Here is a 57,671-nt window from a genome sequence, read left to right as displayed (position 1 = left end):
GTTCTTTGGGCAAGTGGATAAATGAGCGTGCGCTCGTCACTTACAAGCACTTACCGGAGGCGCACGAGCTGAACCGGGTGCACCGGCAAATTCACGAAAAAGCTAATCAACTGATGGATCTGCGCCTCGCCGGCGAAACAGAACAAGCCATTACTGGCCTCGCTGACGTACAAGTCATGGCCGACCGTATTGTACAGCTTCTCCGCGCTATGGAAGAAAAGTTGCGCCACGGTCGCTGATCTGCCGTTGTAGCCTCGTCGTACATGAAGCTGAAGCTTTCCACTAAACTTATTGCTGGTTTTTTAGCCATCCTGGTGCTGTTTGCTGGCGTTGTTCTCATCAACTATCAGCTCTCGCGCAAGGTGCTCCGCAATGCACAGCGCGTCGCCGAGTCGCAGCGCATTACCAGCGAAGCCACCTCTTTGGTGGGTGGCATCATTGATATGGAGACGGGGTTTCGCGGCTACCTGCTCATCGGCGACGCGGCCATTTTGCAGCCTTACTATGAAGGTGAGCGAAGCCTGCTAGGTCGGTTTGTGCAGCTTCGCGGCCTGCTCAAATCAGATTCGCCGCAATACGAGCGCCTAGTGCGCGCCCAACGTTTATTCCAGCAGTGGTCTGCGTACTCTCATCTTATGGTCAGTGAGAAACGGGAGGCAAAGCGGCGCATCCCAAACCAGCTAGGCTTGCAGGGCATGGAACACCGCTTGTTAGCCGAAGGGCTCACGGGTAAACTCATGATGGACCAGATCCGGGTGCTCTTTCGCGGCTTCGATACCACGGAGCTCAAAACCCGGAGCGAGTTGCGCAAAAAGCTGACAGATAGCATCAACGAAAACCGGCTTATTTCTATCACCATCACATTGCTCGCCAGTGTGCTTGGTGTTACGTGGGCCATCTACATTACCCGGCTCATTGCGCGGCGCATTGGCAAAATGACGGACCTAGCCGTCCGCTTGGCAAAAGGGGACTACAAAACACGCATTGAAGACACGGACTACGATGAACTGAGCCAGCTAGCCGACTCGATGAATACCATGTCGAATACCATTGGCTCCACGATTACGCAGCTAGAGCGTCGCAACCAAGAGCTCGACCAGTTTGCCTACGTTGTATCGCACGATCTGAAAGCGCCATTGCGCGGAATTGAGAGTGCTACGCGCTGGATCGAGGAGGACATGGGCGAGGATTTGCCGCCTCACATTCAGGAATTCCTGCTGCTTATGCGCACTCGTGTGCACCGCATGGAAAACTTGATTACGGGTATCTTGGAGCTGTCACGGGTAGGGCGAGTACAGCAAGCCACTGAGCGCGTCAACCTACGGGAGCTGCTCACGGAGATTACAGATTCGATGGCGCCGCCCGCTGGTTTCCGCCTGGAGCTTCCTACTTACTTGCCTACGTTCGCTACGCCACGGGTCTTGCTCCAGCAAGTGTTTACCAACCTGATCAGCAACGCGCTCAAGTACCACGACCACCCAGCCACGGGCAGTGTGCGAGTCAGTTACCGCGAAGACCGGCAGCAGTACACGTTTGCCGTGAGCGACGATGGGCCAGGCATTGCTCCAGAGTATCACGAGCGTATTTTCCTCATTTTCCAGACCCTGACCGCGCGCGACACGCTCGAAAGCACCGGCGTAGGGCTGGCTATTGTGAAAAAGATTGTGGAGGGCCAAGGTGGTAACATTCACGTCGAATCCAGCGAGGGCCAAGGAGCTACGTTCATTTTCACGTGGCCCAAGCTTAGTGCCCCGCCTGTAGCTGCCGCGCTAGCTACTCATACCGAGTTAGCTCAATCTAAATCTTAATCGTATAGGGACCTAGCTTTCCTTTCCTGGTCTCTGTACGATTATGTCAACAGCTCCTTCCTCCCCTTGTATTCTGCTCGTCGAAGACGATCAGATGGATATCATGAATGTGCAACGCGAGTTGCGCAAACATAACGTCAACGTTCCGCTGCACATTGCTGGCAATGGCCGCGAAGCGCTCAACTTATTGCGGGGCGAAAACAGCCAGCCGAAAATCGACAAACCTAGCGTGGTGATGATCGATATCAACATGCCGCGCATGAATGGCCTCGAATTGCTCGAAGCACTTCGCTCCGACCCAGAATTTGTGGGATTGAATGTATTCATCATGACCACTTCCGACCTGGAAGCCGACCGACTCAAAGCCCGCGAGCTAGCAGTAAGTGGCTATATCGTCAAGCCTCTGACCTTCGACAAGTTTGGGGAAGGCGGTTCTACCGTCGATGGCTTCAGCCTGTTCCTAGACCTACTTCGCCTCAAAGATTAGCTTCGTAAGAGTAACGGAGTAGATAAGTTCTTAGAGCTTGTCTTTACTCCGTTGCTCAGCCACTTTGTTGCTTTTTTATAAAAGGCGGAAGCCTAACCGGTGGTGCACGGTAGGTCCGTGTGCTCGGATACCGTCGCGGTGGCGGGCCGTGGGATAACCCGCGTTCTGCTCCCAACCATAAAACGGGAACTCGGCAGCTAGCTCGCGCATGCGTTCATCTCGAAAAGTCTTGGCAAGTACCGATGCGGCGGCAATACTACGGTAGCGTCCATCACCACCAATGAGGCAAGTGTGATCAATACCTAGGTAGGGCCGAAAGCGCTTGCCATCCACAATCAGGTGCGTTGGTGCCACGCGTAGCGCTTCTACCGCCCGATGCATAGCAAGGTAACTTGCCTGCTCAATGTTTATGGTAGCTATTTCTTCCGGTGAGGCCTCTGCTACTGCCCATGCTACCGCTTCTGCGCATATCTCTGCACGCATCGCTTCCCGGCGTTTGGCCGTCATTTGCTTGGAGTCATTGAGGTAAGCTGGCGCAAAATCGGGCGGCAAGATTACCGCGGCGGCGAACACGGGCCCAGCCAAGCAGCCCCGCCCCGCCTCGTCGAGGCCAGCCTCTAGGAGCTGACCAGTGTGAGAAGCAAGTAGCATAGTGCCGGCAAAAATAAGAGCTTCTAACGGAAGCAGGCCCGCGGAGCTAGCCTTACTAGTTCCGCGGGCCTGCTTCTTAATCAGAAACTTTTTATCTAGTGCACTAACAGCTTAGTGCTTGCCAGCGGTGGTACCAGCTTCAGGTGCGCTACTTTCGCCCCGGCGGTTGCCTTGCGAGTCACGCGGTCCTTCATCTAGGTCATCGTCTTCGGGGCCATCTTCGTTGATGGCTTCGTTCAGCGCACTTGTATCGGTACCGAGAGCTGCTTCAGCTTCGGCATGTTTTAGGTTGAATAGCGGATCACCGGGTTCGGGCTGAGCCGGCTGCGTTTTGGGCTTGTTGGCCATAAAATCTCCGAGGCTAGCCGGAATGTGAACGGCTAGCTTGGTTAAATACGCCAGCTTTTCTCCGACAGTTGTCCCCTAAAACAAAAAGGCCACTGCGTTGTGCAGTGGCTTTTAACGCTCCTTCGGCGAGTTTTATCCACTCTTCCTTTGCCGAATTTTGCTACGCAGATAGGACCTTCCTTTCCATAAATCCTACCCGCGCTGAATAATTTTCCGTTGCAAAAGTATTGGAAGCTATTTTCTTAGACTACATATTTTGGCCCAACGCCTGCTTCTACTCGTCCAATGCTTGCCCCTAGCCGATAGGCCTTTCTAATATTAGGAAAAATTTCTCAATATAGGAAATACTATATTCATTTTCTTCCCAAATTCTAATGAACGCATCTGCTTCTCCGGACTTCGACGAAACACACAACCCTTGGCAAGTGCTTGATACAGAGCCGAAATATCAAAACCCGTGGATCAGCGTGCGGGAAGACCAGGTTATAAACCCAGCTGGTGGGCGCGGCATTTATGGGGTAGTCAGCATGAAGAATAAAGCCATTGGCATTATTCCCATCGATGCGGAAGGCAACACATGGCTCGTGGGGCAATACCGCTATCCGCTGAACGAATACTCTTGGGAAATTCCGATGGGTGGCGGACCGGTCGAGCTCGACATACTGGACTCGGCTAAGCGGGAGCTGCGGGAGGAAACTGGTTTTAGCGCTCAGCGCTGGACCAACATTGCAAGACTTCACACTTCCAATTCGGTCACAGACGAAGAAGGCTTCGTGTTTTTGGCGGAAGACCTCATTCCTGGCGAAGTAGCACCCGAAGAAACCGAAGACTTACGCTTGTGGAAGCTACCCTTTGCAGAAGCTGTGCAGATGGCCCTAGACAACCGCATCACTGACGCTATTAGCGTAGCGGGCTTGCTGAAAGCAGACAAAATCTTGGCAACCAGAGCTAACCTCGCATGAGTAATTAAGTGAGTAACTGAATGTTCCCGCACCTAGGTCTAGTGAATATTCTTACTTACTCGCTCCACTACTCACGCGAAGTTGCTCTTTCTTACCTTTGTAGCATGCGACGGTTGTTACGTTTCATTGGTCATCGGCTGTACACTACCTGGAGCACCTTCTGGTTTGTGCTGCCCTTTTTTGTTACGTACCCTTTACAGCTTATCCTAGCACGGCAGCCCCGTTGGCATCGCCATCTGCACACAATCAACCGAATTTGGTCGACTAGTGCCGTTTGGATGTGGGGTATGCCGGTGACAGTAGTGCACAAAAAGCCTTTGCCTGACAACCAGCCGTGCGTGTACGTATCCAACCATAGCTCCTACATCGATATCCCGGTGCTTTTCAAAGTGCTGCCGGGCTTCCTCAACATCGTGGGCAAAAGCTCCCTGGCTAAGACGCCATTGTGGGGTCCCATTTTTGGAAAAACGTACATCACCGTGAACCGGGAAAGCGCCGTTAGCCGGGGTCGTTCGATGGTGCAGGCGCGTAAGAGCTTAGAAGAGGGGCGTTCGGTTATTCTTTTCCCAGAGGGCACCATCTCAAAAAAGCCAGCGGAGGAAATGGCGCCTTTTAAGGATGGCGCCTTTCAGCTAGCTATTGCCGCCGGAGTGCCCATTGTGCCCATTACTATGCCGCTGAATCATCGCTTTATGCCCGACGTTGGTGGTATCCGGGTGCGCTACACGCCACTACGCGTCGTGGTTCATGAGCCTATTCCTACGCAGGGCCTTACCCAAGCCGATGCAGAAGAGCTAAAAAACCGGGTATTTGCTATCATTGCTAGCGAATTTATTCCCGAAGCGGCAGGCTTGCCGGAGCCTACGCCGTATTACCGACCTAAGCAGAAAGAAAAAGCTGCGGCTTTGCCCACTGGCGAAGAAGCCAGCCAAGACAATCGCAAGTCTACCTTGCACGTTCCTAACTCGTAACTACTAATTTTTATTCCTTTGAGTACCGACCTAGCTACCCTACGCAAACTTGCCCACTTGTCCCGCCTGGAACTCGATGAAACCAAAGAGCAGAAGATGCTTGGCGAGCTGAACAAGATTCTGAATTGGGTGGAGCAGCTCCGTGAGCTCGATACTACCAACGTCGAGCCGCTGGTGCACTTATCACACGAAATCAACGTGCTGCGCCCCGACGAAGCGAGAAACACCGTGAGCCACCAGGAAGGCCTGCGCAACGCGCCACGCAAAGACTCTGATTACTTCCGCGTACCTAAAGTATTGGATTAGCCGTTGGCGCTTCCGACTCCCTCCCCCGTCGACTACACGGTACGTCGACGCAGCCCTTGGCTACTGCTGCTAGGCTTGATAGCTAGCATCGCACTGGCCTTAGCTTGTTACTACTATTTCACCGGCGACGACCATACGTTCCCCGTTGAGCCAGTGGCGCAACTCACGCCGGTTCCGACCACCCTTTCGCCCGTACGCGTCGGCTTGGCTGAGTTACCGGTCCGGGTCAACGGCTATCTGGTCACGCAGACGTATGATGTAGCCGGCCCCTATGTGCAGCCCGTGGCAGCAGGCATCCTGCTTAGTCTGCTGGCTATCTGTTTGGTATACTACCTAGCTGTAGTAAGCACGCTTGCCCGCACGCCCTTTGTCGTAGCCATGGGCTTGCTCATCTTTCTGCTGATGTCGCTCAACGCTGACTCACTCGGCGTTTTCGATACGAGCAAACAGTATTTCCTCATCGCTACACTACTAGCATTGGGGCTGCCAGCCTATGCATTTCACGCATTTTGGCCGCAAGCTTCTTTCCGGCTGCGTTTAGTAACCTTTGCAACGCTTGTAGTTGCTATCAGCGCCTTGCTTTTGTGGCGCAGCGAATATTCGGCGTCCTTTGTAGCGTTGCACCTAGCAAGCTATTTCACCGCCGGAGGAGCCGCCGTTGTGGGCCTACTCACGCTGTGGGTGTGCTTCGAGAATATCTACGGCTTGTTGTGGTTTAATACGCAAGCAGAAAACCCTAACAGCCGATTCGGTCTGTGGCCCTTCTTGCTGGCCAGCGGACTGTATCTAGGCATCCTGCTGTTTTATTATCTCAACGAAGGCGAAGTACTCCTGCTTGCCGGGCTGCGGCTCGACCCTTTGGTATTGCTTCTGCCCGCTGTTGTGGTAGGCTGGCTTGGTTTGCACCGCCGCGCCGCTACTTACAACGATTGGCTGCCTTACTGGCCCGTCGCATCGCACCTCTACCTCGTTTTGGTGGCGTTGGCAGCGGGCGCGCTAGGATATGCTCTTGCCACCGCCAATGATCCGCTGCTAGCAGCTGCCCGCGATTTTGTGGGGCTAGCTTTTCTCACGGGCGGCGTAGGCTTTTTGATCTACGTTCTGCTCAACTTCACCCCACTTATCAAGCAGCGTCTGCGGGTGTATCGGGTTGTGTACGAACCACGACGCGTACCGTTCTATGCCGTTTACGTGTTTGGGCTCGGGGCACTGATTGCCGTAGAGGTGCGCAACAATTTCTTCGTGCTCGATCAGGTACAAGCTGGCTATTACAATAACATTGGTGACCTAACCCGCCTCCAAAGCGAGCTACAACCGCAGACAGATGCCCTAGCTCTCCTAGCCGAGCGCTACTACGCCGAAAGCGATGTGCTTGACCGCTATAATCGCAAAGCTAGCTTTGGCCGGGCGGCACTCTACCGCTTTCGAGCGCAGCGCCAAAACGAAATCAATGCCTTGCGGCGCGCTCTTAGCCGCCGGCCTTCCGAGAAAGTATCGTTACGTTTAGCAGCGCTGTACACCGATCAGCGCGACTTCTTTGATCGGCTGCAAGTGTTGCGTGAAGGGTTGAAAGCACACCCGGGCAGCGCCTTCATCGCCAGCGACCTAGCTCAGCTCTACACACGCTCTACACTCACCGATTCGGTCGTGACTTACCAAGCGCGAGCTGCCGCCTTAGCGCCTAACAATGCCGTGTTGCGGGCAAACAAGCTAGCTTTTCTCATGCAGCACCAGCAATGGAAAGCCGCGCAGGAATTGGTGGCGGCCCAGCCTACTGCGGATGACGCTGTTGCGCTACAAGTCAATGAATTGTTATTAGCACAACTCACCCGTAAATCGACGCCAAAGGTACCGGCTTCATCACCTGAACAAGACTTAGCGCCGGCTACCTTTGCCAAGGTTTACCACCTAGCGCTAAATAGCATTGGCCGTCGCGATACGAGTTTGCTTTCCACCCTAGGGCAATTGGCACAACGGCCCGGCAACACGGCCTACTTCGAGCAGCTTACCTTTTTACGAGCCTTGCTCCAACACTATGGCGGCCACGCTGTAGCGGCCCAAAACACGCTGTTGCCGCTTACCGGAGGAAATAGCCCGGAAGCCGCCTATTACCATAATGTATGGGGCATGTGGCTGCTCGACCAGCAGCTTTACAGCTCCGCTGCCGCACGCTTAGCCGTAGCGGAACAAGGTGGTTACGCAGAAGCCGCTCTTCCCCGCGCTTATGCGTTTGCCCTTAATGGGCAGCTTGATTCTGCGCGCGCTTCGGTGCAGCGGGTTAGTCAGGCGAAAGACCCACTCATCACCCGGCCACTTCGTGCGTTGCAGCAAGCATTGGCCACTGATTTCAACCGCGACTACCGGCTAGCGTCCGATTCTGTGCGGGCGCAATACTTGGTGGTTCGAGGTGCAGCTTTGTATCCGGAAAGCTTAATCATTCAGGCAGCTGCGTTGCGCAACCCAACCGCGCGGCAAGCCGCGTTGCTCGCGCAAGTACCACGTGCCATCCAGGTCGGGCAGCTACCAGAGGCCCGCGAGGCTATTCAGCGGTACGCGCCGCCTGTTACCGACAAAACCCAGGCTGCTTCCAACTGGAACGTAGTACGGGGCCAACTGTACAGCCAAGAGAAAAACCTAGCTGAGTTGCAGCAACTGGTACAGGCCGCTTATTTCGCCATTCCAGATCAGGCGTACCGGTGGTATTACCAAGCCGAGCTAGCGCAACTGCAGCGCCAACCGGCCAAGGCAGCCCGCTTATACGCGCAAATCGGCCGCGAAGCCCCGTATCTGGAACCAGCCGTGCTAGCGGCAGCGACCTTCTATACGTCCCAGCGGAACTTCACCGCGACATACAATTTACTTCAACAAGCACTACTAGCTAATCCTCAGTCTGTAGCGTTGCTAAAAGCCTACACAATGGCGACCATTCCAGCCGGCTTAGGTGACTACGCAGCAGCGCCATTAGAGGAGCTACGCACGTTGCTTTCCCCTGCAGAATACGCTACCTTTCGCCAGCAGTTTGAGGCGCGCCATGCCGCGCAGCTTACCGAAACTGCTCCCTGGAAATAGCTCTGGCCATGCAGCAACCTGTTATCGAAACTACCGGCATCTCGAAGGTTTACCAAATGGGAACCGAAACCATCCAAGCGCTGCGTTCGGTCACCATCAGCATCCAACGTGGCGAGTACGTGGCCTTCATGGGTCCGTCGGGGTCGGGTAAGTCGACGCTAATGAACATTGTGGGCTGCCTAGATACGCCTACCGCCGGACAGTACGTATTGAGTGGGCAAGATGTAAGCCGCATGTCGGATAATCAGCTGGCCGAGGTTCGGAACAAGGAAATCGGCTTTGTTTTTCAGACGTTCAACCTGCTGCCTCGTGCTACTTCGCTCGACAACGTAGCGTTGCCCCTTATTTACGCGGGCTATGGCAAAAGTGAGCGGGAAGCTATTGCCATGGAATCGCTGCGTAGTGTGGGCTTGGCTGAGCGCGCCAAGCACCGCCCCAATGAGCTGTCGGGCGGACAGCGGCAGCGTGTTGCCATTGCCCGTGCCCTAGTCAACAACCCTAGCATCATCCTCGCCGACGAACCAACTGGTAACCTCGATACCAAAACTAGCTATGAGATTATGGATTTGTTTGAGGCCTTATACGCCAAAGGCAACACCATCATCATGGTGACCCACGAAGAAGATATTGCGCGCTACTCGCACCGCATCGTGCGCCTGCGCGACGGGTTGGTAGAGTCAGACATGGTGAACACGGATATCGCCACGCACGGCCATTTAGCAACCACCTCCTAGGCATTTAACGATTATCCATTAACCTTTAACAATCACAGCAGTACTATCGATGGTGATTGTTGGATGGTAGATGTTAATTGATAAATGAGAAGATGAAAATTTACACCAAAACCGGCGACCAAGGACTGACGTCTCTGATCGGTGGTACGCGGGTGCCGAAATCGGACTTGCGTATAGATTGCTACGGCACCGTAGATGAGCTTAACTCCTACATTGGTCTGCTCCGCGACCAGGATGTAAATGCGCCGCGCCGTGGCTTGCTCAAAGAGATTCAGGACCGCCTGTTCACAATCGGCTCTTCGCTGGCTTCTGATCCGGAGAAATCCCGGATGAAAATCCCTGACTTACACGCCGAAGACGTAACGCTGCTGGAACAGGAGATGGATGCTATGAACGAACACTTGCCGGAGTTGCGCATGTTCGTGCTGCCGGGCGGCCATCCTTCCGTTTCCTTTGCGCACGTAGCGCGCTGCGTATGCCGCCGGGCCGAGCGGCTGGTCATCGGCCTGCAAGAAGCCTCATTTGTAGCCGAGCTAGTGGTTGTTTACCTAAACCGCTTGTCTGACTACCTGTTTGTACTTAGCCGCCAAATGGCGCACGATTTGGGCGCGGAAGAAGTTACTTGGAAACCACGCCTGTAATTAGGCAACGCTTACCTAGGTTCCTAACTTACGGTCCTCTTCCGCTTACCCAGCCTCATTTCACGATTCACTGTTATGCTTGACACCCTAGCCATCCCGACCCAGACGACGACCGCTTCGCGGCTCGCCGAGTTAGATACCAATAACTTGGAGTTTGGTAAACACTTCTCTGACCACATGTTTGTGGTTGATTACAAAAACGGCGAATGGCAAAATCCCCAGATTCTGCCTTACGGCGACTTCACCGTTAGCCCCGCCAACTCTGCTCTACATTACGGTCAGGCTATTTTCGAAGGGCTAAAAGCATACAAAAACGAGCAAGGCGACATCACCCTTTTCCGCCCCTACGATAACATTGCGCGCATGAACGCTTCAGCCGACCGGATGTGCATGCCGGCCGTGCCAGAGGAGCTATTTATTCAGGGCCTAAAGCAACTCGTGCGCTTGGATGCCGCATGGGTACCGAACGCCCCGAACACGTCTTTGTACATTCGGCCTTTCATGTTTGCCACCGATGGCATGCTCGGCGTGCGGCCTTCCGATACGTACCGCTTCGCCATCATTACCTGCCCGGTTGGTGCTTTCTTTGGCAAGCCACTGCGCGTACGTTTTGAAGAGAAATATGTGCGCTCGGCAGAAGGCGGCGCTGGCTACGCAAAGAACGCCGGCAACTACGGCGCGGCCCTCTACCCTACCAAGCTAGCCCAAGATGCTGGCTACCATCAGCTGCTCTGGACGGATGCTTCTCAGCACCGCTTCATTGAAGAGTCGGGCACGATGAACGTAGCGTTCATCTTGGACGGTAAGCTCGTTACGCCAGCGCTTAGCACCTCCATCCTGGATGGCATCACCCGGCGCAGCGTGCTGCAACTCGCTCGCGACTGGGGCATGCCCGTTGAAGAGCGGAAAGTGGCAGCGGCCGAAGTGCTGGAAGCCCTCCAGAACGGTACACTGGCCGAGGCTTTCGGTATTGGTACGGCCGTTACGATTTCGCCCATCACCGTCATTGGGCACCAAGACCAGGATTACTCGCTGCCAGAATTGAAGCCCGATTCTTTCGCTCAGCGTGTGTTGCAAGCTCTCAACGATATCCGCCTGGGTGTTGCGCCGGATGCTCACAATTGGGTGGTATCCGTTTAAGAAGCTTGTTGAAGTTCTGACTTAGTCCTTCTCATTACAGCAGCCAACCCTAGGGTTGGCTGTTCTTTTTGGCGTGGAGCAACTGGCTATTAAGCGGACTAATAACCTAGCTCCATCTGCTTTTTCACGTAAACAGTACGGTAAGATCTAGTTGTCTTCGGCGGAATCTCTCGCTTTTACGATTTCCGTCCCGACCTTTACCACTTACCTATTTAACATCCACATTTAATATTCCCCATGACGCAAGATCAGGTGAAGGAATTGAAGGGCCGCGCTGAGGCTCTGAGGAGGTATCTTTGACTACGATAATCGAAAAGAGCAGATCATAGAAGTTGAAAAGCAAACCACGGCCCCCGACTTTTGGGATGATTCCAAAAGGGCTGAGGAAGTGCTCAAGGAAATCAAATCCATCAAGGTCTGGACGGACGACTACGAAGCCGTAGAAAAGACGGTCGGCGACGTGGAAGTGCTCTACGACTTTTACCGCGAAGGTGACGTTGGCGAGCAAGAAATGCAGCAAGAGTTTGCTACGGCGCAAAAGGCCGTCGAGCAGCTCGAGTTCAAACGCATGCTTTCGGATGAGGAAGATCAGCTTTCTGCCATCATCGATATCAACCCCGGCGCTGGCGGCACAGAAAGCCAGGACTGGGCCGAGATGCTCATGCGCATGTACATCATGTGGGGCGAGAAGCATGGCTTTGCGGTGAAGCAAGTCAGCTACCAGCCTGGCGAGGGTGCCGGTATCAAGTCAGCCTCCTTGGAAATTGACGGCGACTTCGCATATGGTTACCTGAAAAGTGAAATCGGAGTGCACCGCCTCGTGCGCATCTCCCCCTTCGATTCCAGCGGCCGGCGTCATACCTCGTTCGCCTCGGTGTTTGCGTATCCGGTGGTTGATGATACCATTAACATCCAAATCAATCCTGCTGATATCTCGTGGGACACCTTTCGTTCGGGCGGCGCAGGTGGCCAGAACGTGAACAAGGTAGAAACCGCCGTACGTCTTAAGCATGCTCCTTCCGGTATCGTTATCGAGTGTCAAATTGAGCGGAGCCAGCTCATGAACAAGGAGCACGCACTACGGATGTTGAAATCGCGCCTCTACCAGCTAGAGCTAGACAAGCGCAATGCGGAGCGCGACAAGGTAGAAGCCGGCAAGAAACGCATTGACTTCGGCTCGCAGATCCGCAACTATGTGCTGCACCCCTATAAGCTCATCAAAGACCTACGTACTGGTATTGAGCGCACCGACGTGCAAAATGTGCTGGACGGTGACTTAGACGAATACATTAAGGGCTTTCTGATGGAAAGCTAGGTACCTTTCATCATTTACTTACCACAAAAAAGCCCCTTACTGTGCAGCAAGGGGCCTTTTTTGTGGTGGTAATTACGCCAGCTTACGGATTGGCAATGTCCCACTGCTTCTCAGCAGCAGGGCGCTCTAAGCGGTCAAACAGTTTAAAGGGAGGTGCTGTGTAGGCCAACGTCTGGTTAGGAGCCGGATTTGGATTAAGCCGGTTTAAGCGTCTTAGGTCCACCAAACGGTGCCCCTCGTAGAACAGCGAGTAGCGCCGTTGCCGCAAAATTTCGTCGATATAGCTGGTCGTACCAGAGAATGAAGCAGCCGTACGTGCGGCTAGTCCTCCCGCCCGCGTCCGGATAGCATTGATGTCAGCTAGGGCCCCCGTCAAGTCGTTCGTGCCCACGCGCGCTTCAGCAGCAATTAAGATCAGCTCTTCGTTGCGGATGATGTCGAGAGGAGCATTCTGTGACGTGAACAAACGAGACTCATACGTCCCAGTAATACCACCTAGGGTTCGAGGCGTAGTACGCAGCCCCACTTTGGCTAAGCGCAGATCACCGGCTTCCGCTTCCGTTACAAAGTTGTCGGGCACGGCGGCTAGGTTGGTTGGGTTGCCATCGGGCACTTGGTAGTAGGGGTTGCCCACATCACCGGCAGTGGCCGCATTGAAGGTAATCTTGGGACCTAGCGTTAGACTACCAGCGCGGTCGTAGAACGAAGCGTTAAGCGCAGCCAGTGCACCCGCATAGTCTTTTTGATAAAGAGCTACCCGAGCCGCCAAAGCCCGATTGAAGCGACGAAAAGTGGCAGGAGTGTTGAAGCCTGCGTATCCACTTGAGAGCGGGAAAGCAAAGGCGGCTCCTGCGCTAGCTAGGTCCTGATCCGCTTGATCAAGTTGCTGGCGAATGTTCGTCAAAGCCTCCTCTTGAGAAACGAACTTGCCGGGCTTTTGAATATTATCCAGATCGACCCGGATGCCGTTCTCGCCTTGCAAATTGAGGAGATGCAGCTTGCTCAGAGCTTCGTAGGTACGCGTGAAACCGGCAACACCACTCTTCTGCTCGGCATTCACAACGGCGCTGGCATCAGCTGAAGCCCGGAAAACGCGGGCAGCACGGCCGACTCGCGCAAAATCGGTGTATTGTCCGTTGTAATACGCTCCGTCATCCAGTACATCGATGGTGTTGTTACCACGACGGCCTTGGAGTTCCAAATACCAACGGCTTTCCGTCTGCGCCAGGATGACTACTTCCCGCCCTAGGGTGCCTACCACTTGGTTATAAGAGCTGTTGTTAGCATGACCCAGTCGGAGCGAAGCCTCTACTCCTACTGCGAGGGCATTGAGTTGCGCTTGGCTAGCATTCGCCAGTACACTCTCGATGCTGGCATTGTTGGGGTCCGTTACTTGGTCAATCTCGGTTAGGCTGCAGCTGCTCACGCCGAGTAGCGCAACCAGCATACCCGCCATCCATAAGGGGCGGGCGTTATGTTTGAATATAGTATACATGGAGAAGGCAACGAGTCAGGTTTAAAAATCGAAGTTCAGGTGGAAGAAGATGCGCCGTGTGTTTGGAAAACTACTCACGTCCACCTGAGCGAAATTGGATGTTGCTCCAAAGTTTGATACCTCCGGATCATAGCCTACATAGTCAGTCCAAGTCAGCAAGTTGTTGCCCGACACGCCAATCCGAATGTTGCGCACATAGTCTTTGAACAAGCTAGTTCGGATGCTCGCGGGCACCGAGTAGTAAATACTAGCTTCGCGCAAACGCACGTAGCCGCTGTTCTGAATGTACTCACGGGCGGACGAGCCCAGCCGCTGCTGGCCATTTACGACGCCGTCGCCATCACCATCGGCGCTCCAATCTTTGGTAGTGCCACCTTCATCCTGTAGCGAGCGGCTCAGGTTACTGGTGTACGAATCCTTGCGCCAGTGTAGCAAGAACGACACTTCAATATTCTTGAACACTGTGAAGTTGTTCAAAAACGTCATTTGGAACTTGGGCTGCGCATCTTGGTACCGAGTTAGGAAGCTTGGGTTATTGGGGTTATCGGTAGCACTAACGGGCGTACCATACCAGCGCGAAGGAGACTCACCCAGCTTAAATACGTTACGACCATACCCGTTGCCAAAACCTAGGCCCGTGTTGAAGGCAGGTACTACAATGCGGGTTACTTCCGAGCGGTTGAACCAGTACTGAGTAGTCGAAACCCACTGAAAGTTCTCGGAACGCACTGGTGTGACACCAAGTGACAATTCTATTCCACGGTTGCGTAGGTCACCTACCGGAAAAGCGCGAATAGAGGAAACACCTGTGCTAGGCGCCAGTATGAAGGAATTCACCAGGTCTTTTACCACTTTGTTGTAGTAAGTAGCTTCTAGTGTAAGACGAGTATCGAGGAAAGCTAGGTCCACACCTGTCTCAAATTCCGTGGCGCGCTCGGGGCCAATAGTTGAGTTGCCGACCAGCGTAGAAGGCAAGAAACCTACCCGTCCACCGGTGCTGGTATTAATTAGTGGCGAAAACGTACCATTGAAGAAGGCTGGCGCTCCTGTCTCCCCGTAAGCAGCCCGTAGCTTCACCAAGCTAACGGACGGCAGCTCGAAGAAACCAAACTTAGCTACGTTCACGGCCAAAGAAGCCTTCGGGAAAGCGTAGTACTTGTTAGGGTCGCCATTGCGGCTCGACTTGTCGAAGCGAATGCCTGCCGTGGCAATAATCTGGTCGCGGAAGTTAACTTCCTGCTGCGCTACGTGCCCTACATCCTGTTCCGATGACAGCTCCACTTCCTGCGTGACCAGCGAACTGCGGTTAGGCGTGAGCGGAGTACCCGGACCTAGGTTTTGCCCCTGGCTGTAGCTTAAGTTACGATCAAGACTGAGGCGAACAGAACCGATTTGCGACGTCAGGTTGACGTTCTCACCTAACCGCCAATCATAGACCAGGAAGGCTTGCAGGTTGGAGTTGAAGAACTGGTTTTTTACCACCCGCACGGCGCCGGGGTTAGCCAAGCTTCGCTGTGATTGTAAGTCGGCTGGCAAAGCCAACAGCGCGTTGCTGCTGGAGAAGTCAATCCCACCTTGTGTAGCTAAGCGCAACGAGGATCCTTCCTTGTCAATGATGCGCAAGGTCGCGTTGCCGGCTTGTACCGCCCGATTGGTTTTCTCTTCGTTCACCGACCGCGCTACAATAGCTAGGGGGTTGTCGCCACCATACGGGTTATCGGGATAGATACCGGCAGCATTAGGGTGCAGCTGCGCGTAGCTAGGCAAGTAGGGCAGCGTGTACGTTAAACTTACGCCGCGGTTATCATTACCCGTGAATCCACGTCGGTTCTCAGTGTTGAAATAGCTAGACGTTACGCCAATATCGATTCGCTTACCAATCTTCTGGTCGAGGTTGGCTCGAATTGAGTTACGAGAAAATCCCGTCCGATCTACAATACCTTCTTCGTTGGTGGTCGTACCAGATACGTAAAACTTGGTTTTATCTGTTCCCCCTGAAACGCTCACAGATGTATTCCGCAGGAAGGCCGTGTTGCCAAAAACCTCCTTCTCGTAATTATAGATCTGCCCGTTTGCTTGTGCCGCAGCTAGTAGCTGTTTCTGAGTGTTACGAGCAGCATCCACGGTTGCTATTTGTGCAGCGTCAGCATTAGCCGGGTAAGGACGTAGCAAATCGATCTTCTCCGGCGTGAAATCCTCTTTGCCAAGCAGGCGCCATGCTTTCGCAAAACCTAGGTCCTGACTCAGGCTCACCCGGGTTTGACCCGCCACGCCACGCTTCGTTTTGATGATAATTACCCCGGCATTAGCTCTAGTACCATAGATAGCCGCCGCGCTAGAGCCTTTTAGAACTTCAATGCTCTCAATATCATTTGGGTTTATGTCGGATATACGGTTCACCGGGTTGTCCTGCGTGCTACGCCCTGGAGTAGTGGAAGCCCCATTTGAGAAGGCCGTGGCAGCAGCACCATTTCCTACTTCAGCATTGACAGCGTACACCCCATCAATGATATAGAGCGGCTGCGTACCACCCGTAAGCGACGAAATGCCGCGCAGCTGAATAGCGACACCCCCACCAGGAGCCCCAGATGTCTGGGCAATGTTGGCACCTACTACCTTACCGTTCAGGGCAGCATCCACCGTTACCGGCCGCGTACTGCCTACCAGTTCCTTCGCAGAAATCGTTGTTACAGCATTAGCTAGGTTAGACCGTTTAATCGAAGTAGCTAGGCCTGTCACGACTACTTCATCCAACTGACGATTATCCGCTGCTAACGCAACATCCACTACTGTAGCATTGCCAATAGCACGTTCTACAGTGATAAAGCCAATGGAGCTAAAAGTGAGGGTGGTAGCAGAGGTGGGGGCGCTCAAGGAGTAGGTGCCTTCTGAGTTGGTGGAGGCTCCCACGGTGGTACCTTTTACGAGGACCGTCACCCCAGGTAAGCCCTGTCCAGTACTCCGATCCGTGACTCGACCAGCTATACTTCTATCTTGTGCTGCTGCTTGCCGTAGCAAGGTAAGAGTCAGCACAACAAACCAGAATAGAGTTCTTTTCATACAGTATTGAGTAAGATTGAGAAAGAGAATAGTGAGGAATGGTTGTGAAGATTTTTCAAGTTAGAGCAAAACTTCACAAACCCACTATCACCCTGTATTCCTGATACTACCTGACTATAAATTATCCCCTAAACGGGATTAATTATGACTATACAATATTTAATTGTCTTAAAAAAAGACAATTCATAACTCACAGGTTCTCAGTAGTAAAGTAAGTTTTTAATGAATTTTTAGGAGTAAAAAGAATGAAGCTGTGCATCCATTGTATAATTTAGGTGTATTCTGTGACATTTTTTCTACACTTTTTAACCTCTTATCTACACATCTTCAGCACTTTTCACCAAAACTCTTCACCAATGAAGCAAACTTTATTTTTGTTCTTATTATTCGTTACTAGCTTGTTGCAGCAAGCAGTAGCCCAAGACCGGACTATCTCCGGCCGGGTTACAGACCGTGGCACTGGGCAAGGCCTGCCCGGCGTAACGGTCCTCGTGAAAGGCACCACTGTAGGTGCTTCCACCAACTCGGAAGGCACCTACTCCTTGAGCGCACCAGCTTCGGCTACGACGCTAACCTTCACTTCTATTGGCTACCTGTCAATTGAACAACCTATTACTGGTTCTACTATAAATGTTACGCTTGCTAATGACACCAAGCAGCTTGGTGAAGTAGTCGTGACTGCCTTAGGACGTGAAGAGGAAAAACGCAGCTTAGGCTATGCTGTACAAGATCTTCAAGGCAACCAATTAACGCAAGCGCGTGAAACCAACGTGGTTAATTCCTTGGCTGGCCGGATAGCTGGTGTGCAAATTTCCAACAGCACTGGTGCAGCTGGTAGCTCTTCCAGAATTGTGATTCGGGGCTCTAAATCCATCTCAGGTAGCAATCAGCCATTGTTTGTTATTGATGGACAGCCAATCGATAACTCAAGCTTCTCCAATAGCTCCTCAGGTGGAGGTGTCGACTATGGTAACGCCGCGTCTGACATCAACCCAGATGATATTGAAAGCCTCACAGTACTCAAAGGCGCCAATGCTACCGCACTTTATGGTAGCCGCGGTGCTAACGGTGTAATTGTTATCACAACAAAATCTGGTCGCAAATCACGTGGGTTAGGCATTAGTATCAACAGCACAACTAGCTTTGAGTCACCTTTAAAGATACCTAATATCCAGGATCAATACGGCCAAGGTAGTAGTGGAGAGTTTTCCTACGTTGACGGCGCAGGTGGTGGAATTAATGACGGAACAGATGAAAGCTGGGGTCCGCGATTAGATGGTCGTTTATTGCCACAGTACAATTCGCCAGTAGTGAACGGCATTCGCCAAGCCACGCCTTGGGTAAGCCCAGGCAAACAGAATATACGTGACTTTTTTCAAACGGGCCATACACTTACCAACAACGTTGCTCTCTCAGGGGGTAATGAGAAAGCAGGTGTTCGGGTATCGTATACTAACTTAGATCAGCGTGGTATCTTGCCTAATACTTTCCTGCGACGGAATACCGTCAATGTAAATGGAGGCGTAGACATTACAAGTAAGCTCAAATTCAGCACCAACGTCAACTATTCCGAAACGCGTGGCCGTCGGCCTGGTCAGGGCTATGATGAGTTGAATGTAATGCAGCAGCTTTATACTTGGTTCGGTCGTCAAGTACGCGTACAGGACCTGAAGAGCTTATACAAGAGCACCAATAGCAACGCTAGCTGGAACTCCAATTACCATAATAATCCTTACTACGTTCTCTATCAGGCTACCAACGACGACTTAAGGGACCGTGTTATTGGTAATCTGACGTTGACATATGCCCTAACGGACTGGCTTACACTAACTGCCCGCACTACAAACGACATTTATAATCAGTTCAATCAGCGCAGAGTACCTAGCCAAACCATCAGCAATGATGTATATGACGATTACACGGAAGAAAAGATCCGTGTGCTAGAACGTAACACAGAATTTTTGGCTAATGCGAACAAGAACTTATCAGAGGATTTCAACCTTGATGTTTTGTTAGGAGCTAACCGTCGTGATAATCGCTTAAATCGCAGCCAGATTGCGGCACCCGAGTTGGCCGTACCCGGTCTATACTCCTTGGGTAATTCATCGACTCCGTTAGTAGTGAACAACAACTTTGACGCAAACGGTAATCAGAACAACAGCCCAGTACTTAATCCTGTCTCAAACCGGCGCATAAACAGCGTATACGGTTCTGCGCGTATTGGCTATAAGAACTTTGCCTTCTTAGGTGCTTCCGCTCGCAATGACTGGTCTTCCACACTTCCAGCTAATAACCGTTCGTTTTTCTACCCTTCTGTAGATGCCTCGGTCGTACTAACGGATGCTTTCGGTATTCAGGAATCTTTTCTATCGTTTGCCAAAATCCGCGGTGGATACGCCGAAGCTGGTAACGACACTGATCCGTATAGCTTGTTGAATATATATACTGGTGGTCAACCATTCGGTAGCTTGCCTACACAAACTGTCTATAACCAAAACTATAATCCGAATCTGAAGCCTGAGCGTACGCGCTCAGCAGAAGTAGGGGTAGAAGTTCGCTTCCTGCAGAACCGGATCGGTTTAGACCTCACCGGTTACAAGACCAACACCTACGATCAGATTCTGAACGTACTCACGTCGGCTACTACAGGTTACACAGCAAATCTGCTCAATGCTGGTCAGATTTCTAACCGTGGTATTGAAGCTGTGTTAACGGTTTCTCCACTTCCTGCTACTGCCGCTTTCCAGTGGAATCTTACGGCTAACTTTGCTGCTAACCGTAACCGTGTTGTTAAATTCGACGATGCTGGACAGATTCAAAACTACGTAATTGGACAGTCAGGCTTCGGTGTTAACATCGAAGCTCGTCGGGGCGAAAAGTATGGAGCTATTTTCGGCGATGCTTTCCTTCGTGTACAGGACGGTGAGTACAAAGGCCAGATCGTTTATGGTAGTGATGGTACCCCGCTCGTTGATCCTACTCGTCGTATTTTGGGTTATTATCCACCTAACTGGCTCGGGGGTCTTACAAACCAATTCTCCTACAAGGGCTTAAACTTTAGCTTCACAATTGACACTCGTCAGGGCGGCAACCTACAAAGCGAAACCAATATGTGGGGTGGTTATTCCGGTGCGCTTAAGGCCACATTAGCTGGACGCGAAGATGGTATTATCGGAGCGGGAGTGCAGCAAAATGCTGATGGTACGTACCGCCCAAATGATGTGCGCGCCACGGCCGAAAACTACTACCACGGTTACTATTACAATGCCCGCGAAAGTACCGTCTATGATGCTTCGTTCGTGAAGTTGCGCGAAGTACGCTTCGGCTACCAGCTTTCTAAGTCACTTGTGGAGCGAACTTTCTTCAAAGGCATTGGCTTATCTTTCGTTGGTCGTAATCTGTGGCTGATTAGTTCACATGCGCCAGGTATTGATCCTGAAACGTCTTTTAATAGCGGTAACACACAAGGCTTAGAATCGACGCAGATCCCGTCAGTTCGGAGTTATGGCTTCAATATTAACCTGACGTTGTAGTGCTCAGCCTGCCAGTTTTCTGCAGTGCTTTTCAACCTTCTGAATTTAACAAACATGTTTTTCAACTACCGAAAACTTGCCCTAGCCTTACCTTTAGCACTAGGGCTTGGGGCTTGTGACAAAGGGCTAGAGTCGCTAAACGTTAACCCTAATAACCCAACTACTGGCGACCCCGCTTATATTCTAACCAATGCAGAGCGAGCAAACATCTATCGTTTATTCGATACTCCGGCTAGCATGGATGGGGGTTTACTTATCATCCAACATTGGGCAAAGGTACAGTACACTGATGAGGACCGTTATGCTTTCCGTGCTACTTCCTATCAAAGTATCTGGGATGGATTCTACGCAGGAGGTTTGCAGGATTTCAACGAATTAATTCGTCAGGGTCAGGCTACCAACAATCCAAATCTGCAAGCTGTAGGTTTGATTATGCGCAGCTATTTCTTCTCGGTGCTGACCGATATATACGGAGATATTCCATACTCAGAAGCGCTACGCTTATCTGACAATATCTTAACTCCCAAGTATGATACGCAGGAGCAAGTATATACAGGGGTTATAGCAGATTTGAAAACTGCTGCTGGCTTGATAGTCGTGAATGGGGCAGCGGTGAACGGAGACGTTCTGTACGATGGCAACATGGCCAACTGGCAGCGCTTTTCAAATTCATTGCGACTTCGATTGGCGATGCGGCTAGTTGACGTCAAACCTGACGTTGCTAGAACTGAGGTAGCTGCCTTACTCAACGGTACTACCCCGGTGTTCGCCAGCAATGCTGATAATGCTGAGTTCACTTTTTTGAGCAACACGCCTAATACTAATCCTATCTATAATAATCGTTTGACACGAGACGACTATCGAGTAAGCCGGACGCTTACTTCAAGGCTCGCTCGCCTCAACGATCCACGTTTATCTATATATGCTAATCACCCAGAGTGTGGTGATTCTGCCGCTTTCTACCGAGGTATTCCGAACGGATTGACGAACGCGGCAGCTTCAGCATTTGGTCAATTCTGCAGCTCGTCTAAAGTTGGCAGCTATTTCGCAGCTGCTGAAGCGCCGGGCGTGCTTATGACTTACGCGGAGGTTCTATTCTTCAAAGCAGAAGCCATAGCTCGTGGTTTCGTGAGTGGTAATGCTGCAACTGAATATCAAAATGCTATTCGAGCTTCTATGGGCCAATACGGGTTTAGTGGAGCTGACGTCACCACCTACCTAGCTCAACCTAGGGTCGCTTACAATCCTGCAAACTATAAGCAAAGCATTGGCGACCAAAAATGGATTGCCCTTTATGGTCAGGGCGTTGAAGCATGGTCGGAATGGCGTCGTCTTGACTATCCTCAACTGAAAGTGGCTGTTAGTCCGGTTGGGGCAGCAAGCGGCAAAATCCCTGTGCGCTTCCGTTACCCAGCCAACGAACAAACATTGAATACTGCTAATCGTACCGAAGCTGTAACCCGACAAGGGCCTGATCTGCTCACTACTAAACTCTGGTGGGATAAGCAGTAAACCGTAACCTGCATAAATGAAACAAAAGCCCTGTAGAAATCTACAGGGCTTTTGTTTTTACATACAACATCAATCACCACAAAATCGCACTTACTCCTTAATCAGCCAGATAATCTCCGGCTACAACACGTTTTTTCTGTAAAGGGGTACTTTTTTTGAGGGGTATAGCTAATCATAACACGTCATTATCTATTTTAGATGCCTGTTTTCATTTTATCACAAACCTCTTTTGCATGAAAAGACTCTTACTCATGAGCTTTTTGCTCATGGTCACTTTGCTTCAGCAAGTGGCAGCTCAAAACCGGACCGTCTCCGGCAGAGTAACAGACCGACAATCAAACGAAGGCCTACCAGGAGTAACAGTACTACTGAAAGGTACTACTAATGGCATTTCAACAAACTCAGATGGAACTTACACGCTGACTGTGCCAGCACAAGGAGGCACTTTGGTGTTTAGCTCAATTGGTTTCGTCACCATAGAGCGTGCTATTGGTACTGAAAACCAAGTCAACGTTTCTCTCGGCAGTGACAGCAAACAGCTTAACGAAGTAGTTGTAACGGCTTTAGGTATTGAGAAAGATACCCGCACCCTAGGCTATGCTACACAAGAGATTAAAGGCGGTGAGGTTGCTCAAAAATCAGAGCCTAACGTGTTGAATGCTTTACAAGGTAAAGTAGCAGGCGTAAATATCACAGGTGCCAGTGGTCTTGCAGGGGCATCAACTAACATCAACATTCGAGGTATAACATCTTTGGGTGGGAACAACCAGCCTCTGTTTGTAGTCGATGGTATTCCAATTAGCAACGACCTTAACCGTACAAATGGTGGCCCCAACGGTACTTTAGGTGGAGCGCAACAATCTAACAGAGCGCTCGACATTGATCCGGAAACTATAGCTAGCATCAATATTCTGAAAGGACCAGCAGCTGCCGCTTTGTATGGCTCTCGTGCTTCGAACGGTGCTATTGTCATTACGACCAAAACTGGTGCTAGCGCAACGAAGAAAGTGGAAGTTACCGTGACTTCTGGTATCAACTTTCAGCGTGTACTCGGTTTACCAGACTTTCAGAATGACTACGGCCAAGGCACTAGCGGTGTCAATACGACGACTGACGGCAAAGGTGATATCTATACTGGCCAGGTTACCTCTTGGGGACCTCGCTTTGGGACTAATCCTACTCGCCCTAATGGCTTGTTGTTGGCTGACAACAGCCTTCTGCCTTATCGGGCGTATCCCAATAACATTAAGGATTTTTTCCGCACAGGGCGTATCCTTACGAATGGCGTCAATCTAGCTGGCAATAATGGCACGTCAAATTTCTCGCTTAATGTCAATAACACAGACCAAAAAGGTATTACTGATGAGTCTGTGCTTAAGCGTACTAGTGTTCAATTGAGTGGCGGCACTACGCTACAGAACAAAATCAAGATCAACGGTTCGGTAAACTTCATCCAGAACAACCAAACTGGACCGTTACAAGGTAATGGTGGTAGTGCTTTTGGTCAGTTAGGTGCAGTACCTCGCAGCTTAGATTTGGAAGGTTTACCCTATACAAACGCGACTGGTGGAGATATTTTCTTTGTTAACCGCGACAACCCAAACTGGATTTTGCGCAATGCTCCTACGAGCGGCAACGTCACTCGGTTTATTAGCATAGCTAGCGTAGGGTATGATTTCTTTCCTTGGTTGAATGTTCAATACCGAGCTGGTCTTGACTCTTACGATGATCGTCGTAAGCAATCTTTTGCTATCGGCTCAACACGTGTGCCTCTCGGTCAAGTATACGAAGACAACTACCAATATGCTGAGTTCACAGGGGACCTCCTCTTAAACGCTAAAAAGGATAATATCTTTGTTGAAGGTCTGAACGCCAATCTGTTACTTGGACAGCAGGTAAACCAACGCCGCCGTAACAACCAATATGTACAAGCTAACCAATTAGCTTTTACTGGCTTGTATAATGCTAGCATTGCTGGTAACTACAACGGCAGTGGTGAGACATCTTCACTGCGCCGCTTGTTAGGCTACTACGCTGACTTGTCGTTAGCCTATAAGGACTACTTGTTTTTGGAAGGTACTGCACGCGTAGATCAATCGTCAACGCTACCAGTAAAGAACAATACGTTCCTCTACCCCTCTGTCAATGCTAGCTTTGTGTTTACTGATGCTTTCGGTATTGACTCAGATATTTTTTCCTACGGTAAGATCCGTGGTAACGTAGCTCGTGTAGGTCGCGATGCAGATCCTTACCAATTGGAGACGTATTACGTATCAGGGAGTCAAGGAAACAACGTAGCTAGTGTTAGCTTCCCCTTCAATGGCGTTGTAGGTTTTACTCCTAACACTACTATTGGGGGTGGCACAGCACTAAAGCCTGAGTTTACGAAGTCTGCGGAAATAGGAACTAACCTAGGTTTCTTTGGTAACAAGTTAACTTTCGACGTAACTTATTTCAAATCGGTAAGCTCTAGCCAGATCTTGGCAGTAACGACTCCCGGCTCGACAGGATACTTGAGCCGTCGGACGAATGCTGGCCGCATTGACAATAAGGGTTGGGAAGTCCTAGTAATTGCTAATCCAGTTAAGGCTGGTAGCTTCTCTTGGGATATCAATGCAAACTTTACCCGCTTACGTAACAAAGTCGTTGAAATTGCCGAGGGAGTTGAACGTTCTTCAATCACTGGTAACGCTTTCACGGGTACTATCCCATCTTATGCAAAGGGTTACCCCTATGGTGTAATCGTAGGAAATAAAAAGCCTACTGTTACGGAGGGACAATATGCCGGCCAATACATCATTAATCCGCTGACTGGTCTTTGGGCTAATGAATTAACCAGCCAAATCATTGCTGATCCAAACCCCGATTGGCAAGGTGGTGTAACAAACACCTTTACGTATAAAGGAATTGCTTTCTCTTTCTTGATTGACGCTATCTATGGCGGTGATATAGCTTCCTTCACGCAGGCTACTTACAAAGCAAATGGTATGCTTAAAGAAACAGGCAGAGACCGTGAGCTACCACATATAATTCCGGGTGTAATCGCCAATGGTGATGGCACTTATCGTCCTAACAACATCCAGATCGACGCTCAAAGCTATTGGAGCAATCAAGGAACGCAAAGTGACCTGAACGTATACGATGCGACTCACTACACGCTACGCGAAGTATCGTTGAGCTATTCACTGCCAAAGGCATTGTTAGCTCGCACCCCGTTTGGAGGTGCCAGTTTTACTTTATCTGGGCGTAACCTTTTCTACATCGCACCCAATGCCAACTTCTTCCCAGAGGTTAATACTCAGGGAGCTGGTAACATTCGAGGACTCGATTTGCAGGGCTCACCTAGCGCAAGCAGCTATGGCGCTTATCTGCGGTTCACTTTCTAAAAGTACTTCTTTACAGATATATGAAGACGTCACCTATTGCCCGGTACTCGCTGGTTGCTGCTCTTGCCCTATCGACGGCAAGCTGCAATACAGATAAGTTCCTGGATGTAAACACTAGTCCTAACAACACAACAACGGTTCCACCCCCAGCTCAACTTCCAACGATTTTGGTTGGTACTGCTTTCGTTGCAGGCAATACAATTGGCCGGGTCACAGACCTTTTTGTACAGCATTACGCAGGTATAGCGAGCCAGCCACAATCATATGATCGTTACGAAATTTCTGGTCAGTTTGATAACGAGTGGCAATTCGATTTGTACGCCAATAACCTGAATGGAGCTCAGACACTTATTGCCAATACGCAAGCAACTAGCCCTGCTTATTCTGGTATCGCGAAACTCATCAAGGCATATAACTTTGCTCTTACAACTGACCTTTGGGGAGATATTCCATACACAGAAGCACTACAAGGATTAAACAACCTCCATCCTCGCTTCGATAAGCAACAAGATATTTACGAGGGAACAAATGGAGTACAGAGCTTATTTGACCTTGTACGTGACGGACTTGCCGACTTAGACAAGACGGACAATGTATACATCCCTGGCGCAACGGATGATGTTGTGTATAAAGGGAATATAGCTTCGTGGAAGAAGATGGGAAATACTCTACTTCTGAAGCTAGCTAATACTGTCAGCCGCCGTGACAAGAGCCTTGCTATAAAGGTCATCAACGAAGTTCTTGCAAAAGGCCCTACTGCAGCTATCTCTGCTAATACAGAAGACTTTGAAATAGCATTTGGAAGGACTTCTACTAACCAGAATCCTTTTTACTCTTACAACATCTCGAACCGTGCAGGTGACCAAATAGCTAGCAAGCGCTTTTTAGATTCGTTAGCAGCTTATAAGGATCCTAGGCTGCCTAAGTTCTTCACTACCACTCCGAATAATACCAACGTTGCTCAAATCACCACCTCACCCTTCGGCACATTTACTGGGTTTGAGAATGGCAATGCAGCAGCGGCCATACCAGGCGCCACCAATCGATCAGTTTATACAAGTTACCTGTTCGGAGTAAGTGGCGATGGGGCTGTACGCTTACTTACTAATTTTCAGCGCCTTTTTATTTTAGCTGAATCTGCATTGGTGCTCAAAACGCCTGGCGATGCCAATGAACTTTACCGTCAAGGTATTACCCAATCCATGCTGAAAACGGGTCTTACGCAAGCCGAGATTGATGCCTATTTTGCTGCAAATCCGAGCATCGTAAATCTATTAGGCACTGATGAGCATAAGCTCAACCAAATCATTCGGCAGAAGTGGATAGCCTTTGTTGGAAACGGCTACGAATCATACAATGACTATCGCCGTACGGGCTACCCTCGTTTAGCACCTGCACTAAACGTTACTTTCACGCCTAATGTGCCGAATCGTTTCTTGTACCCGCCATCAGAAATCAGTGCTAATGGTGCCAATGTTCCTTCTCCTCTGCCTACAGTAGCAGATCGTGTTTGGTGGGACATTGATTAATCATTGGTTTGGAACACACTTGCTGATACTGCATCATGAAGAAAATTTCTATAAAGCTTTTAGCATTCATCTTCTGCTTTGTAAGCTTAATAGCTTGCAAAAAGGAGTATGACAACCTAGGTCCTCTTGAAGACAGCCTTGCTGATATTCCAGTTACAGTCACCAACAAAGAGTACTTTGAACGGTATGCCATTGTTACTTCCAAAGTGACAGGTACGAACACGAACAATACTACCGGTACTTTTTCTATCACTTTCAGCATACCAGCTGACAAGGGAAAAATCAAGGAAATTACAAAGGTAGGTACTGGTGCAGGTGGTTTGGAGTATATTCAAAACTCGGGTTATCCCAACTATCTCACTGCTCCCGTGCAGGGCAATGGCACAAATGAGATAACCTTCACATCTGATCTGAATGCTATACGAAGATACAACACCCAGCTGAGTACTTATACTGCTACTTTGCCAAGTTCAGCCACTAAAACGGCTGCATACGTAACGCCGCCTGGTCTAACTGTAGGAGCAGATCCACAAGTACCTACCCAATTGCGCTACTTCTTCCTACTAACCTTAGAAGACGGTCGGACCATTATTCCTGCTGAGGTGCGAGTGCGTCTTATCAACCCGTAATTCAACATCACTCTTTACTAAAAAGGCCCAACCAAATTTAGTTGGGCCTTTTTAGTAATACGTTGTCCTGTATCAAGAAAGCATCTCTACTCGTAAGACTACTTCTTCATCGATTGACAAACGGCGAAGCCAACTTGTAATCTTTTGAGCTACGTTTTCTGGAGCCTGTAGCTGTTCCTCTGCATGTAACCCAGCAAACCTAGCTGCCTCGCTGAATTGCTGCTCGTCGGCCGTACGGATCTGTTCTTGCATATTCGTATCAATCACGCCGGGCGAGAGCGCACGGATGCGCACGCCTGAGCTACGTAGGTCTTGCTCTTTCTGCGCAGTGCGGGAAAGCATCTCTAACGCCGCTTTCGAGGCACAGTAAGCACTCCAGCCATCCACCGGACGTTGAGCAGCACCACTGCTGATGTTGAGAATAGTTCGTGGCACTTGGTAGCTAGCATAAGCACTGAGGAAGGTATTCATAAGCATTGCTGGCACTACTACATTGATCGTGAAAACAAAGCTGTAATGCTCGTTTTGCAATTCTCCCATGTACCCAATTTCCCCCAACACACCTGCGTTGTTCACTAGGGTTAAGCTATCGGCATCCTTCCACTGCACAAACACTTTCGCTAGGTTGTTTTCCACCGCCGTACTATCAGAGAGGTCGAGCGGCTGGTGATGATAGCGGTCATGCTCAATGGTTGCATGACGCGACACACCTAAAACTGTCGTATCGGGCTGCTTTAAAAGCTCTTCGGCGAGAGCTTTCCCGAGCCCTCGGCTGGCACCTGTGATGATGTAGTAATGCATTGATGAGAGGAAGCTAGGCTCTTCTATTAATAGTAACTGAATTGATAGTACGCAAAAGATTGAAAAAAGAAAGGCAGCCATGGGCTGCCTTTTTTGTAGAGCACTATGCTATCATCATAGAATATACTGCGTCAGGTCGCGGTTGCGGACCATATCACGCAGCCGCTCTTCTACCAGCTCGCGTGTAATCAGGATGTGCGCATTAGGACCAATCCGATCTGGTACATCGAACAGAATATCATTAAGCAGGCGGCTCATCACCGTGTGCAAACGACGGGCACCAATATTTTCTACTTCTTCGTTTACTTGCGAGGCGATTTCGGCTAGGCGCTCTAGGGCAGCCTCATCGAAAGAGAGTTCTACGTCTTCGGCTTTTAGTAGCGCTTCGTACTGTTTCGTCAAAGCGTTCTTCGGATCTTTGAGGATTAAGAAGAAGTCTTCTTTTGTTAAGCTTTGCAGCTCGACACGGATAGGAAAGCGCCCTTGTAGCTCCGGAATCAGATCGCTTGGTTTGGCCACGTGGAAAGCTCCAGCGGCGATAAACAAGATATGGTCGGTGTGGATGATACCGTACTTAGTGTTTACAGCGCTACCTTCTACAATAGGCAGTAAGTCACGCTGCACACCTTCCCGGCTCACATCGGGGCCTCCCCCACCCTTGCCACTACGGCTGGCTACTTTATCAATTTCATCGATGAAGATGATGCCGGCGTTTTCTGCTTGGCGAATGGCTTCGTCTTTTACCTCATCCATATCGATGAGTTTGGCTGCTTCTTCGTCTAGTAGCAGCTTGCGTGCTTCGGCAATCGTTACTTTGCGTTTCCGAGTTTTCTTCGGCAACATAGAACCTAGCATGTCTTGTAAGCCCGATAAAGAAGCCTCATCTAAACCAGCTGGCCCCCCGATTACACCAATACCAGGCCCGCTATTTTGCTGTACCTTGATATCAATCTTACGGTCATCCAACTCGCCATTACGGATCTTGACGCGGAATTTCTCCCGGGTACGCTCGTTTAGTTCGTGGTCAGAGCTAGGCATATCCTGACCATCGGCGCCCCCGAAGCCCGATGCAGGGCTAGCCCCCGCAGGAGTACTAGTGGTTACGGGCGGAATCAGCGCATCTAGAATAATATCTTCTACGGCTTGGGCGGCTTGCACCTTCACTTCTTCTTTGCGGCGCTGCTTTACCATGTTCACCGACTGCTCTACCAGGTCGCGCACCATACTCTCGACATCACGCCCGACGTAGCCGACTTCTGTAAACTTGGAAGCTTCTACTTTGGTGAAAGGCGCTCCCGCGATGCTCGCCAAACGACGGGCAATTTCGGTTTTGCCCACGCCCGTCGAACCGATCATCAAGATGTTGTTCGGAACAATTTCTTGCTGCATATCGGCCGGCGCGTGTAAGCGGCGCCACCGGTTGCGCAGCGCAATAGCCACGTGCCGTTTGGCATCGTGCTGACCAATGATATACTTATCTAGCTCGGCCACAATTTGGACCGGCGTAAGGAAGTTGGAAGAATCTAGCATTGGAATGAATAGCCGCTGGGAAAGCAGCTGCTTAGGGAATAGAGTACTGAAAAAGAGTCGGCTTTTCTACGCAGGAAAATCCAAAGCGGCGCAAACGTGGTAGCGAAAAGCCTGCTGCTAACTAAATAGCTAGTTTTTTTTGAACAACGAATTCAAATTACGAGCGACCGTGAAGTAGTTGCTGGCGCCAGAGGCGTGGTAATAAGCCCGAGTATAATCGAGCTGAAACTGACTGATGCGTAGCATCACGCCGAAGCTCATCCCAGCCCCGGCCGAACGTGTATCGAGGCGTAGTTCGCGCCGATGTAAGTGATTATACCCTACGCGCAGATTGAAGTTTTTGCTTAAAATAACCTCCCCGCCAACGACAAAGTGCCGCGCTATTTTGTCCCCAATTGTCTTTTTGGGCTTGACCTCGTTATTGTTCTCGTCGAGTTGCCCGCGTTGGTTAGGGTCGAGGTACACGATATCGAACTGTTGTAGATGGTGTGCAGTGAGCGAAAACCGAATGGGCATATGCTCGGGTTTTATCGAAGCACCTAGCTGCACATCGAGCGGCATCGGCTCGTGCTCGGCACCGGTGTACGTCTTTAGCTGGTAACCGACGTTTTTTACTGTCAGGCCAACGTTGAAATCTTTCGTCGGGTGCTTAAATAAGGCGCCCATATCAGCTAATGCCGCCACTGAATGATTGCCGGCAATGCCTGACACACCTAGCTTGAGCGTACCTGCCAACACAAAATTACCGCTCGTGTAGGCGTCAGAAACGCCTACAGCATACTCATTCACGGAGAAGCTACCTAGGCTGTTACCGGCAGCATCAAACTCCTCGAAGTTGCCGTAGTTCAAATAAGTTAACCCAACACCGAAGCGCCCGGCATGCTCGGTGTTGAACACATACGCCGCCGTGGTTTGCTTGATATCTGCTAGGTAATCGACATAGCCGAGGGCCAGCGTGCCGTCCATCTCTTGGTTTAGCAAAGCCGGGTTCCCATAGAGCATAGTCGCATCACCGTCGCGGGAACTAACATTGGCTCCACCTAGCCCTGCTAGCTTCGCACTGTTAGGCAGGTTCAGGAAGGAGAATGCTTGTTGCCCACCGATCTGCGCGTGGCTGACCCGACTAGCGAGCAAACTACCAACGAAAATTAGAGATGCTATAGCGTGGCCACGTAGCTGTCGAATCATTGACCTAGTATATAGAAGTTCCCAATAACTGAAGATAAGACGCGACTACCTACTTTTTATTGTATAAAAGAACCGGGGGTAAAGAAACAAAACGTGCTCCTTACCCCCGTTCTTCTGTTTAGGCTACTTCCACGCTAGGTACCGGCGCTGCCGACAGCGGCTCGTCGCGCACAATAAGCGGCATAGGATTACTTACTTTCTCTTCCAGCAACGCGACCCGCAATACATCATCTACCCGGTCGGCATAGTGAATAGTGAGGTCTTTGAGATACTCGGGTGTTATCTCGTTGATGTCTTTGCGGTTCTTCTCGCACAGAATGACATTGCGAATACCTGCGCGCTTAGCTGCTAAAATCTTCTCCTTAATCCCGCCTACCGGCAGCACTTTGCCACGCAAGGTAATTTCACCCGTCATTGCTAGGTGACTGCGAATTTTGCGTTGGGTGAAAATGGATGCAATGCTGGTGAAAATGGCAATACCCGCACTCGGCCCGTCCTTCGGTACGGCACCTTCTGGAAAGTGAATGTGCAGATCGTACTGGTCGAAAAGGCGGTAATCAATCCCCAGCGAATCTGCGCGGCTGCGCAAATACGATAACGCCGTTACCGCTGATTCTTTCATCACGTCGCCTAGCTGGCCCGAGAGCGTCAGTTTGCCGCGGCCGCGGCTGAGTAGGCTTTCTATAAAGAGAATGTCCCCACCGACCGAAGTCCACGCCAAGCCCGTCACGACACCAGCCGTTTCATTATCCTGATACAAATCTCGGTCGAAGGTGGCAGCACCTAGGATGCGGGCAATGTCTTTGGGCTCGAGCACTTCCGGGAAGGATTCCTTCATGGCCTTGCTCTTGGCAATGTTGCGGGCCACCGCTCCTAGCTTGCGCTCCAAACTACGCACACCCGACTCACGGGTATAATCGTCGATGACACGTTGCAGAGCAGTCGTGGTAATGCTCACATCTTTCGAGGTGAGCCCATGATCAGTGAGCTGTTTGGGCCACAGGTGTTTCTTCGCAATCTGTGTTTTCTCCTCTAGCGTATAGCCCGTCAGATCAATAATTTCCATCCGGTCGCGCAAGGCAGGCTGAATGGTATCGAGGGAGTTGGCAGTAGCAATAAACAGCACCTTCGACAAATCATATTCTACCTCTAAGTAGTTGTCGGTGAAAGTGGAGTTTTGCTCTGGGTCGAGCACTTCGAGCAAGGCAGAGCTAGGGTCGCCGCGGAAATCGGAGGCAATCTTATCAATCTCGTCGAGCACAATAACGGGATTCGAGGCGCCCGCTTTCTTAATCTGCGAAATGATACGACCTGGCATCGCGCCGACGTACGTTTTGCGGTGCCCCCGAATTTCAGCCTCGTCGCGCACGCCGCCCAATGACATACGTACGTATTTGCGCCCCAATGATTGCGCAATCGAGCGTCCTAACGATGTTTTGCCAACACCGGGCGGACCATATAGGCACAAAATGGGAGCCTTCATGTCCTGCTTCAGCTTTAGCACAGCGAGGTATTCGATGATCCGCTCCTTTACTTTCTCGAGGCCGTAGTGGTCAGCGTCTAGTATCTTCTTGGTGCGCTTCAGATTGAAGTTATCCTTCGTGTACTCGGCCCACGGCAGATCGAGCAAAAACTCCACGTAGTTTACGCTTACCGGATATTCAGCGGCTTGCGGGTTGATGCGACCTAGCTTATCTAGCTCTTTGTTAAAGTGCTTGGCCACGGCTTCCGGCCAATGCTTTGCCTTCGCTCGCGCCCGTAATTTTTCTATTTCCTGATCGGGCCCATCGAAACCTAGCTCGTCCTGTAGCACCTTGATCTGCTGGCGCAAGAAGTAGTCGCGCTGCTGCTGGTCAATGTCGGTGTGGACCTTGTTCTGAATCTCGTGTTTGATTTCCAGCAGCTGAATCTCCTTCAGCATCATTTCTAACAGCGTAGTGCCGCGCTCTACGCCATCGTTAATTTCCAGCAACCTCTGTTTTAGCCCTACCTCTACGTTGATGTTGGAGGACAAGAAATGGGTCAGGAAAGCCGGCGAATCAATGTTATCGAGTGCTACTTGAGCTTCTTGCGGAATCTCCGGGTTGAGCTTAAGCATCTTCACGGCAGCATCTTTCAACGAAGCCACCAACCCTTTTATCTCTTGTGAGCTTTTGCTCGGAAACGTCTCGGGGAAGTAGCTTACGCGGGCCGTCAGGAAGGGTGTATCCTGCGTAGCTTCCTCAATCTTGAAACGGCTTTGGCCCTGAATGATGATGGTTGTATTGCCATCGGGCAGCACAAGCAGCTTCAGAATACGCGCCATGGTACCTACCTCGTAGATATCCGCTAAGCCTGGGTCATCGCTCTGGCTGCGCTGCGCAATGACGCCCACAATCTTATTGCCTCGGTAAGCCTTACGCACCAAGCGGATACTCTTCTTACGTGTAACCGTGACGGGCAACACGACGCCGGGAAAAAGCACCGTGTTGCGCACTGGCAACAAAGGCAGCTCGGCGGGCGCATCTTGCTCACTCATGGGCTGATCGGGGTCAGTTGCGACGATGGACACCATCTCCGACGGATCATCGGCCATCAGCAACGAAGAAAAGGGACTAGGCTTACGCGAATTGCGATTATGGCTCATTTGTAGGGAACTACGAAAAGGCGACGTTGTCAGAATGACAGCTTGACAACACCCCTGCACACGCTTGAGTTAGCGGTTTTCCGAAAAGTACAGGTTTGTCAAGTGCTATGCCACGTCTAGTTTAGTTCAATTTTGGCTTTCTTCTCCGACAAGGCGGCACATGCATTGCATCAGCAACGGCCAACGCGACAGCCACTAGAGAACGGCAAAAGGCATCAAAAAACTGCTATTTTTGGTGCCCGTCTTATTTTTTGGGTCAGTTTTAGTGCTATGCTACTTTATGCTTCGTTCGTTACGCTCGCTCCTGCTCTTTCTACTTCTGCTCTCATCCGCTGGCACTTATGCGCAGCGACCTAGCCCTAAGGCTCCTCTGCAGCAGCGTAAGCTTACTGGTAAAGTCAGCACGCGGTTGCGGCTACGCCCCGATGCTACGCCTGACTTCCCGAACGTAAACCGCATTGCGTATTATCAGAACAAAAAAGATCTGAAAGCCATTCAAAAAGCGGAGAAACGCCACAATTGGGTTCAAGCCCGCAATTTACTAACCGCATACGTAGGTCAGTTTGGCATTCAGAACTTTTACAAAGATACGCCTCTGCTCTGGCGCCTAGGGCAGCTCTGGGAGCGTACCGGAAATGAGGAAAAGGCCAAAGCCTACTTCCGCTTAGCCCTGAAGCACCGCCGCCAAGATATAACGAAGGTACAGCTATACTATGACTCGCTGGAGCAAAAGACAGCTGACTTTTACGTGCCCCTCAAGGTGTATTACGATCTAGTGGAATATCGGAAGAGCATCACCGCGTTTCGCCCACCCAAAGGCGTGTACACGAGCATGGGGGATGCCATCAACTCCAAAGCGGAAGATTACGGCCCTACGATCAACTCCGACGCGGGTATGTTCATCTTCTCGTCCAAGCGTAAGATGCGCGGTATCAATGGCGTGATAGACGAAGACCTCTACACCTCGCGCAAAGAAGGCGTTTCGTGGACGGATGCGGAACCCCTGCCCAAACCCATCAACAGCTCCTACAACGAAGGATCGGCGTGTATCACGAAAGATGGCCACACCCTCTATTTTGCCCGGTGTGAATGCCCTAACTGCCACGGCAACTGCGACTTGTTCGTTTCGACCTTCAAAGAAGGACAGTGGTCGGTGCCTAAGAGCCTAGGTACGCAAGTGAATTCTGCAGCTTGGGATTCGCAACCAACTTTGTCGCCGGGCGAAGACACCCTGTATTTCGCTTCTGACCGCCTCGGCGGGTTTGGCCTGTCGGATATTTGGTACACTTACAAGCAAAAGAATGGCCAGTGGGCCCGCGCCGAAAACATGGGGCCCGCAGTGAACACGCGCGAGAGTGAGGTAAGCCCATATTTCCACCCGCTCTACAATGTGCTGTACTTCAGCTCACGTGGGCAGCTGCTGAACTACGGCGACTTCGATATCTATAAGACGTACCGAGTGCAGGGCCGGTGGCAGGAACCGCGCAACATCGGACCGCTCGTGAACGGTAAGGGGTCAGAGTATTACTTCACAATCGACGGGGAATCGAAAAATCTGTACTACGCCCGTTCGGAGGCGCAGGATATAAAGAACCTAGACCTTTACTCCTTTCCGTTGCCGATGGAAGCCCAGCCGCTCGCTACCACCCACGTGGAAGGCAGCTTGGTGGATTCTTTGACGAACAAACCACTTAATGGCACCGTCAGTATTATCGACACCGACAACGGCATCGAGGTCGCCAGCAAGTACGTGCGCCCCGATGGCTCCTTCGACTTCGACCTGATTGAAGGCTCGCACTACGTGATGCTTATTCAGAGCCCCGAGTCGTTTAGCGTCCAGAAGCAATTTGTTTTGAAAGGTGATACGGTGATGAAATTGCTGAGCAACTCTATCGACTACAAACTGCCGCTTATTTTCAAGAATATCGAGTTCGACGCGGGCAAAGCCACCATTCTGCCCTCTATGCACAGTACACTCGACCGTATTGCCCTGTTCCTAGGCGAGAACCCAAGCTTCCGCCTCAGCATCTCGGGCCACACCGATAGCAATGGCGACCCAGATGTAAATGAGAAATTGTCGCAGGACCGAGCCGAAGCTATCCGCCGTTACTTAGAGCAGAAAGGCAAGCTCAAGCCCAACCGCATCGAAAGCATGGGCTATGGCAGCACACAACCGCTAAAACCTGAAGTAACAGAGGAAGATGCCCGCATCAACCGCCGCGTGGAATTCCGACTTATCAAACCGGAGGGCGATAAAGCAGCTGATGGTGGTGCGGGGTGGTAAGGCAGCTAGGCGCTAGCTAGATTACCAAGCTAGCTTTTGGCTTTCATCACCATCCTTAAAAAGCGCACTTTGCTTTTTGCCGTTTGCCTCCACATTTACGATGTTCATTTGGTCGGGGAAGGTGTCTTCCAGCAATGAATGACGCAGGTAGATACCGTTTACAGGCTTGGCGAGCTTCACAGCGAAGTAAAGCCAATGCGCATCAGTTTCCTTTTGAATACCTATGAACTGGATTGGCAATGCCTCACCGGGCTTCGTACCAAACACGACGGATCGTCGGAGCAAGGCGGTTACGAGAGCGGTTACCTGGGGCTTAGGCGATTGATCGAGGCTGATAGAGATAGGTTGCCCCGTAGACAAGGCTTTTTCGAAGTCATCGGTAAAGACTTTGAGCGATACTTCTAGTTGCTGCTTGCTAGCATTATAGTGCAGCTCCATGATGCTAGCATGATACGCGTGGGCCGCCGCCAGCAGGCTGATGAACAGGGCGGTAATAAGCAAGGAAAAACGACGCATAGCGCAAACGATAGTAGCACAAAGCGCCCCTCTCGTCGCGGAGAGGGGCGCTTTGGGAGCCGAAGCACCTAGCTTGGTTTAAAACAAGGATTTGAACAAGTCGTTGAAAATCACAAAGACCATCAGGCTCAGAATCAACACCATCCCTACCTTCTGGGCGTTTTCCAAAAACTTATCGGACGGCTTGCGGCCAGCTACCATCTCGTAGAGCAAGAACAATACGTGCCCGCCGTCGAGGGCCGGAATGGGGAGCAGGTTCATGAAGGCTAGCACCATCGAGAGCATGCCCGTCAGCGTCCAGAACCGGATCCAGTCCCACTTGCCACCGTATTGCTGGGCAATAGCCATGGGGCCCCCTAGCGACTTACGCGCTGAAGCTTCGCCACGGAAGATCTTGCCAAAGGCTTTCACCTGAGTCCCAACCACCCCGAAGGCTTGCTTTGCACCCGCGGGCACTGCTTCGGCCAGGCTATAGTTGCGCGTAGCATAGTTCAGCAACGACTTCGGCCGGAAGCCTACTTTGCCATCTTCGTCCACGTTCACGGTGAGCGTTACGGGCGCGCCACTGCGCTCTACTACCAGCGGCGTTGGCTTACTGGCGTTGGCTTTCAGAGCTTGCTGTAGCTCAGGAAAGAATTGAATTTTCTGCTTGCCTACTTGCGTGATCCGGTCGCCCGTTTGCAGCCCGGCCTTGGAGGCGGGTCCGCCGGCAACTACTTCGTCTACCACAAATGGGTCGAGGGGCACTACAAAGGCGGCCTGATCCTGGTCGGAGAGCCGATCCATGAAATCAGATGGCACCGGAATATCTAGCAGCTGACCATTGCGGTCGACGGTATAGTAGCTGTGGCTGCCGAGCACGACATCGGCGCCATACACGTCGTTGAACTCTGTGAAAGGTCGTCCATTAATCTTCACGATCTTGTCGCCCGTGCGAAAGCCGATTTGCTCTCCTAGCTTATTAGGCACCACCCCAAAGCGAACCTCCGAAGCGGGCAGGTAACTTTCGCCATACTTGAACGTGAGGGCCGAGAAGATGACAATGCCCGTAATTACGTTCATGATGATGCCACCGAGCATTACGATGAGGCGCTGCCAGGCTGGCTTCGCACGAAATTCATTGGGGGCGGGCTCAGCCGCTAGCGAGTCAGCATCCTGGGTTTCGTCGATCATGCCGTGGATGGCGACGTAGCCACCCAGCGGAAACCAACCTAGGCCGTATTCGGTTTCTCCAACCTTCTTCTTGAACAAAGCGAAGTTGGCAACACCCGGCAGTGGAAACAGAAAATCGAAGAAGATATAGAACTTATCGACGCGAATCTTAAAGTACTTGGCAGTGGCAAAGTGCCCGAATTCGTGCAAGCCCACCAAGATGGAAAGGCCAAGCAACATCTGGCCGGCCATGATGAGAATTTCCAAGAGGAGAAGGGAAAGAGTTTAGTAATGTAAAATGTGACTGTCATGCGCGGTACTTCGGCATGAGGCTTTGGGCTAGCTTTTGTAACAACACCTACAGCTGCTTGACTAGTTCTTGCGCCACCCGCCGAGTTTCCTGGTCGGTGAGCACATAGTCGTCGAGTGAAGGGTTGGCAAGGTACGAAACCTTTGTGAGGCAGCTTTCCACTAGGTCTGGCATTTGCAGGAAGCCTAGCTCATCGCGCAAGAACCCGGCCACGGCAATTTCATTGGCGGCGTTGAGAATGCAAGGCGCATTGCCGCCCCGGCGCATAGCCTCAAAAGCTAGGGGTAAGTTGCGAAATGTGGTGCGGTCGGGCTGCTCGAAGGTGAGCTGCGGATAATCGAGGAAGGAAAAGCGCGGGAAGCTCGACGGCAACCGCTCCGGAAAGCCTAGGGCGTATTGGATCGGCAGCTTCATATCGGGCAGCCCTAGCTGCGCTTTGAGGGAACCATCTTCAAACTGCACTAGCGAGTGAATGATACTTTGTGGGTGCACCACTACGTCGATCTGCTCGTCCGTCAGGTTGAACAACCACTTAGCCTCAATTACTTCTAGGCCCTTGTTCATGAGCGAAGCCGAATCGATAGTGATTTTGGCGCCCATATCCCAGTTGGGATGTTTCAAGGCTTGCGCTTTGGTAACCGTAGCTAGCTGCTCGGCGGTGCGCCCGCGGAATGGACCGCCGGAAGCCGTTAGAATAATCTTTTCAATCGGGTTGCGTTCCTCCCCTACTAAGCATTGAAAGATAGCGGAGTGCTCCGAGTCGACGGGGTATAAGCCTACGCCGTGTTCTTTCACGAGCTGCGTAATGAGCTGACCGGCTACTACCAAGGTTTCTTTATTGGCCAGCGCGATGGTTTTGCCTGCTCGAATGGCGCGCACCGTGGGCAGCAGCCCCGCATAGCCCACCATAGCCGTGAGCACCACGTCGGCATCGTCGCGGCCGGCTACGTCGGCTAAGGCTGCGGCTCCGGCCAGCACTTCGGTTGGCTGAGCGGCGAGGGCGCTTTTCACGGTAACGTACTTGGCTTCATCGCCGATGACAACCACGGCGGGCTGAAACTCGCGCGCCTGCTGCACCAGCAGATTAGCATTGGACTGCGCGGAAAGGGCCGTAACAGTAAAGCGGCCAGGATGCGCGCGAATTACGTCGAGGGCTTGGGTACCAATAGAACCGGTGGAACCAAGCAGCGTGACGCGTTTGGGGTGGGAAGAGAACATAGAATCAAACTTGCACGAACAAAGGTAGTACATGCCCGTGCCGAAGCTAGCTTATTGTGCTTTCCTCCGTACAGAACCCGAGCAGACATCGCCTTCCTCGATTCCTACTACCCAAACTTTTAACTGTTTATTCCGATCATTTGTCAGGCTAGTTAGTGACTGACAATTGCAGAGGGAGTAAACTGAGCCATACGTTACTTGCTTCACTTCAGTGGGCTGCTTGGGAAAGAGCGCCTCGGTTTGCGCATCCCGAAACTTTAGCCAAGCTACTTGCGACGCTTTGAAAGCCTTTAAAAATACCGCATCCTTGGCGTACAGCTTCAAGACTTGTTGGTAAAGTTGATTGAGTTGTTGGTCGGCTTTGCGGTACTCGCCGCAGGTTTTGGCATTCATTGCCGCCTGCGTCTGGGCGGTGGCAGCCAGGCTGGCGACTAACAGTGCAACGAGCAAAACTCCTTTTTTCATGAGCACGTTCGGGAAGGATGGTTAGGCGGTGGCGCGGCCAGTGATAACGCCTCGTGGCAAAGCTAGCCTTTATCGTACTTCCACGATGCGGATTTTCTTGCCGTTGAACAGCGCTTCCTCCCCAGCCCGCTTACCCTGCAAGGCAACGGCAATAGGAGCGGCCGGCGAAATAGCAAAGAATTCCTGCCCCTCAACCGTCAGCTTACCCGCGCTGATACTCACGTAGAACGAGCCTAGGCTGGTTTGTACCAAGGCACCAACGCGTACTGTATCGCAGGGCCTATCAGGCTCGATGCGAGTTAGCTCGGCTTGGAGATGCAAGGCTTCCTTCAGCTGCACGGCATTGCGGTTGCGCTCCTCTTGGGCCATGGCGCGACCGGTCTCGTATTTGTCGCCAGCGCTGCTTTTGGTTTCGTTATTGGCTGACTCTTGGGCGGCTTGCATGGCCTGCTGCGCCGCGTCGATGCGCTGCTGCACGAAGGTAAGACAGGCAGCATGGAGGGTATTTTTTATCATCCTAGGTTCGTTGGTGAGGCACGAGCGTGGTAATTACTTTTTAGCACCCAATGAGCATCTTCAGGTTGCACGACTAGCATAGAGAAGCCATGCTGGGCTGCCTCTAATCGTACGCCTTCAGAATCGTCGATGAGCCAGTCAATACCAAAGCTAGGTGGGTGTTTCGTAGATCGGGCCGTGGCTTCGCGCAAATGTCCTAATACAATGCATGGTAATTATCCTAGCAACCCCTCTGCCACCTTCCGGTCATTGCTTAACCTAGGTACCTTGTTCTGCCCACCTAGCTTGCCTAAGCTTTTCATATAGCGTTGAAAAGCTCCTGCTGGCAGGGCCGTGAGCCGCAATGGCGCTAAGATGTTACCGCTCAGCAAATCATCGTAGTACACGTTGCGGCGACGCAAACCGGCGTCCAGTGCTGCGGCAAAAGCAGGCGCATCTCGGGGCGGCGTGGCAAATTCGACTAGCCACTCGTGTTGCGACGGTTCAGCGGGGTTGTTGCTTACGCGGGGTGCCACAGTGAACTCAACCACATCTACCTCCGAGAACTGCGCCATGGCTTCCCGGAGCGTTTGCTCTACTTCCTCGCCAATTACATGCTCCCCAAAAGCTGAGAGAAAGTGTTTGATGCGGCCACTCACCACCACGCGATACGGATTTTTGCTTACAAAGCGCACCGTGTCGCCGAGGCTGTAGCCCCAAAGGCCGGCATTGGTATTGAGCACTAGGGCGTACTGCTTGTCCAGCTCTACGTCGGCGATGGTAAGCCTAGGTGGGTTAGGCTCGAAGAACCGCTCAGCGGGAATAAACTCATAGAAGATGCCTGCATTGAGCAGCAGCAACAAGCCCGGGTTGCCAGGTTCGTCCTGAAAAGCAATAAAGCCCTCGGAAGCCGGAAACGTCTCGATGCTATCCACCGGCCGACCAATGGTGTCGAACAGTTTTTTGCGGTAGGGCTCGAAGTTGACGCCCCCGTATACGAACAAGTTGAAGTCGGGAAACACATCCTTCACCGCTCGGCCAGTGCGCTGCACGATGCGGTCGAAGTACATCTGCACCCACGGCGGAATGCCCGAAATCAGCGTCATGCGCTGGTCTAGAGTTTCCTCCACGATACGGTCGAGCTTGGTTTCCCAGTCCTCAATAGTGTTGGTCGGATAGCTGGGTAGCTGGTTGCGGCGTAGGTACGCTGGTATGTGGTGGTTCACAATGCCCGACAAACGCCCGGTGTGCACGCCGTTGACTTGTTCCAGCTCCGGACTCCCTGACAAGAACATCAGCTTGCCATCCAGAAACTGGCCCCGCCCAGTGCGGTAGATGTAGTGCAGCAGCGCGTCGCGCGCACCGTTGATGTGGTTGGGTATGCTAGCTTTTGTGAGAGGAATATATTTTGCCCCGGAGGTGGTACCCGACGTCTTGGCTAGGTACAGTGGCCGACCGGGCCAGAGCACGTTGGCCTCCCCTTGTTTCACCCGGTTGATGTAGGGATACAGCGCCTCATAATCGCGCACGGGCACGTGGCGCGCTAGGTCCGAGGCCGTCGCTATAGCCCCAAAATCATGGTCGCGCCCGAAGGCTGTGTGGGCGCCCTGAGCCAGCAGATCAGTTAACACGCGCTGCTGGGTAGCCACGGGCTGCCGCAACCACTGCTGGTACTGGCCGTGCACCAGGGCCGCCACCGGACGGCTCAAGACCGATTTCAGACCCATAGATTTGAGGAAAGGAGTAATTGAATAAGAAAGTATCACTACCGCCGACCTAGGTCGCGGTACGTAGCGGCAGCTGCGGCTTACTACGCAAAAAACGCATTTCCGACAAAGGTAGGCTCCGTTTTAGCAAATCATGGTCGAGTTCCTATCTTTCAGCGGGCTTCGTGCGTATGCCTTACTCAATCACTCACCTACTCAGTTACTCTCACCATGATTAACCAACGTGGCAATGCCGTTTGGAACGGCGACATCAAAGGCAGTGGCAACATCACCACGCAAAGCGGGACAGTTAGCGCTCCTTACTCTGTTGGGGCTCGTTTTGAAGGCCAAAAAGGCACCAATCCCGAGGAGTTGATCGGCGCGGCACATGCTGGCTGCTACACCATGTTCCTGACCAGCATCTTGACCAAGGACGGCAAGCAGGTAAAGCAAATCCGGACCGAGTCGAAGGTTAGCCTAGATACTTCGGGTGAAGTGCCGAAGGTGGTGAAAATCACCCTCACCACGGAAGGCGAAGTAGAAGGAATATCGCAGGAAGAGTTTCAGCAGTACGCCGAAACGGCGAAAGAAAACTGCCCAATTTCAGCCCTACTGAAGGCAGTACCCGAAATGGAGCTAGCCTCGGCTACCCTGAAGTAATCTAGGAGCTAGCTATGAGTTGCCAGCTGTCAGTTGTAGTTTTGGCCAAGCAATACGGTAGAACTACTCGTACCTGATTGCTGGCAACTCTTTCTATCCCACCGTTTTCCGCCTCTATGGCCTCAGCTTTTACGCGCATTCGTCTTCAACCGGCCAACACGGCGCGCATCCCGTTTTGGGGACAACTCTTCATCGGAAGTCTGTGGATTATCTATACGATCTTCCTGATCTGGTCCGACTCCGGGCTGAATGACTACCATTTTTTGCACTATGTCTTCCTCGTTTTCAGTTTTGTTTACGTCGGCTACGTGCTCGTGCACAATGCGCCCATTTTCGGTACGCAGAGCTATCTGGAGTTTACGCCCGGCTACATCGTGCACAAGAATGGCTTGTTTCGCCCCAAGCAGGTGTTTCCCGTGGAAGATATTGCACTGCTAGAATTTGTTCCTCAGCAGCTACGCGTCAATTTAAAGAACGGCGAAATTTATGCGCTGAGCTTGCGCGAGGTAAAAGGTACCCGCCGCAAGCGCATCCTGCGTGAGCAAGTCCGGACTTTTGCCAGCAAAAACAACATTGCCTTGCATGATGCTCAACCGCCCGCATAACTTAGGTTCGACCAACAAAAAAGCCCGCTAGCTGCGGGCTTTTTTGTTGGTCGAACCTAGGTTATATATACAACTACGAAGCGCTGGCTTCGCGCCACGGGCTATTTATTTGCCGGCGAACTTCTTGCGGAGCTCCTGAATAGTGCTGCGGAAGCTCTTATCGCTGTCAATCAGATCCGATACCGTTTGCACAGAATGAATAACGGTGCTGTGGTCGCGGCCGCCAAAGTTGTGACCAATGCTTTTGAGCGAATGGCTGGTGTGTTCCTTAGCAAAGTACATAGCCACCTGCCGCGCCGTCACTACTTCTTTCTTGCGCGTCTTGGCCTTCATCAAGTCGAGTGGGACGCCGAAGTATTCGGCTACCGTCTTCTGAATAAAGTCGAGGTTTACTTCGGCCTCCACTTCTTCAATGATGTGCCGCAGCGCTTGCTTGGCCATTTCCAAGTCAATTTCGCGGCGGTTGAGGCTGCTTTGGGCTACCAGCGAAATGAGTACCCCTTCTAGCTCGCGCACGTTGGTGTGCACCGAATGGGCTAGGTACTCTACCACCTGCGGCGGAATATCGATACCATCCTGCTCCATCTTGTTCTGGATGATGGCCATGCGCGTCTCGAAGTCTGGGCTTTGCAGGTCGGTGGTCAGCCCCCACTTAAAGCGCGAAAGCAGACGGTCTTCTAGGCCATTCAGGTCGCGGGGCGGCCGGTCGGAAGTCATCACGATCTGCCGGCCAGCCTGGTGCAAGTGGTTGAAGATATGGAAAAACATCTCCTGCGTCTTGTCCTTGCCGGCCAGAAACTGCACATCGTCCAGAATCAGAATATCGACCAACAAATAGAAGTTGGCGAAGTCCTGCACCCCGTTGTTGCGCAAGCTTTCGATAAACTGGTTTGTGAATTTCTCGGCTGACACGTACAGCACAAACTTATCGGGCGTGGTTGCCTTGATATGGTTGCCGATGGCTTGTACCAAGTGCGTTTTGCCGAGCCCCACCCCGCCATAAATCATCAGCGGGTTGAAGCTTGTCGTGCCCGGTTTATTTGCCACGGCAAGGCCTGCTGAGCGTGCTAGCCGGTTGCAGCTGCCTTCCACGTAGTTATCGAACGAATACGTACCGTTGAGTTGCGACTGCAGGTAGTTGCGGTCGATACCCTTGGTAGCCTCGAACGGATTGCGCAAGGTGTCAGAGGGTACGGGGGCACTAGCTGCGGCGGCCACGTTGCGCGCCGAAGCTGTCATGGCGCCGGCTGCTACCATCGCGGCATCCGTGGCCGGCTGCGAAGGCGCAGCCGCTTTTCTGGCCGTCGGGATGTTGACGGTGCGCGGCTTGTTCTGGCTATTGCCCTGGTCGACCACGATGCTGTATTCGAGGCGCCCTTCCACCCCCAGTTCCTGGTAAATACTCTTCTTCAGGACATCCACATAGTGCTCCTCCAGCCATTCATAAAAAAATTGGCTAGGCACCTGAATGATGAGCACATTATTGTGGAGCTGAACCGGAACGATGGGTTCAAACCACGTCCGGAAGCTCTGCTCCCCCACGTTTGCCTTGATGACACGAAGGCAATTGGCCCATACGATTCGGCAGTCCTTCAGCATCAATTAGTTATAGCAAAAGCAGCAGGTGCAAGGTGGAAAAGAGAGGGCACAGGTACGGGCTCGTTAGGACCCGATTTTGACAAGGGGAGACAAAAATGTGGAAAAGTCAGGAGAGAAAAAAACCGCCAATTGCTTGCGTTTTTCAAGCTAATTGCACGGGCAGCACAGCAGCCATTGCCACAGTCGGCTGGCGTGTCCCGCGCGCAAACGTATAATCCAACCGACCTAGGTTAATCCCCGACCAGCCAACTTGATTGATAAGAGTAGCTCGACCGTTGGGGCTCTGAATAGGCTCAGGCGCGTCCATAAATGTGTGCGTATGCCCGCCCAAAATCAGGTCGATGCCGTTGACTTGCGCCGCGAGCTTCCGGTCGTCAATTTTCGCGCTCTCGTATTTGTACCCTAGGTGCGACAAGCAAATTACCATATCACACCGCTCGGGGCCGCGTAACTGAGTCACCATTTCTTGTGCCTTCCCGACAGGATCCAGGTACTGGGTAGCACCAAAGTTTTTGTCGGCTACCAAGCCGCTGAGTTCAATGCCGAGGCCGAAAACGCCGATCCGGTGCCCTGCTTTTTCAAACACTTTGTACGGCTGAAAGCGCCCAGCCAACGGCGTTTTTGAGAAATCGTAGTTGGCAATAAGAAAAGGAAAGCCCGCGTTGGGCAACTGCTTTTGCAAGCCCTCCAAGCCGTTGTCGAAATCGTGGTTGCCGAAGGTAGTTGCGTCGTAGCCCATTTGACTCATGAGCTTATACTCTAGTTCGCCCCCAAAGAAGTTGAAATAGGGCGTACCCTGCCAAATGTCGCCCGAGTCGAGAAGCAATACGTGGGGCTCCTGCTTCCGAATTTGCGTAATCATCGCTGCCCGACGCGCCATGCCCCCCAGACCACCCCACTGCTTATCGCTCTCCGGAAACGGGTCGATGCGGGAGTGCATGTCGTTGGTGTGCAGAATAACCAGCTTGGCCTCGCTGGCGGCCACAGCGGGCAAGCTTACGCCCAGCAAGCTCAAGCTAGCTGCACCAAACGTAGAGTTCTTCAGAAAATCGCGGCGATTCATGTTCTCAGTTAACAATTAGCAATTGACAGCTACTAGTTTTCAGTCATTACTTACCCTCTACTAGTTGCTACCTGCTCAGTGAGCCTTTACCCAGCGGCTGTCCGCCTAGCCCTAGGCGTGTACGACGTTAGCTGGCAACTAGTAGGCAGTACCTGTCAAATGACTTTCACTCTTCCTTCTACTTTAGCAGTTATGGACTGGCCTTCTTTGTTCAGTTGCCTGATCTTATCGGCGATGGCCGTACGCAGAAGCACCCCTGTATCGCGCGGCTTCAACGCTTTAAAAAAGATCATATTGTCGCCGCCACCGGCTAGGTAATCCGAAATGGCGACGGTGTAGGTTTTGGCGGGGTTGAAAGGCTGCCCACCAATCCGAATATTTGCAGGCTTCCCAGCGGCATCTACGGTATAGGTAACATTGGAAAGCGCCATTTTGATGCGAGCAGCATACTCGAACAGCTGCTGCATCACAGGACCAGGCGTATCGAGCACCACTAATTCGTTCTCGAAAGGCATCAGTTCAAACACCGAGCCTAGGGTGATGGCGCCAGCGGGCAAAGACGTGCGCAGGCCTCCGTTGGTGACTACGCCCACGTCGATGGGCTCGCGTAGTGCGGCGGCAGCACGCTGCCGTTGTAAGTCGGCGACGAAGTTGCCTAGGGGCGACTCACCAGGATTTTTGGTAAGCGGCACCGGCGCAGAGCCCAGTACTTCGCTCATCTGCTGCGTTACGCGCTGGCGATAGGGTGTGATAACCGCGGCAACCTGAGCATCTTCTGGTAGCGCTTTCCCAACGGGCTGGGCAGTAACGGGCGCTAGTTGGGGCTTCGCTTGATAAACAGCACGTTGGCAACCCGGCGCCAACGCCACAGCCGCCAATAAACTAAAAGCAGCTACACGAGACGAAAGAAAAGACATGGGTGGGCAAGAAAAACGAATGCGGAACCACAAAGATACGTCGCCCTGCAGTTGATTAGTTCAGGTGACGCTGGAATAGCCAAAAAATGAACTTGGTATCGCCTTGCTTATTGCTTTGCCAAGACGTAGGCCACACAGTGCATCTTACCTACTTCGCCAGGCTGTAACTCAGCAGCACCGAATAGAAGCGCATGCTGGTGGGCGTGCCTGCATTATCACTAAATCCATTGGTGCGCTCATACCGCACTTCAGCCGACAAGTTTCGGCCGCTGGCTTGTGCGAAGTTCAACCCAAGTCCTCCCAACAGTCCTTGTTCGAATTGGCGGGGCTTTTCCACAATCGGGCGCCAGGCCGTGTACTCCGGGAAGGCCGGGCGGTCGGCGAAGCGAGTGCGCTCTTGGTTTTTGAGTTGGAGCAGAATATTTCCGCTAACGCCAGCTTGTATGAACGGCTGTACCCGTTTGGAGGGAAAGGTGTACCGCAACAACACCGGTATACGAATGCTGCTTTGCTTGACTTCCATTTGATAATGCGTCGTGTACACGTCGGTGGCAGCCTTGTAGTCGTATTCCGTTTTATAAACGACGAGCGGGCTATACAGCGCCTCTAGCCGCACGGCCAAGTGCGGGTTCAAGCGTGCAAGCGCAACGTGGGCAGCTATACCGATCGTAGGTTGTGCTTTTCCACGAATGCTGTTGCCACCATTTTCTGCGTTTAGTCGTCTGATGTCTAATCTACTGGTCTGCCCTCCTACTATCAGCATGAACTGAAAGGGGTTCTTTTCGACGGGGCTGCTGACGGTAGTGCGGTCTGTGCCCACGCAAGCGTTGTATTGCCGCACAACGGTAGCGAGGCTCCCGACACTGTACCGAAGTTTAGCCAAGCTAGTCAGCACCACAGGGCAGTCTTGCATGCTAGCTGCCAGCGTGCGTTGAAATTCATTTGTGTTGTGCAAGTAACGCGTATCGTTCACAACCGTTTCCTCGGTGCGCTGTATCAACTCTTGCAAAGACTGAGTTCCTTTACGCAAGTACAAGTGCTCGGCATCGTCCTTGCCGCGCAGCGCAAGCAGGCTGGCGGGACCTAGCACAATGGCTTCGAGGAAGAAAGGTTCCGGCGCGGCACTCGCTAGCGTTGCCAGTTCGGTTTGATAATGCTTACCGCTAGCAAAGCCATAGCCCCGTAGCTGTGCGGGGGTGTAATCGGTTACGGAGCCTTCAGTAGTTGCTCGGAAGCGCGTGAGCCGAGCGCTCCGTTGGGCGCCCCGATAGTCGACTTGTCCGCGCAATGTGTCGCCGCTTGGCTGCACGATATAACCCGGCCGGAAGTCGGCTTGGGCCCAGGCAGCAGAGGAAAAAAGAACGAAGGAACCGGCGAATAAAAGAAGCTTACGCATAAGTCAAAGGGCTGGTTAATATCTTTAAATATTATTATATGATTTTCAAAATCAACCCGCAAAGCTACGGCAGCGCTGCATAGGAACCAACCGCGTTTTTCACTGGGTTCTGAACCCAATCGGTATCTTTAGGACCTAGCTGCTGCGTATGAACGGCTACCTTTTCCGCTTCCTTTATGACCGATACGCTCCGTCCCACCCCGGTTTCTTTTTCCGAGTTTGCTCCCCTAAGTACAGCCGCCTGGCAAGAGCGTATTCGTCGCGATTTAAAAGGCGCGGACTTAGCTTCGCTGGCGTGGCAAACGCCCGAAGGGCTTATTATTCAGCCTTTTTACCACCAAGAGGACTTGGCCAAACTCGGCCCGCTACCAGCGCCACAACTCCCAGGCGCAGTGCCTCCGCAGTGGCTGAACGTGCCAACTTACCACATTGCCGCCGCCGACCTAGGTCACGGCGCTATCGATCGAGCAGCTAGTGCCCTAGCACGCGGCGCCGATGGCATTCACTTCGTGCTCTCGGATGCGCGGGTGTTCGACGTAGAATATCTAAGTAAGTGCTTGCCTTTGGCTACGACGTACATCGGCTATTCCGTGCAAAATTCGGGGCTTAACTTGGTGCAGCGCCTGCTTGGTACGGGAGCAGATACGCTGCGCGGCTTTCTTCAGTACGACCCTGTTACCAACCACACCCACAACTTAGCTAGCCAGTTTGGCGAGCTACGCCACGTGCTACAACTCACCCGCGCCATGCCAGCGTTTCGGGGGTTGTCGCTGCACACCGAACGGTTTGGGAATACTGGAGCAACGGCAATTCAGCAGTTGGCTTTCGCGCTCAGTACGGCGGCGACTTACCTAAGTGAGCTACCAACCGAGGACCTGCCCCTCGCCGATGTGGCGGCGGCCATGCAAGTGCACCTAGCCATCAACCCCAACTACTTTATGGAGCTAGCCAAGCTCCGGGCGCTCCGCCGCCTGTGGGCTACGCTGCTGCACGCCTACGCCTTGCCCACTACAACAATACTACCCATTTTCGCTAGCACGGCTACTTGGTCGCAGACTACGCTGGACCCACACACCAACCTGCTGCGCGCTACCACCGAAACCATGGCGGCGGTGCTTGGTGGTGCCGATGCCGTGAGCGTCGGCACGTTCGACAGCTTGTATGCCCCGTCGAATGAGTTTTCGGCACGCATTGCCCGCAACTTATCCATCGTGCTGCGCGAGGAAGCTGGGCTGAACCGCGTGGCCGATCCTGCTGCGGGCTCCTACTACCTAGAAACGCTCACCGACGAGCTAGCGCAGCAGAGCTGGTCGTTATTTCAGCACGTGGAAGCGGCGGGTGGATTGCCAACGGCAGCAACTTTGGTAGCGCAGGAGGTGCACGAGGCCGCCCAAAAGCAGTTCCGCCGCATTGCCACCGGCGAGCAGGTGGTGGTGGGCACCAACCGCTTTCAGAACCAGCAGGAGCAGTTTAGCTTCAACCCTAAGCGTTTGCTACGCAGCCGTGACTTTGACACAACCCGCGCTACTTATTCTTCCGAAGTGTTGCGTCTCGCCACGGCCATGCACTTCGAGCGCCGCGAGCGGAAGCTGAAGCGGGCCGCCGTGGTGTTGCTGGGTCCGCACACCAACCAGCTGATTCTGGAGTCGTTTGTGCGGCTGCTGCCGCAGGCAGAGCAGCCGGAGCTAGCCGCCGCGCACCCAGAAGGTACTTTGTCGGTGCTGTTTTCGTCGCCGGAAGAAGCCACGTTGATGTATGCTACGCCTGAGCAGTTCAGCGCTTTCGCGCGCCTCATCAACCACGTTGACGAGGAAGACAGCACCTTCACGGCCCCGGCTTTGCTCAGCGCCGACCTAGCCACCTTGCAGGAAGCAGTGCGCTATTTTGGCTTTCAAGAGTTTAACGTCAACGGCTACAGCACCGAAGAGGTGTTGGCGCGTTTGCAGGGGAAGTGAGTTGGCGACTTAGTGATTTCGTGAGTTTATCGTGCTGCCTTTTGAGCAACGCGGCAAACCCGCTTAATCACCAGTTCGCTAAATCACTAATTCGCTAATTCACTACTTATGAAGCCCGACTTCTCCCAGATACCTTACAACGCAGCTGCACTACCGGCACCAGCGGCTAGCCCTACCGAAACCAGCACGCCCGAAGGCATTGCGCTGAAAAGCTACTACACCGCCGACGACGTGGCTAGCCTCGACCACCTAGGTTTTGGGGCGGGCCAAGCGCCATACCTGCGCGGGCCCTACAGCACCATGTATGTGCAAAACCCCTGGACGATTCGCCAGTACGCGGGCTTCAGCACGGCCGAGGAATCGAATGCTTTCTACCGCCGCAATCTAGCTGGTGGGCAGAAAGGGCTTTCCGTGGCCTTCGACCTAGCGACGCACCGCGGCTATGACTCCGACCATCCTCGGGTAGTGGGCGACGTGGGCAAGGCGGGCGTGGCCATCGACTCGGTGGAGGACATGAAGCTGCTCTTCGACCAGATTCCGCTGGATCAGATGTCGGTGTCGATGACCATGAATGGGGCGGTGCTGCCCATTATGGCCTTTTACATTGTGGCGGCCGAAGAACAGGGCGTGACGCCAGAAAAGCTCACCGGCACCATTCAGAACGACATTCTGAAGGAGTTCATGGTGCGCAACACCTACATCTACCCGCCCGAGCAGTCGATGCGCATCATTGCCGACATCTTCGCCTACACAGCCCAGCAGATGCCGCGCTTTAACTCCATCAGCATCTCGGGTTACCACATGCAGGAGGCCGGCGCCACCGCCGACCTGGAGCTAGCCTACACCCTCGCCGACGGGGTGGAGTACGTGCGCGCCGGCCTGAAAGCGGGCATGACCATCGACCAGTTTGCCCCCCGTTTGTCGTTTTTCTGGGCCATCGGCATGAACCACTTCATGGAAATTGCCAAGATGCGCGCCGGGCGGCTCTTGTGGGCCAAGCTCATCAAGCAGTTTGGGGCCGAAAACCCGAAGTCGCTGGCGCTGCGCACGCACTGCCAGACCTCGGGCTACTCGCTCACCGAGCAGGACCCGTTCAACAACGTGACGCGCACCTGCGTGGAGGCACTGGCCGCCGTGCTCGGTGGCACCCAAAGCCTGCACACCAACGCCCTCGACGAAGCCATTGCCCTGCCCACCGACTTCTCGGCCCGCATTGCCCGCAACACCCAACTCTACCTCCAGCACGAAACCGACATCACCCGCGTGGTGGACCCCTGGGGCGGCTCCTACTACGTGGAGCGCCTGACCTACGAGCTAGCCGACAAGGCTTGGGCGCTCATTCAGGAAGTGGAAGAGCTAGGCGGCATGGCCAAAGCCATCGAGACGGGCTTGCCGAAGCTGCGCATCGAGGAAGCCGCCGCCCGCAAGCAAGCGCGCATCGACTCGGGCAAGGAGGTGATTGTGGGCGTGAACAAGTACCAGGTCAACGAGAAGACCGACATTGAAATCCTCGACATCGACAACGCCGCCGTGCGCGAGTCGCAGATAGCCCGCTTAAACAAGATCCGCTCGGAGCGCGACTCGGCCGCCGTGCAGCGCGCCCTCGACGCCCTCACCGACGCGGCCCGCTCGGGCCAGGAAAACCTGCTGGCGCTGGCCGTAAACGCCGCCCGCGTGCGCGCGACCCTAGGGGAGATTTCCGACGCCCTCGAAAAAGTGTACGGTCGTCACCAAGCTACTATCCGCGCCGTGTCGGGCGTGTACTCTTCCGAAATGGACTACGACGAACAGTTCAACCGCGCCCGCCAGATGGCCGACGAGTTTGCCCAGAAGGAAGGCCGCCGCCCCCGCATGATGGTGGCCAAGATGGGCCAGGACGGCCACGACCGCGGCTCCAAAATCATTGCCACCTCCTTCGCCGACGTGGGCTTCGACGTGGACATCGCGCCCCTCTTCCAAACCCCCGACGAAGTAGCCCGCCAAGCGGCCGAAAACGACGTGCACGTAGTGGGCGTGAGCAGCCTAGCCGCCGGTCACAAAACGCTCATCCCCCAACTCATTGCGGAGCTAGCCAAGCTAGGTCGCGAAGATATTCTCGTCATTGCCGGCGGCGTCATCCCCGCGCAGGACTACCAGTTTTTGTATGATGCGGGCGTGGTCGGCGTGTACGGACCGGGGACGGTTATTGCCGTGGCGGCGCAGGAGATTTTGGAAAAGCTGGAGAATTAAAGAGTATGCAAAAACTGCGTTTGGGTTTCCATTCGTCTAGAATACGAAAGTGGTTCATTCTATTAATTGTTGTTCCATCGCTTGCTCTCCTAGCTATCAAGGAATCTATAGCCGGCGAGCCACTAAGTATAATCTTGGTTTGTAGCTCCTTTGTGTTATTAACAGTTGTTTTTACACCTAATATCACTCTGACAAAAGACGCTATAGCAATTGAAAACTTTTGGTCAACTAAGCGCTATAGTCCCCAAGAGTTTGATAGTATCTCTAGAGCTACCATCTTCTACTCAAAAATAAATTTTACAACTAAACACAGCCACATTTTCATGAACGGCACCGATATACTCGACTATCTCACAAATTCTGCAAAAGCCAGAGCTGTTGAGACAGAACTAAACAGCATGGTTCAAGACTATTACAGCAAAACCCACAAGTAAGGATTTACATAGTGCGCCTAAATTTACCCCGTGTTAATTATTGATTTTCAATTAATATTATACATTACTCAAACGGCAGCTAGCTCGTCTGCTCGGCCGGATTTATAATCCGGTCGTTGGGAGCTGCGGATTTGTAATCCGCCCGTAAGCGCCGTCAGCAATCATAAGATTGAGTTGCATAGCACATAATCTATTTCACTAGTTTATATTTTCGGCTTAGCAGCGCTGTTTACTGCTATAGAATTCACTGTATTTTCAGCAAACGGCGTGAACGGGCGGATTACAAATCCGCAGCTCCCAACGACCGGATTATAAATCCGACCGAGCAGACGAGCAGATCAAGCGGACCAATCCGGCCTGATATTATCTGGCAACAAGTAGCCGTATCTAGCTTGGCAACAAGCTTGCTGTAACCTAGCAGTAGCTATCCTAGCTACTTATTCTTGTTAGCGCTATTCTCAAGTTTGCTTTTATGGGTATCCGCTATACGGTTCGTAGCGAGCAGCCGTATTATCTGACTTGCACCGTTGTCGACTGGGTAGATGTGTTTACGCGGCCGGTGTACCGCCACATCATCGTCGATGCCTTGCGCTATTGCCAGCAGCAGAAGGGACTAGAGCTGTTTGCGTGGTGCTTGATGAGCAACCACCTCCATTTATTGGCACGGGCAGCAGATGGCCATAACTTAGCGCACATTCTGCGCGACTTCAAGAAATTTACTTCCAAAGCCATCGTGCAGGCTATCCTGGATGAGCCCACCGAAAGCCGCCAGGCTTGGCTGCTAGACCGATTTTACTTTTATGGGATCGTAAACCCTAAAATCACGAATGCCAAGTTCTGGCAGGATGGTTCGCATGCGGTGGAGGTGCTTACGCCAGCGTTTGCGCAACAGAAGCTTCATTACATTCATCAGAACCCAGTGCGGGCGCAGCTCGTGCTAGAGGCGGAAGCGTATGTGTTCAGTTCGGCTAGCAACTATGCTGGTGGCCGTGGACTGCTAGAGGTTCTGTTCTTGGATTAAGCTAGGCTTACGCCTTTGTGTCAGACGGCGCAGACGGGCGGATTGCAAATCCGCGGCTCCTAACGACCGGATTATAAATCCGGCCGAGCAGCGCTCTACGTGCTATTTACTTGTGTAAGCAACGCTGCTCAGTTCATTACTTCTTCCCAGTTTGGGTAGCCAAAAAGTCCAACCTAGCTTGGTCGGGTAAGGGGTGCGCGGCGGGGTTCAGGTCCAGCACCATGATTTGTTTATCGGCGGGTTGGTAAGCGGGCCACTTGGGCAGCCCGACGCCATTGGGGTTGCCGGTGCGGGCGAAGTTCACCCAATAGGCCGTCATGGTATCGGCTAGCTTCTCATCGCCGGGCTCCCAGGGGCGGTCTACGAAGCGCAGGTTGTGGTAGGCATAGGGCACTTCCCCGGTATGAAACGCCCCGTACTTCACGTATTGGCCGGTAGCCGGCACTTTGCGGGCAAAACGGTACACGTACACGGGGCGGTGCAGGGTCTGGCTTTGCACGTTGGCCCAGGTATAATTCGGGACGCCAAAGATGATATCGCGCCCTAGGTTCTGCTGGGATGTTTCGGCTTCGGCATCGTTGGTGGCCGGGTAGAAGCGCAGGAAGGTGCTGGCCTGGGCGCCGTATTGCTGCTCGGCTTGCTGCCGGAAATCGGCGGCGTTCTTCAGGGGGCCCGCCAGCAAGCCTTCGTTTTCGTTCCAGCCCGTGAGCAGGGTCACGGGGTTGGCCTTACCCGCCGCAAACAGCTCGGGGATGGAAGCGGGCAGCACGTAGCCATCGGTGATGGGTCCGCGCAGGCTAGTCATTTTCTGCACGAAGGCGGTGGCCGGTAGCTGGCGTAGTTCGGCTAGCGTCGGCGCTTTCAGCTCTTGGCCATAGCGCATGCCCTCCTGCTCGGCTTGGGCCAACGTGGGGTACGGGCGCGAAAACCCGGCCCCACTTTCGGCAATGGCTTTGGTGAACAACCCCTTGGCCAAGGGCGAAGCCACCAAGCAATTGACGCTCATCGAGCCCGCCGATTGCCCGGCAATGGTCACGTTGGTGGGGTCACCGCCGAACGCGGCAATGTTTTGCTGCACCCAGCGCAGGGCCGCTAGCTGGTCGAGCAAGCCATAGTTGCCAGAAGCGTGGCTGCCGGATTCTTTCGTTAGCTCCGGGTGCGCCAGGAAGCCCAACGGCCCAACCCGGTAGTTGAGACTGACGAACACCACGCCTTTCTGGGCCAGGGCTTCGCCGTCGTAGATGGGTACGGCGCTGCCTCCACTCGTGAACCCACCCCCGTAGATCCAGACCAGCACCGGCCTGCGCTCGGCGGCGGCCCTAGCCCCGGTCCACACGTTCAGGTATAGGCAGTCTTCGCTGATGGGCGTGGCCGGAATCAGGAACTCCTCGCTCCACATGCTGAACGGCGCGGGTGCCGCTTGCACCGGGCTAGGTCCGTATGCCAAACACGCCCGCACTTTGGACCAGGGTTTCACCGGCTGCGGAGCTTTCCAGCGCAAGTCGCCCACGGGCGGCGCGGCGAAGGGAATACCTTTGTAATAGGCCACATCACCCGTTTTGTTCTGCCCACCCGATACGGGCCCACTGCGGGTTTTCACCACGCCCAGCACCGCCGGCCTAGGCCGGAAAGCAGCAAAGCCGCAGCATAAAACGACCAGCAAAAGGCAGGAGGAAAGAAACCGGATCATAGCAGCAGTGGGAAAGTGGCGGGGCGCAAGATCAGGATAAAATCGGTCCGTTCTCTAGCGGATGAACCTAGGTCCGCGCGGTGTCATGATCGGTCCTTTTGCGCTTGCTTTCCGTATGCTAGGGGTGCTTCCCCAATCCACTTTCTTATGCTCCCAGACACTTTTTCTACCGGCCCAGCGGGCGTGTACGCTCAGATTGAGCAAGACGGGCAAACCGTGACGGTCGTTAAGCTGCAAGATGGCCTGAACGCCTCCCCTACCGACGTGCGCCAACACCTAGCTTCCCAACTCGGCTTAGGCCCGGAGGCGTTGCTGCTGGTGCTGCACTCAGATGGCGGTGAGCCAGAACAAGGACCTGCGCAGGAACTGTATAACAAGTATCTGTCTACTAATACAGCCGCGGTAGCTGATGTTACCTGGAAGCCGCTCTCCCTATAAGGTGCCTAGCTGCATTATGGCAACGAAGCGCCTAGCCAACGAAACCGTCATTTCGACCAACGGGAGAAATCGCGCATGCAGTAGTAAACCTGACAACCAAGATTAGCATTGCACGCAAGATTTTTCCTGTTGGTCGAAATGACGTTCAGATTCCGCATAACGTGCTGACTTCCTAAGCAAGATGGATAGTAGCAGCCACTCCAATCTGTTCCACAAAATATTGATCGTGGGAAATCAGCAGGATGGAGCCGCCAAAGTCCTTTATGGTTTCCGTCAGCACTTCTTGGCTATGCACGTCGAGGTTGTTCGTGGGTTCGTCGAGGATGAGCACGTCGGGGGCGTTGTTGCTGACAAGGAGGCAGCAGAGAATCAGCTTCATTTTCTCACCGCCGCTTAGGCCCGCGCATTTCCGGTCCCAGCTTTCGCGGGGGAATTGCTGGTAGTGCAGCACCGTTTTCAGCTCATGCTCCAACAGATTGCGCGAGTTGTAGCGCTGCACTTGCTCAAACACCGTCAGGCTATTATCAATAAGCGAGTAGTCTTGGTCGATGTAAAAGGTGTTGAAATCCGCCACGAACAGCTCGCCGGTGGAGGGCCTTAGGGTGCCGGTCATGAGTTTGAGCAGCGTGGTTTTCCCGACGCCGTTGTTGCCGGTGATGCGGACCCGGTCGCCGGAACGCACTTGGAAAGTGAGCGGATGCTGCCAGAGAGCCTGGTCGCCGTATGCGAAGTTGATGCCCTTGGCTTTTACCAGCACCTTGCCCCGGTGCAGATCCGATTGACCTAGGTCGATTTTAAGCGTTTTCTGCTCCTGAATCTGCGTTCGAATTTGCCGTAAGTCGCTGGCTAGGTCGTTGATTTTGTCTTGCTGGGTTTCCTTTATGTGCGCCGAACTTTGTTCGGCTTGGCGTTTGAGGTTGCCGGCCACAATGCGCGGCAAGGCCTTCTTCTGTCCTTGCGCTTTGCCCCGCATTTCCTGCTTTTGCCGTTGCTCGGTTAGGTCGCGGGCCTTTTGCTGAGCTTGGTGTAGGGTTTTCTCTTTGTCGTCGAGTTGGGCGTGCAGGGCCGTGAGCTTCGTTTCCTTCTGCTCTTTGTAGAAGTCGTAATTGCCGCCGTAGGCTTCCACGGCGGTTTTGGTGAGTTCCAATGTCAGATCAACCAGGTTCAGCAGGGCCCGGTCGTGGCTAACGACTAGCACCGTGGCTTTGCTTTTCCGAACGAAGTCGTAGAGCAAGCGGCGACTTTCGGCGTCGAGGTGGTTGGAGGGCTCATCGAGCAGGATGATGCCGGGCGCGTGAATGAGCGCGCCCGCCAGAAACACTTTGGTTTTCTCCCCGCCGCTCAGCGCGTGCATGGGCTGACCTAGGTCGAGGTGCTGCAAGTGCCAAAACGCCATGGCAGCTTGCGCGCGCTCCTCGATTTCCCAATCATCATCGAGCTGGGCGAAGTGCTCGGGGGCCGCATCGCCGGCCAGAATAGCCTGCAAAGCCTCCAGCTTCTGGTCGATTCCTAACACCTGCGCTACCGAACAGTCGTCGTACTGACCTAGGTGCTGGGGCACGTAATACGGTTTTTTCTCCAGCGCCACCTCGCCCACGGATGGCGGGATGCGCCCGGCCATAATTTGCAGCAAGGTAGATTTACCAGCGCCGTTGTGCCCCACCAACGAGGCTTTGCTACCGCGGGCAACCGACAGATGCAGGTTTTGAAACAGCACCTCGCCATCGGGGTGCCTATAGGCAAGCGCATTCACTACGATACTCATAGCGTAAGGCGTAAAAAGTAAACGATAGAGTA

44 protein-coding genes (1 of these 44 only partly in view) are annotated in these 57,671 nt (G+C 52.7%); 24 read left to right on the top strand and 20 right to left on the bottom strand.

All coding sequences use genetic code 11. The annotated features are described in order from the left end of the window. The 3 genes in view from BXP70_RS05920 to BXP70_RS05910 are tightly spaced (at most 43 nt apart) and all read left to right on the top strand, a layout consistent with a single transcriptional unit that may run on beyond the window. A protein-coding gene (locus BXP70_RS05920; protein WP_086593093.1) for a CZB domain-containing protein crosses the window boundary here: on the top strand, positions 1 to 239 show its 3' portion. 127 nt of this gene lie to the left of the window's left edge; the window shows 239 of its 366 coding nt (coding positions 128-366); its start codon lies off the left edge, out of view; the stop codon is at positions 237 to 239. A 24-nt stretch (positions 240 to 263) separates the two neighbouring features. Beyond that, a complete protein-coding gene (locus tag BXP70_RS05915) occupies positions 264 to 1,808 on the top strand; it encodes a sensor histidine kinase (RefSeq protein ID WP_086593092.1) in 1,545 nt (514 codons plus the stop codon). A 43-nt stretch (positions 1,809 to 1,851) separates the two neighbouring features. Then, complete coding sequence (locus BXP70_RS05910) at positions 1,852 to 2,295, top strand: response regulator (RefSeq protein WP_086593091.1); 444 nt, start codon at positions 1,852 to 1,854, stop codon at positions 2,293 to 2,295. 75 nt (positions 2,296 to 2,370) lie between these two features. Here the strand turns inward: BXP70_RS05910 and BXP70_RS05905 are convergent, their stop codons facing one another. Further along, complete coding sequence (locus BXP70_RS05905; RefSeq protein ID WP_086593090.1) at positions 2,371 to 2,946, bottom strand: ribonuclease HII; 576 nt, start codon at positions 2,944 to 2,946, stop codon at positions 2,371 to 2,373. A 111-nt stretch (positions 2,947 to 3,057) separates the two neighbouring features. Continuing rightward, positions 3,058 to 3,294: a hypothetical protein gene (locus tag BXP70_RS05900; RefSeq protein WP_086593089.1), complete on the bottom strand. Its 237-nt coding sequence runs from the start codon at positions 3,292 to 3,294 to the stop codon at positions 3,058 to 3,060. 374 nt (positions 3,295 to 3,668) lie between these two features. Between BXP70_RS05900 and BXP70_RS05895 the strand changes: the two genes are divergently transcribed. From BXP70_RS05895 to prfB, 8 genes are all read left to right on the top strand, one after another. Beyond that, entirely contained in the window at positions 3,669 to 4,256 is a 588-nt protein-coding gene (locus BXP70_RS05895) for an NUDIX domain-containing protein (RefSeq protein ID WP_086593088.1), read from the top strand. Positions 4,257 to 4,360: 104 nt separating this feature from the next. Continuing rightward, complete coding sequence (locus BXP70_RS05890) at positions 4,361 to 5,227, top strand: lysophospholipid acyltransferase family protein (protein WP_179197603.1); 867 nt, start codon at positions 4,361 to 4,363, stop codon at positions 5,225 to 5,227. An 18-nt stretch (positions 5,228 to 5,245) separates the two neighbouring features. Beyond that, the gene (gene gatC, locus BXP70_RS05885) at positions 5,246 to 5,533 is read left to right on the top strand and encodes an Asp-tRNA(Asn)/Glu-tRNA(Gln) amidotransferase subunit GatC (protein WP_086593086.1); all 288 of its coding nucleotides are present in this window, start codon (positions 5,246 to 5,248) and stop codon (positions 5,531 to 5,533) included. A 3-nt stretch (positions 5,534 to 5,536) separates the two neighbouring features. Next, complete coding sequence (locus BXP70_RS05880; protein ID WP_086593085.1) at positions 5,537 to 8,602, top strand: tetratricopeptide repeat protein; 3,066 nt, start codon at positions 5,537 to 5,539, stop codon at positions 8,600 to 8,602. Positions 8,603 to 8,610: 8 nt separating this feature from the next. Beyond that, complete coding sequence (locus BXP70_RS05875; protein ID WP_086593084.1) at positions 8,611 to 9,336, top strand: ABC transporter ATP-binding protein; 726 nt, start codon at positions 8,611 to 8,613, stop codon at positions 9,334 to 9,336. Between the two features lie 92 nt (positions 9,337 to 9,428). After that, the gene (locus BXP70_RS05870; RefSeq protein ID WP_086593083.1) at positions 9,429 to 9,977 is read left to right on the top strand and encodes a cob(I)yrinic acid a,c-diamide adenosyltransferase; all 549 of its coding nucleotides are present in this window, start codon (positions 9,429 to 9,431) and stop codon (positions 9,975 to 9,977) included. 75 nt (positions 9,978 to 10,052) lie between these two features. Next, on the top strand, positions 10,053 to 11,117 hold the full coding sequence (locus tag BXP70_RS05865; RefSeq protein WP_086593082.1) for a branched-chain amino acid aminotransferase: 1,065 nt from the start codon (positions 10,053 to 10,055) through the stop codon (positions 11,115 to 11,117). Positions 11,118 to 11,354: 237 nt separating this feature from the next. Continuing rightward, positions 11,355 to 12,432 (top strand): peptide chain release factor 2 gene (gene prfB, locus BXP70_RS05860; protein ID WP_179197602.1). Its coding sequence is split into 2 segments (ribosomal slippage): positions 11,355 to 11,405 and positions 11,407 to 12,432, totalling 1,077 coding nucleotides; the frame shifts between segments, so codons are not numbered across the junction. Positions 12,433 to 12,514: 82 nt separating this feature from the next. Here the strand turns inward: prfB and BXP70_RS05855 are convergent. Both BXP70_RS05855 and BXP70_RS05850 read right to left on the bottom strand, forming a co-directional pair. Further along, entirely contained in the window at positions 12,515 to 13,927 is a 1,413-nt protein-coding gene (locus tag BXP70_RS05855) for a RagB/SusD family nutrient uptake outer membrane protein (protein ID WP_086593081.1), read from the bottom strand. A 21-nt stretch (positions 13,928 to 13,948) separates the two neighbouring features. Continuing rightward, positions 13,949 to 16,987: a SusC/RagA family TonB-linked outer membrane protein gene (locus BXP70_RS05850; RefSeq protein ID WP_086593080.1), complete on the bottom strand. Its 3,039-nt coding sequence runs from the start codon at positions 16,985 to 16,987 to the stop codon at positions 13,949 to 13,951. Positions 16,988 to 17,343: 356 nt separating this feature from the next. Here BXP70_RS05850 and BXP70_RS05845 point away from each other — a divergent pair, with 356 nt between their 5' ends. The 5 genes from BXP70_RS05845 (at position 17,344) to BXP70_RS05825 (ending at position 27,576) form a co-directional block, all read left to right on the top strand. After that, positions 17,344 to 20,520 (top strand): SusC/RagA family TonB-linked outer membrane protein, encoded by a 3,177-nt coding sequence (locus tag BXP70_RS05845; protein ID WP_086593079.1) that lies wholly within the window; start codon positions 17,344 to 17,346, stop codon positions 20,518 to 20,520. Between the two features lie 24 nt (positions 20,521 to 20,544). Beyond that, entirely contained in the window at positions 20,545 to 22,032 is a 1,488-nt protein-coding gene (locus tag BXP70_RS05840) for a SusD/RagB family nutrient-binding outer membrane lipoprotein (protein WP_143436383.1), read from the top strand. Between the two features lie 233 nt (positions 22,033 to 22,265). Then, positions 22,266 to 25,418, top strand: coding sequence for a SusC/RagA family TonB-linked outer membrane protein (locus BXP70_RS05835; RefSeq protein ID WP_086593077.1), 3,153 nt, complete (start codon positions 22,266 to 22,268; stop codon positions 25,416 to 25,418). A gap of 20 nt (positions 25,419 to 25,438) precedes the next feature. Continuing rightward, positions 25,439 to 26,947 carry a SusD/RagB family nutrient-binding outer membrane lipoprotein gene (locus BXP70_RS05830; protein ID WP_086593076.1) on the top strand — a complete coding sequence of 503 codons (1,509 nt, stop codon included), beginning with the start codon at positions 25,439 to 25,441 and terminating at the stop codon, positions 26,945 to 26,947. Between the two features lie 35 nt (positions 26,948 to 26,982). Next, positions 26,983 to 27,576 (top strand): hypothetical protein, encoded by a 594-nt coding sequence (locus tag BXP70_RS05825; protein ID WP_086593075.1) that lies wholly within the window; start codon positions 26,983 to 26,985, stop codon positions 27,574 to 27,576. Between the two features lie 72 nt (positions 27,577 to 27,648). On the opposite strand, the gene BXP70_RS05820 is transcribed toward BXP70_RS05825, so the two are convergent. The 4 genes from BXP70_RS05820 to lon all read right to left on the bottom strand — a co-directional run bounded on the left by BXP70_RS05820 (position 27,649) and on the right by lon (position 33,721). After that, on the bottom strand, positions 27,649 to 28,377 hold the full coding sequence (locus BXP70_RS05820) for an SDR family NAD(P)-dependent oxidoreductase (protein WP_086593074.1): 729 nt from the start codon (positions 28,375 to 28,377) through the stop codon (positions 27,649 to 27,651). 114 nt (positions 28,378 to 28,491) lie between these two features. Beyond that, entirely contained in the window at positions 28,492 to 29,907 is a 1,416-nt protein-coding gene (gene hslU, locus BXP70_RS05815; RefSeq protein WP_086593073.1) for an ATP-dependent protease ATPase subunit HslU, read from the bottom strand. A gap of 129 nt (positions 29,908 to 30,036) precedes the next feature. After that, on the bottom strand, positions 30,037 to 31,095 hold the full coding sequence (gene porQ / locus BXP70_RS05810; protein WP_143436382.1) for a type IX secretion system protein PorQ: 1,059 nt from the start codon (positions 31,093 to 31,095) through the stop codon (positions 30,037 to 30,039). A gap of 118 nt (positions 31,096 to 31,213) precedes the next feature. Next, a complete protein-coding gene (gene lon / locus BXP70_RS05805; RefSeq protein ID WP_245849516.1) occupies positions 31,214 to 33,721 on the bottom strand; it encodes an endopeptidase La in 2,508 nt (835 codons plus the stop codon). A 280-nt stretch (positions 33,722 to 34,001) separates the two neighbouring features. On the opposite strand from lon, the gene BXP70_RS05800 reads away from it, so the two are divergent. Continuing rightward, positions 34,002 to 36,005 carry an OmpA family protein gene (locus tag BXP70_RS05800; RefSeq protein WP_086593071.1) on the top strand — a complete coding sequence of 668 codons (2,004 nt, stop codon included), beginning with the start codon at positions 34,002 to 34,004 and terminating at the stop codon, positions 36,003 to 36,005. Positions 36,006 to 36,026: 21 nt separating this feature from the next. On the opposite strand, the gene BXP70_RS05795 is transcribed toward BXP70_RS05800, so the two are convergent. From BXP70_RS05795 to BXP70_RS05770, 6 genes are all read right to left on the bottom strand, one after another. Next, complete coding sequence (locus BXP70_RS05795; protein WP_086593070.1) at positions 36,027 to 36,521, bottom strand: DUF6702 family protein; 495 nt, start codon at positions 36,519 to 36,521, stop codon at positions 36,027 to 36,029. Positions 36,522 to 36,599: 78 nt separating this feature from the next. Next, the gene (gene rseP, locus BXP70_RS05790) at positions 36,600 to 37,940 is read right to left on the bottom strand and encodes an RIP metalloprotease RseP (protein ID WP_086593069.1); all 1,341 of its coding nucleotides are present in this window, start codon (positions 37,938 to 37,940) and stop codon (positions 36,600 to 36,602) included. 91 nt (positions 37,941 to 38,031) lie between these two features. After that, positions 38,032 to 39,201: a 1-deoxy-D-xylulose-5-phosphate reductoisomerase gene (locus BXP70_RS05785; RefSeq protein ID WP_086593068.1), complete on the bottom strand. Its 1,170-nt coding sequence runs from the start codon at positions 39,199 to 39,201 to the stop codon at positions 38,032 to 38,034. Positions 39,202 to 39,252: 51 nt separating this feature from the next. Continuing rightward, the gene (locus BXP70_RS05780; RefSeq protein WP_086593067.1) at positions 39,253 to 39,666 is read right to left on the bottom strand and encodes a lysozyme inhibitor LprI family protein; all 414 of its coding nucleotides are present in this window, start codon (positions 39,664 to 39,666) and stop codon (positions 39,253 to 39,255) included. Positions 39,667 to 39,735: 69 nt separating this feature from the next. Next, positions 39,736 to 40,182, bottom strand: coding sequence for a 3-oxoacyl-ACP synthase (locus BXP70_RS05775; RefSeq protein ID WP_086593066.1), 447 nt, complete (start codon positions 40,180 to 40,182; stop codon positions 39,736 to 39,738). Between the two features lie 215 nt (positions 40,183 to 40,397). After that, a complete protein-coding gene (locus BXP70_RS05770; protein WP_086593065.1) occupies positions 40,398 to 41,888 on the bottom strand; it encodes a GH3 auxin-responsive promoter family protein in 1,491 nt (496 codons plus the stop codon). A gap of 210 nt (positions 41,889 to 42,098) precedes the next feature. Between BXP70_RS05770 and BXP70_RS05765 the strand changes: the two genes are divergently transcribed. Both BXP70_RS05765 and BXP70_RS05760 read left to right on the top strand, forming a co-directional pair. Further along, complete coding sequence (locus BXP70_RS05765) at positions 42,099 to 42,527, top strand: OsmC family peroxiredoxin (protein WP_086593064.1); 429 nt, start codon at positions 42,099 to 42,101, stop codon at positions 42,525 to 42,527. 116 nt (positions 42,528 to 42,643) lie between these two features. After that, positions 42,644 to 43,132, top strand: a complete 489-nt coding sequence (locus BXP70_RS05760) for a hypothetical protein (protein WP_086593063.1) — start codon at positions 42,644 to 42,646, stop codon at positions 43,130 to 43,132. 105 nt (positions 43,133 to 43,237) lie between these two features. Here the strand turns inward: BXP70_RS05760 and dnaA are convergent, their stop codons facing one another. From dnaA to BXP70_RS05740, 4 genes are all read right to left on the bottom strand, one after another. Further along, a complete protein-coding gene (dnaA, locus tag BXP70_RS05755) occupies positions 43,238 to 44,731 on the bottom strand; it encodes a chromosomal replication initiator protein DnaA (RefSeq protein WP_086593062.1) in 1,494 nt (497 codons plus the stop codon). Positions 44,732 to 44,873: 142 nt separating this feature from the next. Beyond that, positions 44,874 to 45,794, bottom strand: coding sequence for a bifunctional metallophosphatase/5'-nucleotidase (locus tag BXP70_RS05750; protein WP_086593061.1), 921 nt, complete (start codon positions 45,792 to 45,794; stop codon positions 44,874 to 44,876). 155 nt (positions 45,795 to 45,949) lie between these two features. Beyond that, positions 45,950 to 46,711, bottom strand: coding sequence for a 5'-nucleotidase C-terminal domain-containing protein (locus BXP70_RS05745; RefSeq protein ID WP_086593060.1), 762 nt, complete (start codon positions 46,709 to 46,711; stop codon positions 45,950 to 45,952). Between the two features lie 148 nt (positions 46,712 to 46,859). Then, positions 46,860 to 48,107 carry an outer membrane beta-barrel protein gene (locus BXP70_RS05740; protein ID WP_086593059.1) on the bottom strand — a complete coding sequence of 416 codons (1,248 nt, stop codon included), beginning with the start codon at positions 48,105 to 48,107 and terminating at the stop codon, positions 46,860 to 46,862. Between the two features lie 176 nt (positions 48,108 to 48,283). On the opposite strand from BXP70_RS05740, the gene BXP70_RS05735 reads away from it, so the two are divergent. The 4 genes from BXP70_RS05735 (at position 48,284) to BXP70_RS05720 (ending at position 53,746) form a co-directional block, all read left to right on the top strand. Beyond that, positions 48,284 to 50,062 carry a methylmalonyl-CoA mutase family protein gene (locus BXP70_RS05735; RefSeq protein ID WP_086593058.1) on the top strand — a complete coding sequence of 593 codons (1,779 nt, stop codon included), beginning with the start codon at positions 48,284 to 48,286 and terminating at the stop codon, positions 50,060 to 50,062. 108 nt (positions 50,063 to 50,170) lie between these two features. Further along, positions 50,171 to 52,291, top strand: a complete 2,121-nt coding sequence (gene scpA, locus BXP70_RS05730; protein ID WP_086593057.1) for a methylmalonyl-CoA mutase — start codon at positions 50,171 to 50,173, stop codon at positions 52,289 to 52,291. A gap of 5 nt (positions 52,292 to 52,296) precedes the next feature. Then, on the top strand, positions 52,297 to 52,725 hold the full coding sequence (locus tag BXP70_RS30310) for a hypothetical protein (protein ID WP_086593056.1): 429 nt from the start codon (positions 52,297 to 52,299) through the stop codon (positions 52,723 to 52,725). 472 nt (positions 52,726 to 53,197) lie between these two features. Continuing rightward, on the top strand, positions 53,198 to 53,746 hold the full coding sequence (locus BXP70_RS05720; protein WP_086593055.1) for an REP-associated tyrosine transposase: 549 nt from the start codon (positions 53,198 to 53,200) through the stop codon (positions 53,744 to 53,746). A 136-nt stretch (positions 53,747 to 53,882) separates the two neighbouring features. On the opposite strand, the gene BXP70_RS05715 is transcribed toward BXP70_RS05720, so the two are convergent. Beyond that, positions 53,883 to 55,436, bottom strand: coding sequence for a carboxylesterase/lipase family protein (locus BXP70_RS05715; protein WP_086593054.1), 1,554 nt, complete (start codon positions 55,434 to 55,436; stop codon positions 53,883 to 53,885). 147 nt (positions 55,437 to 55,583) lie between these two features. Between BXP70_RS05715 and BXP70_RS05710 the strand changes: the two genes are divergently transcribed. Beyond that, on the top strand, positions 55,584 to 55,874 hold the full coding sequence (locus BXP70_RS05710) for a hypothetical protein (RefSeq protein ID WP_086593053.1): 291 nt from the start codon (positions 55,584 to 55,586) through the stop codon (positions 55,872 to 55,874). Between the two features lie 172 nt (positions 55,875 to 56,046). Here BXP70_RS05710 and BXP70_RS05705 read toward each other — a convergent pair whose 3' ends face one another. After that, positions 56,047 to 57,639: an ABC-F family ATP-binding cassette domain-containing protein gene (locus BXP70_RS05705; protein ID WP_086593052.1), complete on the bottom strand. Its 1,593-nt coding sequence runs from the start codon at positions 57,637 to 57,639 to the stop codon at positions 56,047 to 56,049. Positions 57,640 to 57,671: the final 32 nt, after the last annotated feature.

This window comes from Hymenobacter crusticola (assembly GCF_002154225.1).
Taxonomy (GTDB): domain Bacteria; phylum Bacteroidota; class Bacteroidia; order Cytophagales; family Hymenobacteraceae; genus Hymenobacter; species Hymenobacter crusticola.
The sequence above is the reverse complement of the archived record's forward strand: the minus strand, read 5'-3'. Positions and strand labels throughout refer to the sequence as shown.

What these genes read in the sequence shown, in the direction of transcription:
- BXP70_RS05895 (WP_086593088.1), top strand. Translation starts at nt 3,669, where the DNA reads ATGAACGCATCTGCTTCTCCGGACTTCGACGAAACACACAACCCTTGG.
- BXP70_RS05720 (WP_086593055.1), top strand. Translation starts at nt 53,198, where the DNA reads ATGGGTATCCGCTATACGGTTCGTAGCGAGCAGCCGTATTATCTGACT.
- BXP70_RS05850 (WP_086593080.1), bottom strand. Translation starts at nt 16,987, where the DNA reads ATGAAAAGAACTCTATTCTGGTTTGTTGTGCTGACTCTTACCTTGCTA.
- BXP70_RS05705 (WP_086593052.1), bottom strand. Translation starts at nt 57,639, where the DNA reads ATGAGTATCGTAGTGAATGCGCTTGCCTATAGGCACCCCGATGGCGAG.
- BXP70_RS05905 (WP_086593090.1), bottom strand. Translation starts at nt 2,946, where the DNA reads ATGCTACTTGCTTCTCACACTGGTCAGCTCCTAGAGGCTGGCCTCGAC.
- BXP70_RS05915 (WP_086593092.1), top strand. Translation starts at nt 264, where the DNA reads ATGAAGCTGAAGCTTTCCACTAAACTTATTGCTGGTTTTTTAGCCATC.
- BXP70_RS05710 (WP_086593053.1), top strand. Translation starts at nt 55,584, where the DNA reads ATGCTCCCAGACACTTTTTCTACCGGCCCAGCGGGCGTGTACGCTCAG.
- lon (WP_245849516.1), bottom strand. Translation starts at nt 33,721, where the DNA reads ATGAGCCATAATCGCAATTCGCGTAAGCCTAGTCCCTTTTCTTCGTTG.
- BXP70_RS05825 (WP_086593075.1), top strand. Translation starts at nt 26,983, where the DNA reads ATGAAGAAAATTTCTATAAAGCTTTTAGCATTCATCTTCTGCTTTGTA.
- BXP70_RS05845 (WP_086593079.1), top strand. Translation starts at nt 17,344, where the DNA reads ATGAAGCAAACTTTATTTTTGTTCTTATTATTCGTTACTAGCTTGTTG.
- dnaA (WP_086593062.1), bottom strand. Translation starts at nt 44,731, where the DNA reads ATGCTGAAGGACTGCCGAATCGTATGGGCCAATTGCCTTCGTGTCATC.
- BXP70_RS05800 (WP_086593071.1), top strand. Translation starts at nt 34,002, where the DNA reads ATGCTTCGTTCGTTACGCTCGCTCCTGCTCTTTCTACTTCTGCTCTCA.
- BXP70_RS05820 (WP_086593074.1), bottom strand. Translation starts at nt 28,377, where the DNA reads ATGCATTACTACATCATCACAGGTGCCAGCCGAGGGCTCGGGAAAGCT.
- BXP70_RS30310 (WP_086593056.1), top strand. Translation starts at nt 52,297, where the DNA reads ATGCAAAAACTGCGTTTGGGTTTCCATTCGTCTAGAATACGAAAGTGG.
- BXP70_RS05785 (WP_086593068.1), bottom strand. Translation starts at nt 39,201, where the DNA reads ATGTTCTCTTCCCACCCCAAACGCGTCACGCTGCTTGGTTCCACCGGT.
- BXP70_RS05760 (WP_086593063.1), top strand. Translation starts at nt 42,644, where the DNA reads ATGGCCTCAGCTTTTACGCGCATTCGTCTTCAACCGGCCAACACGGCG.
- BXP70_RS05875 (WP_086593084.1), top strand. Translation starts at nt 8,611, where the DNA reads ATGCAGCAACCTGTTATCGAAACTACCGGCATCTCGAAGGTTTACCAA.
- BXP70_RS05715 (WP_086593054.1), bottom strand. Translation starts at nt 55,436, where the DNA reads ATGATCCGGTTTCTTTCCTCCTGCCTTTTGCTGGTCGTTTTATGCTGC.
- BXP70_RS05735 (WP_086593058.1), top strand. Translation starts at nt 48,284, where the DNA reads ATGACCGATACGCTCCGTCCCACCCCGGTTTCTTTTTCCGAGTTTGCT.
- BXP70_RS05795 (WP_086593070.1), bottom strand. Translation starts at nt 36,521, where the DNA reads ATGCGTCGTTTTTCCTTGCTTATTACCGCCCTGTTCATCAGCCTGCTG.
- scpA (WP_086593057.1), top strand. Translation starts at nt 50,171, where the DNA reads ATGAAGCCCGACTTCTCCCAGATACCTTACAACGCAGCTGCACTACCG.
- BXP70_RS05830 (WP_086593076.1), top strand. Translation starts at nt 25,439, where the DNA reads ATGAAGACGTCACCTATTGCCCGGTACTCGCTGGTTGCTGCTCTTGCC.
- porQ (WP_143436382.1), bottom strand. Translation starts at nt 31,095, where the DNA reads ATGATTCGACAGCTACGTGGCCACGCTATAGCATCTCTAATTTTCGTT.
- BXP70_RS05900 (WP_086593089.1), bottom strand. Translation starts at nt 3,294, where the DNA reads ATGGCCAACAAGCCCAAAACGCAGCCGGCTCAGCCCGAACCCGGTGAT.
- BXP70_RS05780 (WP_086593067.1), bottom strand. Translation starts at nt 39,666, where the DNA reads ATGAAAAAAGGAGTTTTGCTCGTTGCACTGTTAGTCGCCAGCCTGGCT.
- BXP70_RS05855 (WP_086593081.1), bottom strand. Translation starts at nt 13,927, where the DNA reads ATGTATACTATATTCAAACATAACGCCCGCCCCTTATGGATGGCGGGT.
- BXP70_RS05890 (WP_179197603.1), top strand. Translation starts at nt 4,361, where the DNA reads ATGCGACGGTTGTTACGTTTCATTGGTCATCGGCTGTACACTACCTGG.
- BXP70_RS05835 (WP_086593077.1), top strand. Translation starts at nt 22,266, where the DNA reads ATGAAAAGACTCTTACTCATGAGCTTTTTGCTCATGGTCACTTTGCTT.
- BXP70_RS05770 (WP_086593065.1), bottom strand. Translation starts at nt 41,888, where the DNA reads ATGGGTCTGAAATCGGTCTTGAGCCGTCCGGTGGCGGCCCTGGTGCAC.
- BXP70_RS05740 (WP_086593059.1), bottom strand. Translation starts at nt 48,107, where the DNA reads ATGCGTAAGCTTCTTTTATTCGCCGGTTCCTTCGTTCTTTTTTCCTCT.
- BXP70_RS05870 (WP_086593083.1), top strand. Translation starts at nt 9,429, where the DNA reads ATGAAAATTTACACCAAAACCGGCGACCAAGGACTGACGTCTCTGATC.
- BXP70_RS05910 (WP_086593091.1), top strand. Translation starts at nt 1,852, where the DNA reads ATGTCAACAGCTCCTTCCTCCCCTTGTATTCTGCTCGTCGAAGACGAT.
- hslU (WP_086593073.1), bottom strand. Translation starts at nt 29,907, where the DNA reads ATGCTAGATTCTTCCAACTTCCTTACGCCGGTCCAAATTGTGGCCGAG.
- BXP70_RS05750 (WP_086593061.1), bottom strand. Translation starts at nt 45,794, where the DNA reads ATGAATCGCCGCGATTTTCTGAAGAACTCTACGTTTGGTGCAGCTAGC.
- BXP70_RS05745 (WP_086593060.1), bottom strand. Translation starts at nt 46,711, where the DNA reads ATGTCTTTTCTTTCGTCTCGTGTAGCTGCTTTTAGTTTATTGGCGGCT.
- BXP70_RS05865 (WP_086593082.1), top strand. Translation starts at nt 10,053, where the DNA reads ATGCTTGACACCCTAGCCATCCCGACCCAGACGACGACCGCTTCGCGG.
- BXP70_RS05775 (WP_086593066.1), bottom strand. Translation starts at nt 40,182, where the DNA reads ATGATAAAAAATACCCTCCATGCTGCCTGTCTTACCTTCGTGCAGCAG.
- BXP70_RS05765 (WP_086593064.1), top strand. Translation starts at nt 42,099, where the DNA reads ATGATTAACCAACGTGGCAATGCCGTTTGGAACGGCGACATCAAAGGC.